Origin of the sequence: Kribbella sp. NBC_01245, from assembly GCF_036226525.1 — a bacterium.
GTDB lineage: Bacteria > Actinomycetota > Actinomycetes > Propionibacteriales > Kribbellaceae > Kribbella.
Map to the genome: position 1 here is coordinate 3,910,736 of NZ_CP108487.1, position 57,267 is coordinate 3,968,002.

A 57,267-nucleotide genomic window follows, 5' to 3' on the forward strand; every position below is an offset into this window, starting at 1 on the left:
TTCTCCATCTCGTCCTTGTGCAGGAGGAGTTTGCGGGAGCGCCTCGGCTCGTGGTTCGTCCAGGTGCCGTGGGTGTACTCGGGGATGTGCATCCCGTTCAGCCAGAGCTCCTTGCCCTTGACCGCGGCGAAGGCGTCGACGAGGGAGGCCCGGCCGAGCCGCAGGGACTTGACCTCCGTCCCGGTCAGCACGAGCCCGGCCTCCACCACGTCGTCGATGTGGTAATCGTGACGCGCCTTGCGGTTCTGCGCGATGGGCTTGTGGCCTTGCTCCTTCACCATCCGCCCATTGTCGCAAACCGCTCAGAGCCAGCGCATCGGGTTAACCACTTGGCCGTCCTGGTAGACCATGAAGTGCAGGTGGCAACCGGTCGAGTAGCCGGTGGTGCCGACGTATCCGATGACGTCACCCTTGCGCACCCGCTGGCCGACGTACGTCGAGAAGCTCGACAGGTGGTTGTAGACGGTGACCAGGGCCGAGCCGTCCACCACGCCGTGCGAGATGAAGACCCGGTTGCCGTAACCGCCGTTGTAGTAGCGATCCGTCACCACACCGCCGGCGGACGCGCGGATCGGCGTACCGCAACCGCCGCCGAAGTCCGTGCCGTCGTGCAGTTTCCAGTAGTGCAGGATCGGGTGGAACCGCATCCCGAACGGCGAGGTGATGTAGGTGTTGACCGGCATGATCAGGTCACCATCAGCGCCTGGATCCGGCTCGACCGGCCGGGGCTTGCGCTTCTCGCGCTGTGCCTTGGCCTTCTCCGCCGCGATGGCCGCCGCCCGGCGCTTGGCCGCCGCGATCTTCTCGGCCGCGGCCCGGGCGATCAGGATCCGGGTGACGCGGTTCCGCTCGTTGACGAGCTTGTAGTACTCGTTCAGCTCCTTGGCGCGGGTGTTCGCCGCGGTGTGGAACGCGCGCAGTTTGGCCTGGGCCGAATGCGTGACCTCGACCTTCTGCGCGGCCACGGCCTGGGTCAGGCGGGTGACTCGCTCGACCGTACGGGCGGCCTCGGCGCGTTCGGCCGCGACGGCCCGCTCGGCGGCGGCGACCTTGGCCTGCCGGTTGGCCAGTTGCGCCTGGGCGTTGTTCAGCTTCGACAGCGCCTTGCCCTGGGTCGTGAACACGTTCCGGCGGATCTGGAAACCGGTCGCCAGGTCGCCGGCCGACTCGCCGCGCAGCACGAACGAGAGGCTGGCCAGGTTGTTCTGCTGCTGGTACGTCGACCGCACCGCCTCGCCCGCGAGCTGGCGGTTCTTCACGATCGCCTGTTCGCCCTCGACCACTTCGGCCTTCGCGGCGACGAGTAGCTTCTCCGCTGCCGCGAGCCGCTTGGCCGCGACGGCGTCGGCCGCCTCGGCAGCGACGAGCTCGCCTTGCACGGTGGCATAACGGTTCTGGACCTGGGCCAGCTTGGCGCTCGCCTGGTCATACGCGGTCACCGAAGCCTGCAGCGAGTCGTACGACTCCTCCAGATCGGCCTTGGAGGCCTGGATCTGCTTGTCGATCTCCTGCTGCTGCTTCTTTGGGTCAGGCGGATCCGCTTGGGCAGCCGGATTCACCGCCAGTAGGCCGGCGGACATGGACAGGACTACGCAGCAAGCAGCGACCAGTCGAGTGGCGCCGATGCTGTCGTCTCGCTTGATGCGCGCCCGCCGGAACGGGTTCGCACCGGGGAAGTGCGGGACCACAGTCGACCCCTTGCTATGGGTGAAGGTGTGTTGCCTTCCGACGGTAACCGACCGGAATCAGACTTTGAGGTATTTCCGGGTTGTCAGGAATGTCGGAATGATCGCGAGCACCAGTCCGACGCCCACCATGATCGCGGTCGCCCACATGGTCTGACCGAGCCCGATCCATTCCCAGGAACGGAAAGTGCTCTTCGCGTAGCGGCTGACGGTGAAGTAGATCATCAGCCAAAGGGTGCCGCAGGCAAGGACCGCGCCGATCAGCGCCGCCAGCACCGCCTCTAAGAGGAACGGCAGTTGGATATAGAGGTTCGACGCGCCGACCAGCCGCATGATGCCTATCTCCCGGCGGCGCGCGTAGGCGGCCAGGCGGATCGTGTTCGCGATCTGCAGCACCCCCGCGCCGAGCAGCAGGATGGCCGCGATCACCGAGCCGATCTGGAGCGAATTGAGGGCCGTGAACAACGGTTTCAGAATCGTGCGCAGATCCTGCACCAGGTCCACCCCGGGCAGGCCGGACACGGCGCTGACCAGGTTCTCGAAGCGTTGTGGATCCTTGAGCTTGATCCGGAACGACTCCTGCATCTGGTCGACCGTCACGGTGCCGACGATCGGCGAGTCCTTGTACAGCTTCTTGAACTGGTCGTAGGCCTGCTGCTTGGTCTCGACGAAGACGCCGTTCGGCGCGGTGTCGGGGCTGGCCTCGATGGTCTCGCGGATGCGGTTCTTCTGGGCGGCGGTCACCTCGGCGCCGGAACAGCCGCGGCCGCCGGAGTCCTTGGTGCACAAGAAGACGGAGATCTGGATCTTGTCGTACCAGTTCCCCTTCATCAGGCCGACCTGCTGGTTGATCGCGAGGGCGCCACCGAGCAGGGACAGCGAGACCCACATCGTCACGACGACCGCGATCGTCATCGACAGGTTCCGCTTCAGGCCGATGCCCAGGTCGGAGAGAACGTAATGCAGACGCATGGAGGTCAGACCGTTTCGTCGGAGGAGATCACTGCTGGTAGCCGTACACGCCGCGGGACTCGTCGCGGACGAGGTGGCCGTTCTCCAGCTCGATGACGCGCTTGCGCATCTGGTCCACGACCGACACGTCGTGGGTGGCCATCACCACGGTGGTGCCGGTCCGGTTGATCCGGTCCAGCAGCTTCATGATGCCGATCGAGGTACCCGGGTCGAGGTTTCCGGTCGGCTCGTCGGCGATCAGGATCATCGGGCGGTTCACGAACGCCCGCGCGATCGCGACCCGCTGCTGCTCACCACCGGACAGCTCGTCGGGGAGGCGATCCTCCTTGCCGTCGAGGCCGACCAGTTCGAGCACCTCGGGCACCGTCTTGCGGATGTGCGCGCGCGGCTTGCCGATGACCTGCAGCGCGAACGCGACGTTCTCGCTGACGGTTTTGTTCGGCAGCAGGCGGAAGTCCTGGAAGACCGTGCCGATCTGGCGGCGCATCTGCGGCACGCGCCAGTTCGGCAGCCGGTTCAGGTCCTTGCCGGCCACCATGATCTGGCCCTTGGACGTCCGGTGCTCCCGCAGCACCAGGCGCAGGAACGTCGACTTGCCGGACCCGGAGGTACCGACGAGGAAGACGAACTCGCCCTTCTCGATGTCGACATCGACATTCTGCAGGGCGGGTCGGGTCTGACCCTCGTACGTCTTGGAGACCTTCTCGAAACGGATCACGTGAACTCTCGGCCGTGAGTCGGGAACAGGGAGGGCGACGGCCGACGTTCAGTGTAGGTGCACCTAGGCGGGCGCCGGTGCGGACCCGCCGTTCTCCGGGCGCGCGGACGCGATCCGGGCCACTCCGGCGTCGGGTTTACGGCCGGCGCGTCTGGCCGCCTCGACGTGCAATCGGGCCAGCTCGACGGCCTGCCGGGACACCTTGACGGTCTTCTTGTCAGCCATCGGCATTGTCCCCTTCGACCACGACGGTATTGGCGTCTGCCAAATCAGCGTACGTCTCCGCACCGACCCGGTCGATGGTCACAGCCGCCGTCAACGCCGCGACGAGGTCATAGTCCTCCGGTTGTAACAGCTCCGACCTCATCAATGAGCGGAGCGTGACGACACCGGCATGCGTTTTGGTGTCACCGCCGGTGGTGATCTGCTCGACCGCCCACCGGACCATCCGCATCGTCTCCTCCCGATGCCGCCAGGTGTCGAGCTCCTCGTCGGCCTTCCGGGTGATGCGGGCGCCGATCAGCACGCCGGTAAAGGCCACCAGGGTGCTTGCGAGCGTGGCCAGCACCCCGACCCAGGCCGGGATCACGCCGGCCTGACCGTTTGCTGTGGGGGCGGCACGAGCATGGAGACTCCTAAAAGTCCTAGGTTCTGAACAGGCGATGATGCTACGACTGGATCACATCATTGAGTACCGACAGTTTGCGAGCGTTGACGTGACGGACCAGGTCTTCGAGTACGACGTGTTCGTCCAGGGCACGGTCTTCCTGGACATCGTGCTCACCGGCCTGCCGCACGCGCCCCAGACCGGGACGGAGATCTTCGCCGAGGGCATGGGCTCCTGCCCCGGCGGGGTCGCGAACTTCGCCATCGCCGCCAGCCGCCTCGGTCTGCGCAGCGGGCTGGCCGCCGTCTTCGGCGACGACTTGTACGCCGACTTCTGCTGGCGCACGCTCGCCGACCAGGAGAAGGTCGACCTGTCGCACTCGCGCCGGATCGGCCACTGGCACTCCCCCGTCACGGTCTCGATGTCGATCGACCGGGACCGGGCCATGGTCACGCATGCGCACGACGCGCCCGGCGACCCGAGCAAGCTGGTCGGCCCGGGCCTGCTCACCAAGACCGCGATCGTGCCGGTCACCGAGGAACAGCCCGAGTGGACGATCGAGGCCCGCCGCTCCGGCGCGCTGCTGTTCGGCGATGTCGGCTGGGACCCGACCGACACCTGGTCGCCGGCCGTGCTCGACGTACTGGACGGTTTCCACGCGTTCACCCCGAACGCGGTCGAGGCGATGGCCTACACCCGGACCGACTCGCCCGAGGCCGCATTGCGCAAATTGGCCGAGCGGGTGCCGCTGGCTGTGGTGACGAACGGCTCGGACGGCGTGATGGCGATCGACTCTTCCACCGGCGAGGAGGCCCAGGTCCCGGCGCTGCCCGTCCGCCAGTACGACCCGACCGGCGCGGGCGACGTCTTCCTGGCGTCACTGGTGCTCGGCACGCTGCGCGAATGGCCGCTCGCGCATCGGCTGGCCTTCAGCAATCTCTGCGCCGGCCTGTCCGTGCAGCACTTCGGCGGTTCGCTCGCGGCACCGGGCTGGGGCGACATCATCGACTGGGTCCGCGACCACGGCCGCTCCCACCCGGGCGACGTCGACCCGGTCATCCTCCGCCAGTACGCCTTCATCGGCGACGTCCTGCCCGAAGGCCCCGTCCCGATCGTCCGCCGCGCCGGCGCCACCATCGCGCGCCTCTCCGACGCCTGACCCGCCCTGTGGATAACCCGCCCGGGCGAACCTCCGTTGGTCGTAGGGTCGGGGGAAGTGCGTGACGGTCGGGTCACGCTGGGTTTCGGTGGAGGTGCGGGGTATGGCTTCGGGCGGTAACCAGGTGGGTGGCGGTCAGGGGTTCGGGCGGCGGCGGTTTCTGGCGCTCGGGGGTGGCCTGGCTGCGATGGCCGTCGCGGGCTGCGGGTCGAACACGGGCCGCGGTGGGTCACCAGCGGGTGGCGACAAGCCGGAGCTGGCCCAGTGGTACCACCAGTACGGCGAGACCGGCACCCAGCAGGCCGTCAAGAAGTACGCCGCCGAGTATCCCGACGCGACCGTCAACGTCGTCTGGACCACAGGCGACTACGACAAGAAGGCCGCGTCGGCGCTGCTGACCGACAGCGGGCCGGACGTCTTCGAATACGGCAACGGCCCGAGCATCGACATGATCAAGGCGGGCCAGGTCGCGGATCTGACCGACCTGCTCGGCGACGCGAAGGACGACTTCACGCCCTCGCTGCTGCAGCGCATGACGTACCAGGGCAAGTTGTACGGCATTCCCCAGGTGACCGACATGCAGTTGCTGGTCTACCGCAAGAGCATGCTCGAGAACGCCGGAGTCCAGCCGCCCGAGACCGTCGACGAGCTGATCGCGGCGGCGAAAGCGCTGACCAGCGCCAAGGTGAAGGGCCTGTTCGTCGGCAACGACGGCGGCGTCGGCATCCTCGGCGGTCCCGCGCTCTGGTCGGCCGGGCTCGACTATCTGACCGAGGAGAACACGTTCGGCTTCGACGAACCGGCCGCGATCGAGTCGTTCCGCAAGTTGCGCCAGCTGTTCACCTCGGGCTCACTGCTGCTCGGCGCACCGACCGACTGGTCCGACCCGTCGGCCCTCACGCAGGGCCTGACCGCGATGCAGTTCACCGGCTTGTGGACGTTCCCGCAACTGCAGAAGGACCTCGGGGACGACTTCGACGTGCTGCCCTGGCCCAAGCTGAACGACGGCGGTAAGGCCAGCGTCCCAGTGGGCGCCTTCGCCGCGGCCGTGAGCACGAAGTCGAAGAACGTCGACGCCGCGAAGAAGTTCATCAAGTGGCTGTGGGTCGACCAGACCGACAAGCAGCTCGATTGGGCCCAGTCGTACGGGTTCCACATCCCGGCCCGCAAAAGCCTGATCGAGACGGCCGAGAAGCTGAAGTCCGGCCCGGCGGCCGACGCGGCGAGGCTGGTGAACGAGGTCGGCCGGCCGCAGACGCCGTTGCTGTGGACGCCGAAGGCCTCGACGGCGTACTCCGACGCCCTGAACAAGATCATCAAGAACGGCGCCGACCCGGCCGCGCAGATCAAGACCGTGAAGGCCGTCGTGGACGCAGAGCTGAAGCGCATCGCGGGGTGAGTTCGACAGCGCCGTCACTGGCCCGGCGGCTGAGGGGCCGTCACGATCGCAATCTCTGGTTCGGGATCTTCGTCGGCCCCTTCCTGCTGGGTCTGCTGATCTTCGTCTACGTCCCGATCCTGTGGAGCGTCTTCCTCAGCTTCTTCGACGCCCGCAACACCGTCACACCGACGGATTTCGTTGGCGTGGGCAACTACGTGGACATGCTGAGCGATCCGGCGTTCCGGTCCAGCCTGGCCACGTTCGTGCTGTTCGCGGCGTTCATCGTGCCGACCACGTTCGTCTGCTCGCTCGGCCTTGCCCTGCTGGTGAATCGGGCCCGCTTCGCGAAGGCGTTCTTCCGCTCGGTCTTCTTCCTGCCGACGGCCTGCTCGTACGTCGTGGCCTCGATGATCTGGAAGCTCTCGATCTTCTCGGGTGTGCGCTTCGGCCTGATGAACACCGTGCTCGGCTGGTTCGGGCTCGAGCCGATCGCCTGGCTGTCGGTCACCCAGCCGCCTTGGTACTGGCTGGTGATCGTCACGGCGCGCATGTGGTTGCAGGCCGGCTTCTACATGATCCTCTTCCTCGCCGGCCTGCAAAGGATCTCCCCGACGCTCTACGAAGCCGCGGCCATCGACGGCGCCACTGGCTGGAAGGTGCTGCGCTTCATCACCCTGCCCCAACTACGCGCCACCTCAACCGCCGTACTGCTTCTGCTGCTGATCATCGCGTTCCAGGCGTTTGACGAGTTCTACAACCTACTGTCGACCTCCGGGCAATACCCGCCGTATGCGCGACCGCCACTCGTCTATCTCTACTACGCCGCGCTAGGCCAGGGGCAGGACTTCGGCCACGGCAGTGCGGGCGCGGTCATCCTCACGCTGATGATCGCGCTGATCGCCCTCGTCCAGGGCAGATTCCTGGGCCTCGGCAAGAGGGAGGACTGATGGCGACCATCAAGCGTTCGCGGACCGACCGTTTCGGCGGTGTGATCCGGTACGTCGTACTCGTGGTCGGCGCTTTGTTCTTCCTGCTGCCGTTCTACCTGCTGGTGCGCAACGGGTTGTCGACGACGAGCGAGATCACCTCGCCGGACTGGAAGTTCTGGCCGTCGCAGTTGCAGTGGGGCAATATCGCGGACCTGTTCAACGACCCGTCCGTGCCGATGTTCCGCAGCCTGGTCAACTCGCTGCTGATCGCGGTGGTGCAGACCGTCGCGGTGCTGGTGATCTCGGGCCTCGCGGGGTACGGCCTGGCCCGGATCCCCTTCCGGTATGCGAATGCCGTCTTCTACGTCATCGTCGCCACCCTGCTCATCCCGGCCGCGGTGACGTTCGTGCCGAGCTTCGTGCTGGTCTCGACCCTGGGCTGGATCTCGACGCTGCGCGGGCTGATCATCCCCGGCTTGTTCCAGGCGTTCGCGACTTTCCTCTTCCGGCAGTACTTCCTGGGCTTTCCCAAGGAGCTGGAGGAGGCCGCACAACTGGACGGTGTCGGCTATTGGGGCACCTTCTGGCGCGTGGTCGTGCCGAACTCGACCGGGTTCATCGCCGCCATCGGCACCATCACGTTCATCGGTTCGTGGAACGCCTTTCTCTGGCCGCTGGTGATCGGTCAGGACCCGAGCTCGTGGACCGTGCAGATCGCGCTCTCGACCTTCCTCACCGCCCAGACGATCAACCTGCCGCAGCTGTTCATCGCCGCCTCGATCGCGATCCTGCCGCTGGTGGTGATGTTCGTCTTCCTGCAACGCTGGATCGTCGAAGGCGTCGAGCGGTCCGGCATCAGCGAGTAGCACGACCTACGCATGAATAGCGGGTATTAAACCCATTGCCAGGGCATGAATAGCAAGAGCCCTTGACGATTCTCCGCATTCGTGACCATCATTCTCAAATCCCACCGGATTACATTACCCAAATTCATTCCACATGCACGGAATGAATGTGCGATCGCCCCCCTTGCCGCACTCCTCCTCCGCCTGTGAATAGAGGGTAAGAATGAAGAAGAAGGTACTACTCGCCGCATTCACCACCGCCGTCCTGCTCACCGCCGGTCAGGTGGCGACCTCTGCCGCCCAGCCCAGCGCCGTCACCGCGGTCAAGTGGAACGGGTTCGAGCGACCGGCCCACGGCACCGCCTACACCCTGAGCCAGTGGTCCACCGACGGCTGGAGCGCACCCTGGAGCGAGGGCCTGGAAACCCGCTCCATGATCGACAGCAGCACCACCGCCCATTCCGGCACGAAATCACTCCGGATCTTCTATCCCAAAGGCAAAATCGGCCCGGCCGACTCCGGAGCGCAAGCGCCGTTCACCCTCACCAAGGGCCGGGAGTACTACGTCTCGCAGTGGATCCGCTTCAGCAGCACCTTCAGCTGGGGCACCACCCAGTACGCCGGCAAGATCGGCGTCGGCCTCCGCGGCGGCGCGGGTTGCTCCGGCGGCACGACGTGCACCGGCTACAACGGGTTCACGTCCCGGCTGATCTGGCGCAGCAGCGGCCAGGCGGCGATTTACTACTACCACATGGATCAGACCGGCACGTACGGCGATTACCGGAATCTGACCAAGGCGAGTGGCGAGGTGATCAAGTATCCGCGTGGCGCCTGGATGCACGTCGCCCAGAAGGTCAGGGTCAATACCGTGACAAACGGTAATGCCAATCCGGACGGCGAGATCGAGGTCTGGTTCAACGGAGTTTCGGCGGCGAAGATCACCGGATTGCGTTTTGTGCGTAATGCGGACCTGGTCGACTCGGCGATGTTCTCGTCCTTCGCCGGCGGCGCGACGGCCGAATTCGCTCCGGCCAACGACTCCTGGATCTGGTACGACACCCTCAAGGTGAGCACCAACCGCGCGGAGATCTGCGAGATCAGCGGCGGCTGCTAACCCCGCTAAACGTAGGGGATGATGCGCTCGCCATACGCGGCGAGCGTGTCCTCCTTGCTGTCGTGCTGAAGGTAGACGGCGAACTGGTCGACGCCGATATCGGCCAGTTCCTTCAACCGGGCAAGGTGATTCTCAACCGGCCCGAGAATGCAGAACCGGTCCACCACCTCGTCCGGCACGAACGACGTATGCGGGTTCCCGGCGCGGCCGTGCTCGGCGTAGTCGTACCCCTTCCGCCCTTCGATGTACGCCGTGAGGGCCGCCGGCACCGCGCCCGTCGATCCGTACCGCTCGACGATATCCGCGACGTGGTTGCCGACCATGCCACCGAACCACCGGGTCTGGTCCCGCTGATGCGCGAGGTCGTCGCCGACATACGCGGGCGCCGCGACGCAGAACGTGATCGCCTCCGGATCACGCCCGGCCTCCTCGGCGGCCCGACGTACGGCGGCGATCATCCAGGCGGCGATGTCCGGATCGGCCAGTTGCAGGATGTACCCGTCGCCGACTTGGCCCGTCGCTTCCAGCGCCTTCGGCCCGTACGCCGCGACCCAGACCTCGAGCGCACCGCCTTCGGCCCACGTGAACTTGAGCTCCTTACCGCGGTACGTCACGCTCCGCCCGCAGGCCAGCTCGCGAACGACCTCGACGCATTCCTTCATCTCCGCGATCGTGCCGGGCTTCGCGCCGATCGTGCGCAGGGCGGAATCACCCCGGCCGATACCGCAGACCGTGCGGTTGCCGTACATCTCGTTCAGGGTGGCGAACTGGGACGCGATCACGGTCCAGTCCCGCGTGCCGGGATTCGTCACCATCGGCCCGACCATCACCCGCGAGGTCGCGGCCAGGATCGCGCTGTAGATGACGAACGGCTCTTGCCAGAGCAGGTGCGAGTCGAACGTCCAGACGTGACTGAAGCCCGCCTCTTCCGCCTTGCGGGAAAGCTCGACCACCGCTTTCGCGGGCGGATCACACTGGAAGACCACGCCAATGTCCATGCGTTCTCCTCAGACCAGGTACGACGAGAGGCCGCGCTTCAGGTACCGGCCGTGGCCCTTCCGGCCATGGTAGGTGCCATCGGCAACGATTACCTCACCTCGCGACATCACCGTGTCGACGTGACCGGCGATCTCGTAACCCTCATAGGCCGAATGGTCCATGTTCATGTGGTGCGTCTCGGCGCTGATCCGGGTCCGCCCGTTCGGGTCGTAGATCACCAGGTCGGCGTCGGAGCCGGGCGCCACGATGCCCTTCTGCGGATACAACCCGAACATCCGGGCCGGCGTCGTCGCGATCGTCTCGACCCAGCGCTCGAGCGAGAGCTGGCCGTCGACGACACCTTGGTACAGCAGGTCGACCCGATGCTCGACACCACCGATACCGTTCGGGATCTTCGAGAAGTCGCCCAGGCCGAGCTCCTTCTGATCCTTGAAGCAGAACGGGCAATGGTCGGTCGAGACGACGGCAAGATCGTTGCTGCGCAAACCCTTCCACAAGTCACGCTGGTGCGACTCGTGCTTGCTCCGCAGCGGCGTCGAGCAGACCCACTTCGCACCCTCGAACCCAGGCGCGCCGAGCTGATCCTCCAACGTCAGGTACAGGTACTGCGGGCAGGTCTCGGCGAACACGTTGCGCCCGGCGTCACGAGCCTCCGCGACGGCCTCCAGCGCCTTACTGGCCGAGAGGTGCACGATGTAGAGCGGGCAGTCCGACGCCACCGAGGCCAGCGCGATCGCCCGGTTGGTCGCCTCGGCCTCGAGCGCTGCCGGCCGGGTCAGCCCGTGGTTGATCGGGTCCGTCTCGCCGCGCGCCAGCGCCTGCTGCACCAGCACGTCGATCGCGATGCCGTTCTCCGCGTGCATCATGATCATCGCGCCGTTGTCCCGGGCGGTCTGCATCGCGCGCAGGATCTGGCCGTCATCGGAGTAGAAGACGCCGGGATACGCCATGAACAGCTTGAAACTGGTGATGCCCTCGTCGCCGACCAGCTGGTCCATCGCCTTCAGGGCATCGGCGTCGACACCACCGAGGATCATGTGGAACGCGTAGTCGATGTGGCAGTTGCCGTCGGCCTTGCGATGCCAGGCGGCCAACCCGTCCTGCACCACCTCGCCGGTCCTCTGCACGGCGAAGTCGATGATCGTGGTGGTCCCACCCCAGGCCGCGGCACGCGTCCCGGTCTCGAAGGTGTCACTGGCCGCCGTACCACCGAAGGGCAGTTCCATGTGGGTATGGGCGTCGATCCCGCCGGGAATCACATACTTGCCCGAGGCATCGATCGTGTGCTCGACCGTGACCGGGTACGACGGGTCCAGCACGGCCACGATCTTCTCGCCGTCGACCAGTACGTCCGCGCGGTGCGATCCGGTCGGGCCGACGACCGTACCGCCCTTGATCAGGGTAGCCATCACGGTGCCGTCAGATCGCCGTACGCCTCAGGCCGGCGATCCCGGTAGAACTGCCACCTGTCCCGCACCTCGGTCAGCTTCGACAGGTCGAGATCCCGCACGATCAGCTCTGGGTTGTGCGCGTCGCCGACCTCGCCGACGAACTTGCCCTCGGGATCAACGAAGTACGACGTGCCGTAGAAGTCGTTCTCGCCGTACTCGCTCTCGATGCCGACCCGGTTGATCGCGCCGATGAAGTACTCGTTGGCGACGGCCGAGGCGGGTTGCTCCAGCTTCCACAGGTACGACGAGAGGCCGCGGTGGGTGGCCGACGGGTTGAACACGATCTCGGCGCCGTTGAGGCCGAGCGCGCGCCATCCCTCGGGGAAGTGCCGGTCGTAGCAGATGTAGACGCCGACCTTGCCGACGGCCGTGTCGAAGACGGGATAGCCGAGGTTGCCGGGGCGGAAGTAGAACTTCTCCCAGAAACCCTTCACCTGCGGGATGTGGTTCTTCCGGTACTTGCCGAGATACTTGCCGTCGGCATCGATCACGGCCGCGGTGTTGTAGAGCACGCCCGGCTGCTCCTGCTCGTAGACCGGCAGCACGATCACCATGCCGAGCTCTTTCGCGAGGGCGCTGAACCGCTCGACGGTGGGGCCGGGCACGGATTCGGCGTACTCGTAGAACTTGGGGTCCTGGAGCTGGCAGAAATACGGCCCGTAGAACAGCTCCTGGAAGCAGATCACCTTGGCGCCGGCCGCTGCGGCCTGCCGGGTGTACTCCTCGTGGGCCTTGATCATCGACTCCTGGTCACCGGTCCAGTTCGTCTGCACCAGTGCCGCCCGCACGATCCCTGCCATGCCGCCTCCCCATCGAGTCCGCTGCCGAGAAGACCTCATGCTCTATCGCGACCGGGTGGGAGTCAACGGTTATCGCTCTTTGGGCACACTTCGAGAGATTTTCGGGATCTCTGGGGATTCAGTGGAGGGTTCCGCAGGCCCGGACCCGGGTGATCAACGCCGTCACAGGGGACGGTGACCTCCCCGGCCGGGACCTGCAGCACCGGTCGCGAAAACCGGCGAACGGCGATTCTACCGCCGCCACCGGCGCGCGCACGGCGGAGGTTGCCGTGGGCACCTTTATCGGCACCTGCAGCCGGCCCGCGCAACCCGCGCGGTGACGCAGCGAAGTGGCTCGATTACAGCAATACCAGGGCGATCACGACGATCGCCACCACGGCAACGGCGGCCACGATCGCAATGGTCTTGGTATTCGACTTCGGCGCGGCGACCTCACCGGTCGCGCCTTCGTCGACGAAGGCCCTGAACATCTGCGTGCTCGCGCCGGGGTCCTGCTCGTTCTCGTGGTTGTGGTTGTCAGCCATGGCCCGCACCCTACCTGGGCTCGTTTTGCACCGGCATCCGGCCGCGATGTACCATTTGGTACATGCTGCTGACCGCCCCCGGCATCCGCACCACCGGCGGCCACCGCCTCGAGCCCACCCCGACCGGCACCCTCGTCACAGCCTCAATCGACCAGTCCGGCCTCCTCGGCCCACTGCTAGGCCTGGCCCTCCGCAACCTCACCAACCACTACCTCGCCCTGGAAACCCAAGGCCTCCAAGCCCGCTGCACCACATGACAAGCAGCCCAAAGGAGCGGTTGCTCGCGGCCGCCATCGAGTACTTCGCCGAGCACGGCATCGGCGACGCCAGTCTGCGCGCCATCGCGACCGGCATCGGCTCGAGCCACCGAATGCTGATCTACCACTTCGGCTCCCGCGACGGCCTACTCGCCGAAGTGGTCCGCGTAGTCGAAGCCCAGCAACGCGAGACCCTCACCCGCCTAACGGCCGACCCGGACGAGCCCCTCCTCGACCAGTCGACCCGCTTCTGGAACGAGGTCGTCGAGGCCACACTCACCTACGGCCCACTCTTCTTCGAGCTCTCGGCCCAAGCGATGCAACGCAAACCCCACACGTCGAGGCTCCGAGCCGACCTCATCCACGTCTGGCTCCCACCCCTGACCGAACTCCTCATCCGCGCCGGCATCCCCGCCACCGAAGCCCCCACCTACGCCCGCCTAAGCCTCGCCACCGCCCGAGGCCTCCTCTTCGACCTCCTCCTAACCAACGACCGCCCCGAGATCGACGAAGCCTCGGCTCTCCTCAACACCCTCATCCTCACCCCGCGTTAGACGTCAGGCGTTGGGTTCCGTGGGGGTGGCTAGCCAGCCGGTGACGATGGGGAGGCGGGTGGTGCGGTGGAGGGCGGTGAAGGCGAAGGGGCGGTCCAGGTCGAGGACCAGTTTGCGTTCCTGCTCCATCGGCATGGACGTACGCATCATGCCCATGGCTGTCACGGCGGCGGCTTCGAAGCCCTTGGCGAAGAAGCGGGCCATCACGGCTTGCTTGGCCTGACCCAACCGCAACGGCGTCGGGCTGATCGCGCTGAAGTGACCGTGCGCCCCCGGGTCCGACATCACGGCGGTCAGACCGAAGAGCTCCGCCTGATCCAGCAGATCGTGCTCCATGGAGATCGAGAAGGACGGCAGCGACAACTGCACCACCGGCTGCGGCGTCGTACTCATCGCCACCCGCACAGCTGGCGACACCTCATCACCGACGCCTCCCCCAATCAGGTCCGTGCCGGAACGACCACCGTCGGGATCGGCGACGGCTTGCAAGAGCCCGGCGAGTACGTCGTGTTGCGCGGCGCGGGGTTCGCCGATGGCCAGCAGGACGTCGACGTCGGCATCACCCGTCACGGTGGCCACGGTCAACGCGCCCGCGGCGGTTCCGTCGTACCGCTTGAGGGTGGTGAGGTCGGCGTCCGTGCGGTTGAGCCAGTGCCAGGAACCGCCGGCCCACGGTCCGTCGTACACCTGTTTGATCTGCTCGTTGAACGGGCGGACCCACGTGGTGCGCAGGCAGAGGGCGGTGGCGAGCACGACGGCGAGGTCGGGGGTGACCTCGATCGGCATCTCCTTGATCAGGCCGTCGGTGTGTTCGGCGGCCCACGCGTCGAGCTTGGCCTTGTCGCGGGCGAGGTCGCCGGTGAGCGCGCCGACCAGCTCGGCCGGTACGACCTCGCCGAAGGATTCGCTCAGCTTGAGCGACTCGTCCACCCAGACGCCGAGGGCGGCGTGCAGATCGTGCGAGGCGTCGATGCCGCGGATCAGCCCGGCACCGCGGGCCGCGGAGGTGTCCGGCGGCAGTCCGACGGCCTCGGCCAGCTCGGAGCGGCCTGGCTCGTCGGCCGCGGTCGCGATGATCGCCAGCAGGGGCCAGAGCCCGAGAGCGGACATCACGGAGTTGCCGGCCGGTAGGCTGCGAGCCCAGCGGCTGGTCAGGGCATGAACGGCCTGTCCGACTTCGGGTTCCATGTCTGCCACTGAACCATCCAACCGCAAATCGGCAGAACGGCCCGCACTTTTGGCACTTTCCTGAATCGGCCGAAACGTGCCAGCACCGGGATTTTGCCGCAATGGCGCTGATTTTCATTAACGGCTGCGTTCCGGTGTCATATCAACACCGTCTGTTCACTGTCCTCTGGCCTTTGCGGCATGCCAAGATTCGGCCTCATGAGCACGTCCGCCGATACCCCGCCCGTAGTGGAGGATCCGGAAAAAGCCCCGGATCACGGCCACGACCACGCCGCCGCGACCGATCCCGCCACCCCCGGTGGGCCCGAGAAACCCAGGGAGTCGACCGCTTCGTCGATCGTCTTCACCGGCACGCTGGTGGTGCTGGTCGTGCTCGCGCTGTTCGGCCGGCGGATCTTCGCCGGACTGTTCACCGATGACGGCGTCCGGACCTGGGCGACCATGTTCGTCGGTGTCGTCGTGCAGGCGGTGCCGTTCCTGGTGCTGGGTGTGCTGCTGTCGGCCGCGCTGACCGCGTTCGTACCGCCTTCGTTCTTCGCCAAGGCCCTGCCGAAGCACCCCGCCCTCGCCGTACCGGTCGCCAGCGCCTCGGGCGTGATCCTGCCGGGCTGCGAGTGCGCCTCGGTGCCGGTCTCGGCCGCGCTGATGGCCCGCGGGGTCACCCCGGCCGCGGCGATCGCCTTCCTGCTCTCGGCGCCCGCGATCAACCCGGTCGTGCTGGCCTCGACCGCGGTGGCCTTCCCCGGTCAGCCGGGGATCGTGGTGGCCCGGCTGGTCACCTCGCTGCTCGTCTCGATGGCGCTCGGCTGGCTCTGGCTGGCCACCGGTAAGGGCGAGTCCTGGCTGAAGATCCCGAAGAACCGGCACGCCGAGGGCACCGGCAAGCTCGAGGTGTTCCGCTCGTCGATGCTGCACGACTTCCTGCACGCCGGCGGCTTCCTGGTGGTCGGCGCCGCCGTGGCCGCCACCCTGAACGTCGTGGTGCCGCGCAGCTGGATGGACTCGGTCGCGGAGAACCTGCTGCTCTCGGTCATCCTGCTCGGCCTGCTGGCCGTCGTCCTGGCCATCTGCTCGGAGGCGGACGCGTTCGTCGCGGCCAGCCTGACCCAGTTCTCGATGACCGCCAAGCTGGCCTTCATGGTCGTCGGCCCGGTCGTCGATGTGAAGCTGATCGCGCTGCAGGCCGGCACGTTCGGCGGTAAGTTCACGATCCGGTTCGCTCCTGCCACCTTCGTGGTGGCCATCCTGTTCGCTCTACTCATCGGGTGGTGGCTGCTGTGAGGCGCAACGTCGCTGGTCTGATCGTCGTTTTCGTCGGCGCGGCGGTGCTACAGCTCGCCATCTCCGACACCTACCTGCGGTACGTCAAACCGGGCATGCGCTGGATGCTGCTGATCGCGGGCGCCGTCCTGATCGTGCTCGCCGTCGCGGACGTCCTGGCCGACACCAAGAAGGACGGCCACGACCATTCCGAGCTCGCCGACGACGGTCACGGGCACAACGGTCTGCCCAAGGCGGCCTGGCTGCTGCTGGTCCCGGTCTTCGCGCTCCTGGTCGTGGACCCGCCTGCGCTCGGCGCCGACGCGGCCCAACGGCAATCCCCGGTCGCGTCTAAACCGATGGCCGCCAAGGGCAATATGTGGCTGCCGAACCAGGAGGAGAAGTCCGGCGCTCCCGTCGTACTGCCCGTCCGCGACTACGCGGTCTGGGCGGTGTGGGAGAAGGAGAACATGAAGGGCCGGACCTTCCAGCTCACCGGTTTCGTCACCCCTGGCAAGAACGGCGCCTGGTACGTCTCCCGCATCGGCATGACCTGCTGTGTCGCCGACGGTACGGCGTTCATGGTCGAGGTCCGCGGCCAGCAGGCCCCGCCGAAGAACCAGTGGATCCAGGTCACCGGTCAATGGGCGGAGCCGACGAAACGGCCTGACGGGGACGTTGCCGCTCTCGACGGTACGGCGATCCGGAACGTCCAGGCCCCGGCGAACCAGTACGAATGACGGTCGCGGCCATGCCCAGGACGATCAGGGTGGCCGCGAAGGCTCGTACCAGGCCGATGGACTCGCCGCGGATCAACCAGGCCGCGGCCATGCCCACGACTGGTACGAGCAGGCTGAAGGGCGCGACCGTGCTCGCGTCGTACTGGCGGAGCAGGAAGCCCCACGCACCGAACCCGAAGAGCGTGGCGGCACCGGCTAGATAGGCGATCGCGCCTACACCGGTGAGCGTGATCTGGCCGAGTGCGGGCTCCTCGAAGAGCAGGGACAGCGCGAACAGCGGTACGGCGGCGACCGCGCTGACCCAGACCATGAAGCGCAGGGTGTCCGGCGGTTTGGCGTGCCTGGTGATCATGTTCGAGACGCCCCAGCAGGCGCCGGCCGCGATGACCAGAGCAAACGCCGATCCGGGGGCGCTCAGGCCTTTGTCCACCGCGATCAGGACCATCCCGGCGCACGCGACGGCCACGCCTGCCAGTTGCAGCGCCCGCGGGCGTTCGCCGAGGAAGACGATCGCGAAGAGCAGGGTGAAGACGACCTGACACTGCAGGACCAGCGACGACAACCCGGCCGGCATACCCCGGTCCATCCCGATGAACAGCAGGCCGAATTTCGCCACGCCCAGCACCAGGCCGACGCCCACGACGTACCGCCAGGGCACGCGAGGCAGGCCGAGCAGGAAGATCGCCGGCACCGCCGCGAGGCCGAAGCGCAGGGCCGAGAACAGCAGTGGCGGAATGCCCTCCAGCCCGACCTCGATGACGACGAAGTTGACACCCCACACCACCGCGACGGCGACGGCGAGCAGGACGTGACGTGGATTCATAGCCGCTAGTCTGGGTGGCATCATTGTTAAGCACTAGCGCGATTTGCTTCACCGATCAGTGTAGGAGTGCTTCATGATCGACCTGTCCCGCCTGCGCGCGCTGCATGCCGTCGCGACGTACGGCTCGGTCGGCAGCGCCGCGGACGCCCTCGGTTACACGCCCAGCGCGGTCTCCCAGCAGCTCGCGAAACTCGAGCGCGAGACCCGCACCAAACTGGTCGAACGCAAGGGCCGCGGCATCGCTCTGACCGACGCCGCCTGGCAGCTCGCGGCCACCGCCGAGCAGGTTCTCGAGCTGGTCGAGCAGGCCGAGCTGACGCTGGAGGAGCAACGTGGCGAGGCCGTCGGCGAGCTGGTGCTCGCGGCCTTCCCGACGGCCGCTCGCGGATTGTTGCCTTCGGCACTCGTTCGCCTGATCAACGAGCATCCCGCACTCGAGGTGAGCGTGATCGAGCTGGACCCGTTCGTCGCGCTCGCGGCGGTGGCTCGCGGTGAGGTCCACGTCGCGGTCGTGCACGACTGGCACAACACGCCACTCGCGCTGCCCGAGGGCTTGTCGCGGGTGAAGCTCGGAACCGACCCGGCCGACATCCTGCTGCCGGCCACGCATCGCCTTGCTGGTAAGGAATCCGTGCGCGCCGCGGACCTCGCGGGCGAGCAGTGGATCTGCCAGCCAGAGGGCTCGATCTGCCATGACTGGCTGGTCCGCACGATGCGCGCGGCCGGGGTCGAGCCCGAGGTCGCGTATTCGGTCGGCGAGTACCAGACCCAGCTCGCGATGCTTGCCAAGGGCATCGGAATCGGCCTGCTGCCGCGGCTGGGGCGAGGCCCGTTGCCGGACGGCGTGGTCGCCGTACCGCTGCTGCCCGCGCCGAGCCGGCGTTTGTACGCCGCCTGGCGGACGATTACGGCCCGCCGACCGGCCGTTGCGGTCACCCTGCAGGCCTTGCAGTCCTCCTGGGCGGAACGCGACACTGCCTGAGTTCCGCTCCACGGTAAAGCTCACGATCACTGCGCGTGAACGATTGACAGCCCAGTGCGCCAGTGGTGTACTTCCGAATCACTGTTAGGAAACTTTCCTATTCAATTTCTCGCCTGCCCCCCATCGCGAGATCCGGATAGGTCCCCTCCGTCACCGCCCGACGTAAGCAGGAGGCAGTCCAGTGAGATTCCCCAGATGGTGTGCCGCCTTGACCGGCAGCCTCGTCGTCGCCACCGGCCTGGTCGTGGTCGCACCGCCGGCCACCACCTCAGCGGCACCGGTCCGCTATGAGTCCGAGAACGGCGTGATCTCCCAGGGAGTGGTCGAGTCCAACCACACCGGTTTCACCGGCACCGGATTCGTCAACTTCAACAACGTCACCGGCAGTTCGGTCGAGTACACGGTGAACGTGCCGACCACCGGGCCGTACTCGCTCAGCTTCCGGTACGCCAATGGCACCACCACGAACCGCCCGCTCCAGATCACCGTCGATGGCGTCCAGCTGACGGCAGGCCTCGCGTTCAACGGCACCGGCGCGTGGACGACGTACAGCACGGTGACCACGAACGCCCAGCTGACCGCCGGTACGCACAAGATCAAGACCACCGCGACGACCGCGAACGGCGGCCCGAACGCGGACTCGCTGACGCTCGACTCGACCAGCGCCGTCGGCACCCCGGTCTCGATCAACGGCCAGCTGCACGTCTGTGGCGTCAAGTTGTGCAACCAGAACAACAAGCCGATCCAGCTCCGCGGTATGAGCACGCACGGCCTCCAGTGGTACGCGAACTGCGTCAAGACCACCTCCCTGGACGCGCTGGCGACCGACTGGAACGCCGACATCCTGCGCATCTCGATGTACGTCGCCGCGAAGGAAGGCGGGTACGAGACCGACCCGCGCAAGTTCACCGACATGGTGCACGGCTACATCGAGGAAGCCACCAAGCGCGGCATGTACGCCCTCGTCGACTGGCACCAGCTCGACCCGGGTGACCCGAACGTCTACACCGCCAAGGCCAAGACGTTCTTCACCGAGATCGCCAGCCGCCACAAGAACAAGAACAACATCATCTACGACATCGCCAACGAGCCGAACGGCGTCAGCTGGGCCGGCATCAAGAGCTACGCCGAGCAGCTGATCCCGGTCATCCGTGCGCAGGACAGCGACGGTGTTGTTTTTGTCGGCACCCACGGCTGGGCGTCGCTCGGTATCTCCGACGGCCGGACCGAGTCCGACATCATCAACAACCCGATCAACGCGACCAACTTCATGTACACGTTCCACTTCTACGCCGCCTCGCACCAGGCGGAGTACTTCAACGCCCTGTCGCGGGCGGCGGACCGGATTCCGTTGTTCGTCACTGAGTTCGGCACGCAGGAGTACACCGGCGACGGCCCGAACGACTTCACCTACTCGCAGAAGTACCTGGATTTCCTGGCCAGCAAGCAGATCGGCTGGACCAACTGGAACTTCTCCGACGATTCCCGCTCCGGCGCCGTCTTCAAGCCCGGCACCTGCGCGGGCAGCAACTTCACCGGCACCAGCATGCTGAAGCCGGCCGGCGTCTGGGTCCGTGACCGGATTCGGACACCCGACAACTTCTAGCCCCTCGAGCAGGCGTCACCGTAAGGTGGCGCCTGCTTGCTTGTTCCTCCCCTGCCCCTAGTTCTCCCCTGCCACCGTCCACCGAAAGGCAGAGATATGGGTAAGAGAAGGATCGTCGGCCTCGCCCTGCCGGCGTTGCTGATCGCTGGCGCGCTGGCCCCGGTCAGCGCAACCGGCACCGTCCTGGCCGTTCCACAGACACCGACCAACGTCACCACCGGATTGACGTTGCCTTGGGCAACTTCTTTCCTGCCGGACGGCCAGTCCGCACTGATCACCGAGCGGGACAGTTTCCGGGTCTCCCGGGTCACCCTGACCGGCACCCGCACCACCATCGGCACCGTGCCGAATAGCATCACCACCGGCGGTGAGGGCGGCCTGATGGGCGTCGCGGTCTCACCGACCTGGAACGGCACCACCAACCAGGCCGTGTACTTCTTCCACACCTCCAACGACAACGGCCAGAACCAGAACCGCATCGTCCGGATGAACTTCAACGGCACCTCCCTGTCCGGCCGGACCGTGATCGTGTCGGGGATCGCCAGCGCCCGGTACCACAACGGCGGTCAGCTCAAGTTCGGCCCGGATGGCTACCTGTACGCCACCACGGGTGACGCGCAGAACACCGGCACCGCCCAGAACACCAATTCGCCCAACGGCAAGATCCTGCGCTTCACCACAAGTGGCCAGGCCGCGCCGGGTAACCCGTGGGGCAACCTGGTCTACAGCCGCGGTCATCGCAATCCGCAGGGCCTCGCCTGGGATTCGGCCGGCCGGCTGTGGTCCTCGGAACTCGGCAACACCTCGCTCGACGAGTTGAACCTGATCATCTCGGGCCACAACTACGGCTGGCCGCAGTGCGAAGGCCCTTGCAACGTGGCCGGGATGGACAACCCGAAACGCACCTGGACGACGGCCGAGGCCTCGCCGAGCAGTCTTGCCATCGTGGACGGCGCGGCGTACGTCGCGGCTCTGCGTGGGCAACGGCTCTGGCGAGTCCAGCTCAACGGTGACAGCGCCGGCGCCACCCAGGCGTACTTCCAGGGCACGTACGGTCGGCTCCGCTCGGTCGTGAAGGTGCCGAACCAGAACACCATCTGGATCAGCACCTCCAACGGCAGCAACGACCGCCTGCTCCGCTCCGAAATCCGCTAACTCTTCGTCGAAGGACGCAGGAGCTGGTGCTCCAGCAGGTCGCCGGCCCATTGCTCGAACTGGGCCGGCGACCAACCGGATTCCTCCACCAGTTCGCGATAGACGCCGCCCGCGGCGAGGGCACGGTAGATCGCCTGCGCCTGGTCGAGCGGCACGGCCAAGTGGTCTTTCAGGGAGGCGATGAGCAGGTCCATCACCTCATTGCGGCCCTCGAGTTTCGAGCGCAACAGCGCGCGCGTTTCGGCGTCTTCGTCGACGGCCGCTTCGAAGATGAGCACGACCGCGAAGTCCGCCTCATACAACGCGCGCAGCCAATTCGCGGCACCCCGAAGCCGCTTGATCGGATCCTCCTCGGCAAGCACCTGGCCGACCCGCTCGCGGGCACCGGATTGCTCGAGCCAACGGTCGCAGATCCGGGACAGGATCTCCCGCTTGGTACCGAAGGCCGAATAGACCGTTCGCACCGCGACCCCGGCCGCCGCCGCGATCGCGTCGATGCTGGTAGCGCCGTACCCCTGATCCGCGAACAGCTGTCGCGCGGCCGTAGCGATCCGGTCCTGGGTGGCGGCCGCCTGCTCCTGCCGGTAGGTCGATCGCTTGACAGCTGGAGGCACATGGGCACACTATCAGTGCGCCGACTGCAGCATCACTGCATCGAATACACGACAACTGCATTTTCATTGGGGAGGGACTATGACCACCACAGCGGCGTACGACGTCGTCCGGCGGATCCTGGACGAGGGATTCGCGACCGGAGACACCTCGGCGGTAGACCGGTTGTGCTCGCCGGACCTGATCGAGCACCAGTTCGGCATGGCGGGCACCGGGCCGACGGCGATCGAGATGGTCAAGGAGGCGGTGCGTTCGGTACATGCCGCGATACCGGATATCCGCTACACGATCGAGGACTCCGTCGAGCGCGACGACCTGGTCTGGGTGCGGGTCCGCGCCCAAGGCACCGCGACCGGGCCGTTCTTCGGGCCACCGAGCGGGCAGCCGATCGACATCCAGGTGTTCGACGTCGCGCGCGTACTCGACGGACGCATCACGGAGCATTGGGGCTGCCCGGACCGCTTCGCCCTGCTCCAGCAAACGGGCGTCCTCGAGCGCCTCGCGTAGGGTGGAAGGCGCTGCCGGGTGCTGGAGGTACCAGGATAAGTAGGCTCTCACTACCTGGATCGGAGCAGCGTCAAGCTGAGCGGTATGACAACAGAGACCTTGCGGCCCGCCGGCGAGGCGGATGCACCGGCACTCGGACCGGTCGCCCTCACCACCTTGCTGTTCGGCGCCTTCCTGCCGATGCTGTCGTTCTTCATCATCAACGTCGCGCTGCCCGCGATCGGATCGGACCTTCGCGCCGGCACGGGCGAGCTGCAGTTGGTCGTCGGCAGTTACGGCATCGCCAACGCCACTCTGCTGGTGGTCGGCGGCCGTTTCGGCGACGGATTCGGCCGGAAACGCCTGTTCTTATGGGGTTTGGCCGGCTTCACCCTGACGTCACTGCTCTGCGCGATCGCGCCGAACATCGGCGTACTGCTCGCCGCCCGGGCCGTCCAGGGCGCGGCCGCCGCCGCGATGACCCCGCAAGTCCTGTCGAAGATCAGCAGCCTGCTCACCGGTGCGCACCGGGCTCGCGCGATGGCGATGTTCGGTGTCGCGGGTGGTCTGGCCGCCGCGCTCGGGCAGATCCTCGGCGGCGTACTCGTATCCGCCGACCTCTTCGGCCTCGGCTGGCGGGCGGTCTTCCTGGTCAACGTCCCGGTCGGTCTGGTGGCGATCGTCCTCGCCGTACGTCTGCTGCCGGAAACGCGCGCGATCAACCGCCTCCGGGTGGACGGAGTCGGTGCGGGTCTTCTCGCGCTCACGCTGGTCTTATTGCTGCTGCCGCTGACCGAGGGACGCCCGCTCGGCTGGCCGCTGTGGACGTGGGTCTGCCTGGCTGCCGTCATCCCGGCCGTGGTCGCACTCGGGCTATGGTCGCGCCGCACCGAGCTTCGCGGCGCCGCGCCACTGATCCCGCCTTCCGTGCTGCGGCTTCGGCCGATGCGGATCGGGCTGATGCTGGCGGTCGGGTTCTTCACGACGTTCGGCGGTTTCATGTTCGTCTTCGCGCTCGCGACTCAGGGTGAAGCCGGAATGTCCCCGCTGGAAGGCGGTTTGAGCCTGCTGCCGATGGCGATCGGCTTCCTGATCACGTCGATCTACGGCCCGCGCTTGCAGACCCGGTACGGCGCTGGGCTGATCGTGCGCGGTTGGCTCGTACAGAGCGTGGGGTACGCCGGGCTCAGCGTTGTCGCCCTGACGCTCTGGCCCGACGTGACGCCGTTGCGGATGGCCTTGCCGATGCTGGTGGCCGGGTTCGGCGGCGGTCTCGTGATGGCGCCGATGATGGGCGTGGTCGTCGGCCAGGTGCCGCCGCAGCAGGCGGGCCTCGGCAGCGGGATGCTGCTCACCACTCAGCAGACGTGTATCGCCCTCGGCGCGGCCACGGTCGGCACGGCGTACCTGGCCCTCGCCTCGACATCGTGGGGCCAAGGCGGCGCACTGGCCGCCGTCTGCCTAGCCATCGTCGCCATCAGCCTATTGATGGCCCCTGTGACCACCCGGCTGTCGCCGCGTTAGTTGGCGTCGGCGGCCGTCTGCCCGGTGCGGCGCCAGCGGATGCCGGCCTCGATGAAGTCGTCGATCTCACCGTCGAAGACGCCGCTGGTGTTGCCGGACTCGTAGAGCGTGCGGAGGTCCTTGACCATCTGGTAGGGGTGCAGGACGTACGACCGCATCTGGTCACCCCACGAACCCTGGACGTCACCGCGCAGGGAGTCGAGGTGGGCGCGCTCTTCGGCCTTCTTCAGCGCGAGCAGCTTGGCCTTCAGGATGACCATCGCGGAAGCCTTGTTCTGCAGCTGGGACTTCTCGTTCTGGCAGGAGACGACGGTGCCGGTCGGGATGTGCGTGATCCGGACGGCGGAGTCGGTGGTGTTGACGCTCTGACCGCCGGGACCGGACGAGCGGTAGACGTCGATGCGCAGCTCCTCCTCCGGTACGTCGATCTCGTCGGTCTGCTCCAGCACCGGCACCACCTCGACCGCGGCGAACGAGGTCTGCCGACGGCCCTGGTTGTCGAACGGCGAGATCCGGACCAGCCGGTGCGTCCCCGACTCGACGCTCAAGGTGCCATAGCCGTACGGCGCCTTGATGCCGAACGTGGTCGACTTGAGCCCGGCCTCTTCCGCGTACGACGTGTCGTAGACCTCGGTCGGGTAGCCGTGCCGCTCGGCCCAGCGCAGGTACATCCGCTGCAGCATCTCGGCGAAGTCCGCGGCGTCGACACCACCCGCGCCGGAGCGGATCGTGACCAGGGCCTCACGCTCGTCGTACTCCCCCGACAGCAGGGTGCGAACCTCGAGGGACTGGATCGACTTGGTCAGCGAAGCGATCTCGCGCTCGGCCTCGGCCAGGGTGTCGGCGTCGTTCTCGTCGCGGGCCAGCTCGACCAGCACGGACAGGTCGTCCACCCGGGTCCGCAGGCTGAGGACGCGCTCCACGTCGGCCTCGAGCCGGGACAGCCGGGAGGTCACCTTCTGCGCGTTGGCCTGGTCGTTCCACAGGTCCGGCGCGGCGACCTGCTCGCCGAGGTCGGCGATCTCCCGCTGCATCGCGGGCAGGTCGAGAACTTTCTCGATGGACGTCAAAGTGCCGTCGAGAGCCTTCAGGTCAGCGTCAAAATCAGGTCCAGCCACAACGAGGTAGCCTACGCCACCACCAAAGCCCGGCGCGTCAGCTTTCCCAGTTGCCGCTGCAGAGGGCCTCGAAGACGCGATCGATGGCGACCTCCAGGAGCTTCGTCGCCCGGGCGAGCTGGCGGTCGGTCGCTTCCCCCGTCGGCATCAGGCGGGCGAGCTCCTGTTCGAGCACCTTCTGCGCGGCGCCGTACTGGGCGGCGACGAGGCGGGCGAGCAGGGGCGCCGTCTTGGGGTTGCGCTCGAGCAACGCCTCGGCGAGTAGATCCTCCATGGTCTGGGCGTTCTGCCTCACCCTTGCGACAAGGGCTGGGCTGCCCTCGATGGTCCGGCTAAACGCCGGCCAGCTCGCCAGGTAGCCGAGCTCGTGGCGCTGCCGGATGGCCGTCAGGTAGTGCTTGCGGAGGGTCTCCAACGGCGGCTCACCCGGTGGCGCCGTACGGATCGCTTCGGCCGGGCCGGTGACCCAGCTCGCATCGTCGAAGAACAGGTCTTCCTTGGTCGGGAAGTGGTTGAACACGGTCTGCACGGCCACGTCCGCCGCGGCCGCGACCTCCGCGACCGTCACCGCGTCGAACCCGCGCGCCATGAACAGCCGGGTCGCGACATCCGAGATCGCCTGGCGGGTCAGCTGCTTCTTGCGCTCGCGGCGGCCCATTTCAGTCATGGCGGAAATCTAGCTCATGTGCTTTACTCATTCCATTCATGTAGTCACTATATTTTTGGAGCAACACCATGACTGTTCTGATTCTCGGCGCCCGCGGCAAGATCGCCCAGCTCGTCGCGACCGGCCTGCAGACGGCCGGCACGCCCGTACGACTCGCCGGCCGCGCTGGTCGGCCGGCGCCCGACGGCGTACTCGAATACGACCCGGCCAACCCCGCACCGGTACTCGATGGCGTCAACCAGGTCTTCCTGTACGCCGATCCGTCGCACGCCGAGGCCTTCGTCACCGCGGCCGAGTCGGCCGGCGTCAAGCAGGTCGTACTGCTCTCGTCCGCCGCCTCGCAGGACGGCACGGCCGACGCAGCGACCGACCCGCACGGCGCCGCAGAGGCGATCCTCGCGACCGGGTCATTCGCGACGACGTTCCTGCAGCCGGGCGCGTTCATGACGAATGCCTTGTACTGGGCGTACCCGATCCGCGCCACGGGCGAGGTCCGGATGCCTTACCTGGACGCCGAGGAGGCCCCGATCCACGAGCGCGATATCGCCGACGTGGCTGTCGAGGTGCTCCGCGCGGGACCCGGCGGGCCGCATGACGGCCAGGGCTACGAGCTGGCCGGCCCGGAGTCGATGACCCGCCGTCGTCAGATCGAGCTCATCGCCGAGATCACCGGCGTACCGGCGAAGCCCGTCGACCTCACTCCCGCGGAGGGGCGTGCCGAGTTGGCCAAGGCGTTCGGCGACGGGCCATTGCTCGATTCGCTGATGTCTTACTGGTCTTCACGGGTGGGCATTCCGTATCCGCTCAACGACCGGGTCGCGCGGCTCACCGGCCACCCTGCCCGGACGTACACCGACTGGCTGACCGAGCACGCCGCCAGCTTCAGCGTTGGCGCCTAAGGCAGGATCGCGTCGACGTAGCCGCCGTCGACGCGGATCGCGCCACCGGTCGTCGCGGAGGCCAGGTCCGAGCTGAGGTAGACGATCAGGTTGCCGATCTCGTTCGGCTCGATCAGGCGCTGGATCAGCGATTGCGGGCGGTGCTCGCGCATGAACTGGCGCTGCGCCTCCTCCCACGGCCGGTCATCCCCGACCAGCTCGGCCACGAACTCCTCGACGCCCGGCGTATGCGTCGGTCCGGCGATGACCGAGTTCACGGTGACACCGGTGCCCGCGGCGACCTTCGCGAAGCCGCGGCTCACGCCCAGCAGGGCGGTCTTGGTCACGCCGTAATGGACCATCTCGATCGGGATCACCACGGCCGAATCGCTCGCGATGTTCATGATCCGACCCCAACCGCGCTCCATCATGGCGGGCAGGTACATCCGGATCAGCCGCACCGCCGAGAGCACGTTCACCTCGAAGTAGCGCGACCACTCCTCATCGGAGATCTCCAGCGCGGGCTGGCTGCCGAAGATGCCAAGGTTGTTGACCAGAATGTCGATCTGCCCAGCCTGAGCCTGGAGGGCGGCGGCACCTTCGGCGGTGGCCAGGTCGGCCGCGATGGCGACGACGTCCGCGTCCGGCAGCTCATTGGTGATGGACTTGGCGGCCTCGTCGGTCTTGTCCTGGCTCCGGCCATTCACGATCACGGTCGCGCCGGCCCGGGCCAGCTCGGTGGCGATCGCGAGCCCGATCCCCTGGCTCGATCCGGTGACAAGAGCACGACGACCAGTCAGGTTGATCTCCATAACGCCCATCCTGCCATCGGACCGCCGCCACCCAAGGGAGATCCGCCGCCGGCTACAGGATCAGGCATGTGGTGGTCGCGTGCGCGATCAATTTCCCTTGCTCATCAAGGACTTTGCCCTCTGCAGTCGCGGTACGACGCCCGGCGTGAATGACAGTGCCAGTCGCGGTAAGGGTCTGCCCGTTGGTCTGCGCCGTGCGGATGTAATTCACCTTGAGCTCCAACGTCGTATAGCCAACACCGGCCGCCAACGTCGTATGCACCGCACACCCGAGAGCGGAGTCCAGCAGAGTCGCCGCAATACCGCCATGGACCGTACCGAGCGGATTCGCAAAGTCCGGACGAGTATCGAGCGAGATGACAACGCGGCCGTGCTCAACCTCATCAAAACGCATACCAAGCAACCGCCCAATGGACGGAATATCAGCCGGCCGCTCCGTCTGCACCCACCGCATCAGCTCCAGCCCAGACAACGACGCGAAATCAATAGCCGTCATACTCACACTCCTTGTTCTGCAGGGAATTCTTGCTTAGCTCGTTCGCCTTGCTTTGCTCGGTCGCCTTACTTTGTTTCGGCGCCGCGATCTGGCCGGGCGTCTTGATCGGCGCGGGCGTTGGCTAGGGCGTGCAGCAGGAGGTCGCGGATCTCGCCGGCGGCAGCTTCCAAGGGGGCGATACTCCGCTCAGCTCGGCACATGACCACGGCCCCCTCGATCGCCGCGAGGACGAACGCGGCCAGCCGCTTACCTCGCTCGGCTGACAGCCCATTCCGCACGAACAGAACCACAAGCGCGTCCTGCCACCGAGCGAACACCGCGGCCGCAGAACGAGCCAACTGCGGAGCATCATCGTTCGCCTCCACCGCCACCGCCACGATCGGGCAGCCGGCCCGGAAGTCACTCTTGAGCAACCGCTCCCGCCAGACCGCGAAGAACGCGTCGATACCCTCCACCGGATCATCGGCCTGCGTGCCAGTCTCGATCATCCCCGCGATGAAGTCCCCGGCGTACGCCACCGTCTCGTCGATCAACTGCGCCCGACCGCCGGGAAAGTGGTGATACACCGATCCACGAGGCGCCCCGCTGTGCTCAAGCACCCGATCGATGCTGGTCCCACTGGCGCCGAACTCACCCAACAGCGCCGCCGCACTCAACACCATCCGCTCACGACTATTGCCCCTACGCGCATTCACCACGCACACCTCCCTAAGCCCTTCACGCGGATTACCGAAGGGTAACTATGTTGTATGCCATATTCAAGAAGACGAACCGTCCGACTTACCGCCTAGCCAAGACGGGGGTTCAGCGAGGGCGCGTCGCAGCCAAGATGGGACGACTCAGCCTGGGGCGAGGGAGGAGCTCAGTCGAGGCGGGCAGCTGGGGCAAGTAGCTGAGGCGGGCGGGCAGCCGAGACCGGAGGTTCAGCCGGAGGGAGGCTCAGCAGGAGTTGGGGGTCAGTTGAGGCGGATGATGGCGGCGGCGTTTGAGGTGATCTCCGGGGTGGTGTCCCAGCCGGGTGGTTCGAAGGGCAGGTCGACGGTTGAGGTCAGTGTGACGATGACCGTTTGGCCGTCGACCGTGGTGGACCAGGTCAGGCCGTCGAACGTTGATTCCGCGTTGACTGCTTCGAGGTATTCGCCGGTCAGGCGGGTCGCCTCGTCGAGGTCGATCTCGGCGGTGGCGCCGGTCTGGTCGCGGTGGAGGGCGAGGCCGTTGGCGGCGGCTAGTACGGCGCCGTCTGCCGTGGCGTCGAGGTCGCGCCGTACTAGGAAGGCCTTCGAGATATCCGTGACTACGGCGACCATCAGCAGTACGACGGCTGCGAAACCGATGATCAGCACGGTCATCTGTCCCCGCTCATCCCGTCCACGCGCAAGACGGGCACCACGCGCAGGACGGCCGGGACGGGTAGGACACGCAAGACGGTCAGGACTGTCAGGACGCACAGGCCGGGCAGGGCGCGCGGGATGGCGGGTCATCGGTCGGCCTTTGATTCGCGATAGTCGCCGTATGACTCGGTGTGCTCGGACTTGATCTGTACGGCGGGTCGATCGTCGCCGATGAAGTCCGGAATGAGCGGCAGCGGCACGGAAGTCGACAACACCACCGTCACCGTCGATCCAGGCTCAAGGCAGGCCGGTGAGCAGGTGATGGCCAGTTGTTCGCGCGCCAGGTCCATGCCCTGGTCGGCCATCGCGAGGCGGGCCGCTTCGAAGGCGCGCTCCCGCGATTCGGCCACGCCGCTCTCGTCAGGTCCGATGATGAAGGCGCGCCCGGCAGCCCGCGTCGCGGCGGTCGCGCCGTACGACGCTCGTTGCACGTCGAAGACCGCGAGCAGTACGTAGATCAGCGGCACCAGCAACAAGATCGCGAGCCACGAGAACTCGACGACGGCCGTACCCCGCTCATCCCGACGGCGGACCGTCATTGGCCGGTCTCCTTCGAGGCGCGGGCCGTCATTGGCCGGTCTCCTTGATGGCGTGGCCGCGGACGGTGAAGGCGAGGCCCGGTCCCCACAGCCCTAGTGGCGGCATGTGCGCGTTTACGACGACGCGAACGGCGGGTTGGCCGTTGAGGTCGATCGCCTCGGCGCGGATGTCGTCGATCAGTTCATCTTGTACGACACCGCCGATGAGTGAGCGGGTGCGGAATTCGCCGTCGGACGCGTCTCGGTCGATGACGGCCGCGTAGTGGGCGCCTTCCGAGGCGGCGGCTGCGATGGTGTTGCGCACGTATAGGTAGAGGCCGAGTTGGAGCAGGCCGACGAAGAGCGGGACGACTAGTAACGAGACCAGCACGAAGTCGACCACGGCCGATCCACGCTCACCCCGACCGCGATCGCCCAGACAGCACCCACGGCACCTACGGCCGGACATGGCTTAGTTGCCGGCTTTGGTGACAGCGTCTAGGGCTCGGCGGAGCATGGATTGCAGTTCGGGGCCGACGAAGGCGATGAGGCCGGCTACCAGGCCGGCCGTCATTACGGTGATCAGTACCCAGCCGGGTACGTCGCCGCGCTCGCGCCGGGGTGCCGGGAACAGGGCCAGCTTGAGGCCCACCAGCAGTCTCGTCATCAGCAGTGACATCTCGATCTCTCCTTGCCTAACCGGCCATCAGCCGAATCCCGACAGCGCCGGGGAAGAACGCGAAAACCACGGTCACGGGCAGAACGAGGAACACCACCGGCACCATCATCGCGACCTCGCGACGGGCGCCGTTCTCGATCAGCTCCCGGCGGTTCGCCTCGCGAATGTCGCCCGCCTGGGCCCGCAGTACGTCGGCCAGCGGCGTGCCTCGCTCCAGCGCAACGGCTAGCCCATCGGCGAAGCGGGACAGCGCCACCAACCCGGTCCGATCGGCCAGGGCGTCGAGTGCGCGGACCAGCGACTCCCCCGCACGGGTTTCTGCCAGCACGCGCTGAAGCTCCTGCGCCAGCTCGCCCCGGCTCGATCGCGCTACCCGGTCGAGCGCCGCGGCCGGACCCTCACCGGCAGCGACCGCCAGCGCGAGCATCTCGGCCACGGTCGGCAGCTCGGCCAGCAGGCGCCGCTCGCGCCGACGGACCTGGGACGTCAGATAGGTGTCGCGTGAGAGCACGCCGAGCACCCCGGCCACCGCGCAGAAGATGATCAGGCCGAGCGGATTGCCCTTGCCCGCGGTCAGCGCGATCAACGACATGACCAGGGCGATACCGAAGAAGGCCGCACCCCAGAGGACCTGCTCGATCCGGAATTCCTCAACGCCACGGTCGATTCCGGCTCGCGCGAGCCGTTTTCGCACCGACGCCGCACCACCCAGCAGGCGCTCCAACCGCCTGGCCCCATTGCGCAGCGACGGCTCGAACAACCGCATCAACGCGTGGAACGGCGAGGACGAACTGGTCACCCCGACGAAGACTTCGGGCCCACTGAGATCCCGCAGGTACGGGCTGATCCGGTCGTCGACCGACGGCTTGTGCAGGAATGGCACGCGTCGTACGACGAGCAGCAGGCCGATGCCGAATAACGTGCCGAGCGATCCGCCCAACCACCACGGGCTCATCGCAGCACCCGCTCGGGCTCGGGTAGTCGGCCGATCCGCAGCATCACGCGGTACGCCAATAGGCAGAGAACGGCCCCAATACCGATCACGACGGCTCCGGCAGGTGAGTTGTAGCGCCGGATCACCTCGCCCTGGAACGAGAGCATCGCCAGCACCAGCCACGGCGCCGCGACCGCGACCCGGGCGCCGTTGATCGACCAGGACTGGCGAGCCTCCAGCTCGGATCTGGTCCGCGCGTCGTCGCGCAGGAACGTCGAGAGCGAGCGCAGCAACCGCCCGAGGTCGCCACCGCCTACCTCGCGAGCAATCCGCAAGGCCTCGACCACCCGATCGCCAACCGGATCGGCCAACCGCGCCTTCAACCGGTCGAGCGATTCCGCGAACCGCCCGGTCGAGGCGTAATCCGCGCCGAACCGGCGGAACGGCTCCCGCAACGGCAACGGCCCGCGATCCCCAACCTGCGCGAGAGCCTCCGACAACGAGAGCCCGGCCCGTACGGCGGAGGCGATGTTGTCCACCACGTCCGGCCAAAGCTCACGGAATTCGGCCCGGCGACGACGTACGCGACCCTTGAGCAACGTCACCGGACCGCCGCCAGCGAGTACGCCGAAGACCAGGCCGATCGGCAGCGCGCCCGATACGACGAACATCAGCAGGAATCCGGTCAACCCGGCCATCGCGCAGACCCCGATGAAGGCCCCAGGCGTGACGCCCTCGACGCCGGCCTCGGCGAGCAGCTCGCGACTGGCCGAGGTCAATCGGCCATCAGTCCGCGGGCCGGGCGACGGCGGCACCACGAATGACCAGGCGATCAGCAGCAGGCCGACCCCGAGGAACAGCCCGAGCAGCAAGCCGATCAACGCGCCACTCCCCGCCGATCGGCCAGCAGCGAGTGTGGCGAGTATCCCGCGCGCTGGAACCGCTCCGGATGGGGCAACTGGCCCTCCGCCCGGACGAGCCTGCCCTCGACCGTACTGAAAAGGCTCTCGGTCTCGATCGTCTGCTCCTCGATACGACCGCTGACCGCGACGATCTCGCGGACCCGGCGGTGTCCATCGGCCGCGATATCGAGATGGACGACGAGATCGATGCAGCCAGCCACGGTCGGCAACACGAAGCGGGAGCCGATGTTCTCCCCGGCGAGCAAGGGCAAAGTGCACATCTTGTTCAGCGCCTCGCGAGCCGAGTTCGCATGCAACGAGCACATCCCAGGCAGACCACTGTTCAACGCCAGGAGCAGATCCAGGCACTCCTCACCTCGAACCTCACCGACGATCAGCCGGGACGGGCGCATCCGCAGCGACTCCTTGACCAGGTCGCGGAGCCGGATCTCACCAGTGCCCTCGAGCCCAGCCTGCCGCGTCTGCATCGGCACCCAGTCGGGGATCGGCAGCCGGATCTCGAAGACCTCCTCGCAACTGATCACCCGCTCACTGCCAGGGATGGAACCGGCCAGCGCGTTCAGCATGGTGGTCTTACCGGCTTGCGTGCCACCCGAAACGAGCACGTTCAGCCCGACCGCGACCGAGGCCTCCAGTACGGCGGCCGCGTGCGGCGTGAGCGAACCGAGCGCGACCAGATCCGCCAGCCGGGTCGCGCGCACGGTGAACTTGCGGATGTTGATCGCCGGATGACGATTGGTGATACCGCCGAGCACAACGTGCACCCGGCTGCCGTCGGGGAGACGTGCGTCGGTGAACGGCTGGGACACGTCGATCCGGCGCCCGGTGGTCTTCAGCATCCGCTCGACCAGGTCGCCGACCTCCTCCTCGGTCAGCACCGTGGTGGTCAACTCGTGCCGCCCACCGCGGGCGATGAACACCCGGGACGGCTCGTTGATCCAGATCTCCTCAATTTCCGGGTCATCCAGATAACGCTGCAACGGCCCGAACCCCGCGACCCGGTCGTGCACCTCGCGATGTACGGAGTCGGCGTCCTCGATAGGCGGCACCAGCCCGGTCAGACTGCGCTCGTCGTACTCCTTCACGACCGACGTGACGATCGCCTTCACCGCGCCCGGATCACGCAGTGGGTCGATGCCCTCGCGGCGAACCACGTCGCGCACCTGGGCGTCGATCAGCTCGATCGCACTGCTCCACCCCGGCCGGCGAGCGGCAACTCTCTCCGCGGTCATCGTCTCCCCCGTCTGCTCGGGCCTCCCCAGCGCCTGACGGGTACATCCTCTCAGTGACCACCCCTCTACAGCCAGTCACGATCGCCACCCTGTGGATAACCCTCCCGTCACCCAACATCCGGAGAACCACCTTGGGCGGCTCTCCGGACGGGTGGGTGGCGCTATTTCGCCGGCTTGGCCGGGGGGTTGAGGATGGCGAGGGCTGGGGCCCAGGCGGGTTTGCGGGCCATGGTGGTGAGTTGCTCGACCGTGTACGGCGGGAGAGCGCGGGTCTTGGGGCTGTCCTTCTCGTCGACGGAGTTGAAGGCCATAATGTTCACCCTGAGCCCGTCTGGGCGATAGACCTCAACGCTGTTCGCGACGACGCCTACGTCTCGCGGGTCACCCGGCCCGTAGCTCGGTTCGAGCTTCCTCGAGACCACCAAGGTGCCGTCGGCCAGCTTCCGGCAGGACGCGGGAAGGTCGTCGTCCGTGCAGTTCTTCAAGCTGTGCCGCGCGATCATCGCGTTGACCTCGGCTAGGCCACCGCCATCGTCGATCGTCCAGCTGCCGCCGTTGAAGTCGCCCTTTTCCCCCCAGACGTGCGGGTCGCTGGTCTTGACCTCAGCAGGCAGCACCTTCCGCAAGGTATTGAGGGCGAACCTCGGCTGCCAGGGTTTGGTCGTCGGCTTGGTGGCAGTCGGCCGAGGCGTGGGCTTGGCGGTCGTCTGGCCCGCCACCTGCACCCCACCAGGGGCGGTGTTGCCCGGGCCGATGGACTGGACGGCGACCGCGAAGCCCGCCGTGGCGATCACTGCGCCGGCGGCTGCCGCGGAGACCAGCACGGTACGGCGGCGGCGCATTCGCAGGCCCTGAGCCATTCCACGCTGGACCAGATCGGGTGATTCGGGTGCGAGGCCGTCGGTGGCCCGGCGCATCAGGTCGGAGATGTCGGTCATGGTCTTCCCTCTGTCATCAGGTCTGGTCAGGAGAGGCTGAGGTGGAAGGCATCCGCACCGAGCACGTCGCGCAGCTTGGTCAGGGCGCGGGAGGTGCGGTTGCGGATGGCGCCGGAGCTCTTGCCGAGATCACGCGCGACCTGTTCGACGCTGCGATCTTCGAAGAACCGCAGCACCAGCACGGCACGATCCAGCGGGCTGAGCTCGGCCAGCGCGGCCTGCAGGGATACCCGCAGGGCCTGATCGACCTCACCACTCGCCTGTTCCGGCAGCTCCGCGGTTGGCCGCTCGGTCGAACTCCGCCGCCGCCGCTGGGTGATGAAGGTCCGGGCCAGTACGGTCTGCGCGTAGGCTCCCGGGTTCTCCACCCGGTCGATGCCCTTCCACGCCCGGAACATGCGCGCCAGCGTCTCCTGCACCAGGTCCTCGGCCTGATGGCGGTCACCGGTCAGCAACCAGGCCGTACGGAAGAGCTGCGGTGTTCTCGCCACCGCGAACTCCTCGAAGTCCGTCGTCGGTCTCATCGGCGCCTCTCCGTCGGGGTCTTACAACCCCTTAGACGCCATGAACCCCGAAATGTGTCACACCAAAGATCAGCGGTGGACGAGGGTGTGCTCGAAGGCGTAGCGCGACGCCCGGAACAGGTGGGAGCCGTACTCCACCGCGCGGCCGTGGTCGTCGTACGTGATGCGGGTGGTGGCCAGGAGCGGTGCGCCGGGCTGTTCGCCGAGGAGGCGGGCCTGTTCGGCGGTCGCGGGCAGGGCCGAGATGGTCTGGTGGGCCACCTTCAACCGGACGCCTTCCGCGCGGAGCAACTCGTAAAGGCCGTTGGCGGCGAGGGTGGCGGCGTCGGTGTCGAGCACCTCGGTCGGCAGCCAGTTCCGCATGATGGCGAGCGGTTCGCCATCGGCGCGGCGCAGACGCTCGATCCGCAGGACCCGGTCGCCCTGTTCGCATTGCAGGGCTGTCGCCACGTCCGCGGTAGCGCCGACCGGCCCGAGCCAGAGCACTTCGGTCTCGGGTTTGCGGTTGGTCGCGGCCAGGTCGTCGTACAAGCTCGTGAGTTCGAGCGAACGGCGGACCTGGCCGGCATTGCCGACGACCTGGGTGCCGACACCGCGCTTGCGCACCAGCAGACCCTGGTCGACCAGCCGGGCGATGGCCTGGCGAACCGTTGGACGGCTCAGGCCATACGCCTCGGCGAGGTCGACCTCGTTGCTCAGGCGTGAGCCGACCGGCAGGTCACCTCCGGTGATCGCGGCTTCGAGTTGCTGCGCGAGCTGGACGTGCAACGGCGTTCGACTGGATCTGTCGACGGTGACCTGGACGGTGTTCATCCGGACATCATGGGAGGCTTACGCAGGGTTGTCCAGCAGGGTGCGGACCAGTCGGAGGCCGACCGAGAGGTGGGCCAGTTCCGGGCCGTCGGTCTCGACGATCTCCTCCATCATGGTGGAAGCCCGCTGCAACGCGGTCGCATTGAGGTCCTGCCAGGCGATCACGCGCTCCTCCGACTCCAGCTGGGAATCCGTGCTGGCAAGCACTTGAGCGGTCAACCTCGCATGTACGGCGTGCAGGTCGTCCCGCAACGCCGCCCGCGCCATCGTCTGCCACCGGTCACTGCGCGGCAGCGCGATGATCCGCTCCAGGAAGACGCCCAGCTGCAGGCGTTCGCCCAGTGCGAAGTGGACCCGTGCCACTTCGAGTACGTCGAGACCGTCGCGGGCCGAGGTCTCGACGATGCCGAGCGCGGCGTACGCCGGGGGCAGGATCGCGATCCTGGTGGCGAATTCCGCGCCGACGCCCTTGGCCATCAGGTTCTCCCGGCGCTGCTCGAACAACGCGAGCTCGCGTCCACGCAGCAGATCGGGCAGAGCGTCCTTGACCGTCGCGATCCCCGGACCGAAGTGGTCGACCAGTTCGGCGATATCGACCGGTGGCCGTCGATTGCTGACGAGCCAACGAGTCGCGCGCTCGACCAGTGTGCGGGTCTCCAGCCGCATCCGGCTCTGCGTTTCGGCGTCGACAACGTTGTCCAATTCGGCGTTCCGGGCCAGCAGATCCGGCTGCGCGAAGATCCTGCTGGCGGCGAGGTTCGCCCGGACGACGTCCTCGACCGAACCGCCGGTCTCCAGCGAGAGCCGGTGGAACGCGGTGATACCGGAAGAGTTGACGAACTCGTTCACCACCTGGGTGACGATGATCTCCCGGCGCAGCTGGTGCGCCAGCATCGGCTCGGCGAACCGCTCCTGGATCACCTTCGGGAAATAGCTGACCAGCTTCGACTTCAGGTACTCGTCGTCCGGCAGCGAGGTCTTCAGCAGCTCCGACTCGAGCACGATCTTCGTGTAGGCGATCAGCACGGACAACTCAGGCGCGGTGAGCCCACGCCCGTCCGCCTTACGCCGCTTGAACTCCGCGACACTCGGCAAGAACTCGAGCTCCCGGTCGAGCAGCCCCTGACGCTCCAGCCGCCGTACCCAGTCCTGATGCACGTGCAGCAGAGCCGGGGCCTGGGCGGTCGCGTTGGCCAGGGCGATGTTCTGCCGGTAGTTGCTCTTCAGCACCAGGTCCGCGACCTCGTCGGTCATCGACGCGATCACATCGTTGCGCTGCTTCTCGGTCAGATCGCCATCCGCGACGACCTTGTCCAGCAGGATCTTGATGTTGACCTCGTGGTCGGAGGTGTCCACCCCGGCGACGTTGTCAATGAAGTCGGTGTTGATCCGGCCACCGGTCGCGGCGTACTCGATCCGGCCGAGCTGGGTCAGACCCAGGTTGCCGCCCTCACCGACCGCCTTGGCGCGCAACTGGGCACCGTTGATCCGGATCGCGTCGTTGGCCTTGTCACCGACATCCGCGTGCGTCTCGGCTGCCGCCTTCACGTACGTGCCGATACCGCCGTTCCAGAACAGATCGACCGGCGCCTTCAAGATGGCCTGCATCAGCTCGGCGGGCGTCATCGAGTTGACTTGGCTCTCCAGCCCGAGCGCCTGCGCCACCTCGGCCGAGATCGGGATTGCCTTGTCCGTGCGCGGGTAGATACCGCCACCACTCGAGATCAGCTCGGGCGCGTAGTCCGCCCAGGAAGACCGCGGCAGGTCGAACAAGCGCCGGCGCTCGGCGTACGACTTGGCGGCATCGGGCGTCGGGTCCAGGAAGATGTGCCGGTGGTCGAACGCGGCCACCAGCCGGATGTGCTCCGACAACAGCATGCCGTTGCCGAACACGTCACCCGACATGTCGCCGATCCCGACGACGGTGAAGTCCTCGGCCTGGCAGTTGTGCCCCATCTCGCGGAAGTGCCGCTTGACCGACTCCCAGGCACCACGCGCGGTGATACCCATCGCCTTGTGGTCGTAGCCGACCGAACCACCCGAGGCGAACGCGTCACCCAGCCAGAAGCCGTACTCCTTGGCGACACCGTTCGCGATATCGGAGAACGTCGCCGTGCCCTTGTCGGCCGCGACCACCAGATACGCGTCGTCGGAGTCGTACCGGACCACATCGGCCGGCGGCACGATCTTGTCGCCGACGATGTTGTCGGTGATGTCGAGCAGACCCGAGATGAAGGTCTTGTAGCAGGCGATGCCCTCTTCCATCCAGGCATTGCGGTCCGGGCCCGGCTCGGGCAGTTGCTTGGCGTAGAAGCCGCCCTTCGCACCGACCGGCACGATCACCGAGTTCTTCACCATCTGCGCCTTGACCAGACCGAGCACCTCGGTCCGGAAGTCCTCGCGCCGGTCCGACCAGCGCAGACCACCTCGCGCGACCGCGCCGAAGCGCAGGTGCACACCTTCGACGCGTGGCGAGTAGACGAAGATCTCGTACGCCGGGCGGGGCTCGGGCAGATCCGGAATGGCCTTCGGGTCGAGCTTGAACGAGATGTAGCCACGGTCCTGGCCGTCGGGGCCGGGCTGGAAGTAGTTCGTCCGCAGGGTGGCCTTGATCGCGGTCAGGTACGACCGGAGGATGCGGTCCTCGTCCAGCGACTTCACCGTGTCGAGCGCGGCGTTGATCTCCTTGACCAGCTGGCCGGCGGCGGCCTCTCTGGCCGAGTCGTCGGCCGCACCCAGCGCCGGGTCGAACCTCGTCTCGAACAGCTTGACCAGCAACGCCGCGATATCGACGTGGGCCAGGAAGCTGTTCTCGATGTAGTCCTGGCTGAACGGCGTACCGCCCTGGCGGATGTACTTCTGGTACGCGCGCAGCACCGAGACCTGCCGCCAGGTGAGGAATCCCTTCACCACCAGCGCGTTCAGGTTGTCGCTCTCGGCGCGGCCGTCCCAGACCGCCTGGAACGTCTCCGAGAAGAGCTGCCGCAGATCCTCGTGCACTTCCTCGGTCTCCGGCGCGCGCAGCCCGAAATCATAGATGTACGCCGTGGTGCCGTCGGCGCGGCGGAACTCGTACGGCCGCTCGTCGATCACCTCGACACCCATATGCGTCAGCTTCGGCAGCACCTGCGACAACGACAGCGACGAGCCGGTCCGGTACAGCTTGAACCGTTTCTCGTTGCCCTCGGCATCGATCGGCGAGTAGAGCGACATCGCCAGGCCGTCCGTGGCCGGCAGGTCCTTGAGCTTGCAGACGTCCGCGACGGCCACCTCGGCCCGGAAGTCTTCCTTGTACGCCTGCCCGAAGGAGTCGCCGTACAACCTGGTCAGCTTCGTCGCCGCGACATCCCCGACCTCGTCGTGCAATGCCGCGGCGAAGTCGTCCTCCCAGGCCCGGGTGGTCTCGATCACCTGGCGCTCGAGGTCCTCCGCGTCGTACTCGCCGACCGTCTGGCCCTGCTTCATCCGGACGACGAAGTGCACCCGCGCCAAGACCGACTCGGTCACATGGGCGGCGTAGTCGACCGAGTCCGCGCCGATCGCGTCCTTGAGGATCTCCTGCATCTTGAGCCGGACCGCGGTGGTGTAGCGGTCACGCGGCAGGTAGACCAGGCAGGACAGGTAGCGGTTGTAGACGTCGCGGCGGATGAACAGCTTGACCGCGCGCCGCTCCTGCAGGTGCAGCACGGTCTGGACGATCGGCAGCAGGTCCTCGACGGGAGCCTGCAGCAGCTCGTCGCGCGGGTACGTCTCGAGCACGTCGAGCAAGCCCTTGCCGCTGTGGCTGTTCGCCTCGAACCCGGTCAGCCGGAACAGGTCGAACGCCTTGCGCCGCAGCACCGGCACCTGCATAACGCTCTCGGTGTACGCCGTGGAGGCGAGCAGGCCGATGAACCGCTGCTCGCGGACGGGCTCACCGTTCTCGTCGAAGGTCTTGATGCCGACATAGTCCAGGTACGACGACCGGTGCACGGTCGAGCGCGAATTGGCCTTCGTGAGGATCAGGAGCTTCTTCTCCCGAGCCTTCGCGCTGACCTCGGGCGGCAGCAGGCCGGCGTTCTCGCCTTGTTTCGAGTCGCGGCGCAGGATGCCGAGGCCGGTGCCGGGGACGCCGCGCAGGATGCCCTGGTCGCCCTCCATCGTGAACGCGTATTCGCGGTAACCGAGGAACGTGAAGTGCTCGTCGGCGAGCCACTCGAGTAGCTCCTGGGTCTCCTCGACCTCGGTGTCGTCGACCGGCAGCTCGGACGCGACCAGGCCGGCCGCGATCGCGACGGCCTTGTCGTGCATCTTGGGCCAGTCCTCGACGGCCTCGCGGACGTCGTTCAGCACGCGGCTCAGGTTTTCCTCGAGGCGACGGTGCTCGGCGAGGTCGGGGATGCGATCGATCTCGAGGTGCATCCAGCTCTCGCGGACCAGGTCGTGCCCGTCCGCTGCGGCCGTCTCATCGGCGATGACCTCTTGCAGCGCGCCGGCGATATCGCGGCGGACCACGAACTGCGGGTGCACCAGCAGGTGCAGCGCGATGCCGTTGTCGGCGATCACCATGGAGGCCGAGTCGACCAGGAACGGCATGTCGTCGACGACGATCTCGACCACGGTGTGCCCGTTCGCGGACCAGCCGTGCTCTTCCACGGTCGGGGTGAAGACCTGCACCTTCGCGGTGCCCTGTGGCCGGTGCCCCGCCGACCGGTAATGGTGTCGCGCCGCCCCCAGCACGTCGGTCGGCTGACGACGGCAGATGTCCTCCGCCGCCACGTAGCGGTAGTACCTCTCGAGGAAGGTGGTGAGCTTGGCGGGGTCTACCGCCTTCTCACTCTTCTCGTGCAGGTGTGCTCCAGCCACCACCGCCTTGCCCAGAACGTCCGCCTTCAGAACGTCCAGCTTGTTCTGCATCCCCACTCGTCTCCACGCGAAACCGCGGCGCCCGGCGCCGGGGCGTACGCCCTTGTGCGCCCACCTCCGAGACTAGTCCTCTCGTGTCACTGGTGTGATGCCGGGACGGTCCTTAACTTTTGCCTACGGCTTAATTTTGGTCGGCGCTTTTTGGTTACCCGCCGGTTCCTTTGAGCCGCAGGGCGAGGGCTGGGCAGGCGGCGGCCGCTCGGCGAGCGTGCGGTACGTCGGCCTTGGCGATCTCGCCGCGCGGTATGACCGGGAACCCCCAGTCGTCCAGCGTGACCTTGCCGGCCAGGAGGGTTGCGCAGAGGCCGTGGCCGTCACATCGCGTCCAATCGATGTCGAGCCTCATCGCGAACCTCCCAGGCTGGCGCCGTACGCCGTGACTGGGCGGTTCCGCAGCTGCTGGCCGCCGCCGAGCGGGAGGACGCCTCGGACCGGGAGGACGCCTCGGACCGGGCGGCCGCAGCCCGTGCCGAGGTGGTCGCGGACGTCGTCGCCGAACGCGTCGAGCGCTGACGCCAGGAACCTCGCCGCGCCGTCCGGATGCGCGCACGCCCCGCGCCCGTCGACCAGGCCGAGGTGCCGGCGGGCGTCGTGCCAGCCGTTCGGGTCGCCCGCGAGCAGCCGGCCGAAGTCGTCGACGATCGCGCCGAGGCCGAACACGCACGGACCGCATTGCTTGGCCGACTGATCCGCCAGCCATTGCGCGACGCGATGAACCTCGCCGAGTGGGCAGGTGTCCGGCCCGAGCGCGAGCACGATTCCCGCGCCAAGCGGGATCTCCTTGACCGTACGACTCAGCAGCACGCCTTCGGTACGCGGCAGCCAGATCCCGTGATACCCGCCGAGCAACGTCGTACTGCCTGTCGCGGCACCGGATGCGGCCAAGATCGTGTCGAGCGGTACGCCGGTGGGCACCTCGATCACGCCGGGACGTTCGACGTCGCCCGCGATCGTGAGGAGCTGGGTGCCGGGCTCGGCCGCGAGACCCGTGCGAGCGTATTCCCGCGCGCCCAGACGGGCGAGTACGGCGATCTGGGCGAACGTCTCGACGTTCGAGAGGAAGGTCGGCCGACCCTGGTATCCCTTCCGGCTCGGCAACGTACGCCGCCCTGGCGGAACCGCCTTTCCGCCTTCAAGCCCCCGCAAGACTGCCCGCGCCTCGCCCGCTACGAACCGGCCGGGCGACTCGTCGACGCGGATATCGAGTCTCGCTTCTGTGGACCGGGCTGCGGCGGACCGGGCTGCGGCGGATCGGGCTGCGGCGGATCGGGCTGCGGCGGATCGGGATGTGGCGGCTGCTCGCATTGCCGCGGCGGCCGCCGGGTCGTGCACCGAGACGATGACCAGCGGGGCGCGGAGGGCCTTGGCAATGCCGATCGCGCCGTCGAGAACCAGATGCGGCGCCATGGTCATCAGCAGGCGATCCTTGCGGCTGATCGGCTCGCTTTCGGACCCGTTCACCACCACGGCGGAACTACCGTCGGCCGGCAGATCGGCGAGCTTCACCGACACCGGGAACCCGGCACCACCCCGACCGCGCAACCCGACGGCCGCCACCAATTCCTGGTACGCCGCGCGAGTCAGCTCAGGCATCGGCCCCTCGACTTCGCCCAGCAATCTCGCCGGCCCGATCACCCTGGTCATATCCATCACGCCCCTCATCTCTGCACCAACACGGGCGCTGTTCGGAATGTCGTGCGGGTTTGGGCGGTTCGATGCCTGAGCCGGAACGCCACGGCCGCGGCGACGGTCAGCACGCATCCCACGTTGACGGCGAACATCCACCACGTGCCGGCATCGGTCCCGGCCAAAAGTCCGTGCCCGACCGACAGCACCCACCCGGCAGCCGCGACGAGGTGGACCCCGCGCCACCACTTGGTGAGGCCTTCCGACCGCGCCATCCGCCCGCGTGCCGCGCCAACGACTGCCGCGAGCACCAACCCGTACAAGGCGAGCACTCCGATCGCCATCGCGACGGGCCGGTAGCCGGACCCGAACGGCCAGACCAACACCGACAGACTGATCTGAACGTTGCTATCGGCAACCACCGCCGCCACGTGAGCGGCAATCAGCACCAGCCCGGTGACCGCCGCCGAACGATGCACATACTGCAGCAGGAACCGTCTACCCGGATTGTTGCCCGCAGCCCCTAACGCGCCAAGCGCCGCGGACACCGTGAAGAACACCAACGCCATCACCCCGGCCGCCCGCGCCAAATACCAAAGCGTCATTCGCGGACCCCCTGCTGCTCGGCGCGGGGCGTCATGAGGCGGCCTTGTTCCGAGTGGGCCAGCCAGCGAGTTCGAAGATCTCGCCGTCCTGCCCAACCAGCCGGGCGGGATGACCAGCCAAGGTCAACCGTCCGAGGGCCGCATCCCCTGTCGCGACGAGCGCCGTACTAAAGGTGTTCGCCCGCACAGCCGTCGGCGCCCACACACTCGCCGTTCGCCAAGGACCCTCAGCCGGCCGCCCGGTACGCGGATCGATCAGGTGATGCCCGGTAGCCCACTTCCGCACGGTCGTGGTCGACGTGGCGAGCCCGCCATGCGCAAGCGTCACCGCCGTACCCTCATCCCCGGCCCGCTCGGCAACCTCGATTACCCATGGCTCCCGAGACTCGCCCGCCGCCCGAAGGTCACCACCGATCTCCACCAGTACGGCGCATCCGTATCGCTCGGCGAGTACCGTCGCCGCCCGATCCGCCGTCCAGGCCTTACCGATTGCACCAAGGTCAAGCGTCACCCCAGGCGGTACGCCAATCCGCGCAAGCTTCCGGTCCAGCCGAACCTGCCGCCACCCCGGCACCGCCCGCGCCACCTCACCAGGCCCACGCCCCGGCGCAAGCGCCCGGCGGCGACGTACCAGCTCGATGTCAGCGTCATACCCAGCCGAGATAACGGCCGCGCCAACCGTCGGATCAACCGCACCCCCGCTCATCGACGCGGAAACCAACGCCACGTCCACCATGTCGACCAGCAGCCGCGAAACCGGCACCATCATGCCCGCGCGCCCGTTGACCACCGACAACTCGGAGTCCGGCAGGAACCGGCTCGACGCCCGTTCCACCCGATCCATCATCGCCTTCAACGTGCCCGCACAAGCGCCAACCACCTCCGGATCATCAACAGTCACCCGAACCTGACAACTCCACGCCTCCCACCCCCGCGTCCCAACCACCCGCTCTCCCTTCCCACCCCGACTCGACGGAACTCGCCCAGTCCCGGCTTTCAGGGTTGATGTCTCGACGGCTCGCCCTTTCCGGGCTCTGGTCTTCGAGATCGACGTCTCGGCGGTCATGAGCCGTTGCTCCCACCCTGGGCCGGCTGGTCCTGCTCGGCCTGCCCCAGCCCGCCCTCGCTCTGGCTATCGGTCGAACCGGCACTAGCAGCAGTACTGGACGTGGACCCGGCGGCCTCACCCGAGTCGGTATCAGACGTACTAGACGTACTCGACGTCCCGTCCGATCCGGTCCCGCTACCGATCGCCTGCCGGCCGGTCAGCACCGCCACCGCGAGCCCGGTCCCGCCGATCCCGATCACGGCCGTCGCTACCGCCGTCGCCGCCGAACGCCGCAACCACCGCGCCCGAACGACCTGAGCATCCTCCGCATGATTGACCATGCGCCAACCCTCGCGCCGGCCACGTCAGGCGGACCTCAGCAAACCCTCAAGCCAGCATCAAGTTCCCCTGAGAACTGCCTGAACGCCCACTTTCAGTTGGCTCGATTCATGGCGGCGACCGCATCGCCAGGCGCACCGGCACGCTCGTTAAGCACAGTCATCGGGCAACTCCTCTGGGGTAAGGCCGATTCGGGTCAGGCGAGTGTTGGCATTCTTCTTTCGCCCCTTCTTCCCGCCGATCGTCTTGGTGGTCGTGTTGGTGGTCGTGTTGGTGGTCTTGTTCGTGTACTTGCCAGTGGGCTTGGCTCCGTTCTGCTTTGGTGGGGTGAGTTCGCCGGTGGTGAGGTTGACCTGGCCGAGGTAGTAGGTGCCGGTGTGGTCGACCAGGTACCGGGCGCCGCGCGGGGTGGTCCATTCGACGCTGCCGTCAGGCAGCAGCGCATTACGCAGGCCACCGTGGGTTTTCGCCCGGTGTGGCGTGCGTGTCACCGGCAACAGGTTCCGTGTACTGGTCTGTCCCGGTGGACCGTTCTTGTCGTACGGCACCACATGATCAAGATCGGTGGAGAAGGTGGTTTCGCCAGTGGCCCACGGCTCCATCGGCGTCGGGTAGCGCAGTTTCACCCACTCCCTGATCCGCTGCGGCACTTGATAGGTGTCAGCACTGAGGGGTTCGCGCAGGTCGATGACGGGTTTGAGGACCACGGCCTCGTGGCCGATGAGTTCCTTCAGTTGCGACACCAGCAGCGGACCAATCCCCTCGACCCACGCGACACCGTCACCACTGGCCAGTGCCTCCTGCGAGATACGCACATAGAACGAATGTGGCGCCCGGGCGCGGTTCGGGTTGCGGGCCTTGAGGCCGGCGAGGAACTGATCCACCGGCACGTCGTCGTCGCTGTCGGTGCCGTACCAAGGCTGTTCGTGCTCGCTGCCGGTGCCGTACGCGTCGCCCTTCCCACCGCTGTCGCATTCGCCGTATTCGCCGCGTTCGCCGTACTCGCCGCGTTCGCCGCGTTCGCCGTACTCGCCGTATTCGCCGCGTTCGCCGTATTCGCCGCGTTCGCCGTACTCGCCGCGTCCGCCGCGTTCGCCGTACTCGCCGCGTTCGCCGCACTCGCTGTCATTGCCGCCCTTGCTGTCGTTGCCGGGCTCGCCGTTGTTGTTGTGGTGGGCTGCGGCGTTCTGGGCGGCGTTCTTGCGGGCTTTGCGGCGGCCGTGTTCGCGCAGGTCCAGGGCGACGGCGGGGTCGGCCAGCAGTCCGACGGCTTTGGCGCGGAGTTGCTGGTGGGAGCCGGGCTCGCCCTCTTGCGCCATGATGTCGGCGAGTTCGTCGACGGCGGCATCGAAGCGGATCGCGTCACCGGTTGCGGTGCGGGCGATGACGGATTTGGTGCCGTGGTCGTTGGATTGGCCGAGCCAGACGCCGCGTTGGCGGGCGTAGAGGTCGGCGTCGGCTTGGGCTTTGGCGGGGTCGGCTTGCATTTTGGCCGCCTTCACGAACACCTTCAGCCGTGACGGGGTGACGGTGTTGATGATGGCGTGGATCTTGGCGTCGACGATGGCGGCCGCGGCCAAACTCAGGGATAGGCAGGTGCGGGCGATCGAGCGGGCCCGCCAGGCTTCGGCGTTGCCGGCCAGGACCTGGGCGAGGGTTTTGGGGAATCGGTGCCGTAGGGCGAGGGCTTCGCCGAGGTAGGCGGCCGCGGCGCCGTGGGACATGCCGAGGCGCCAGCCGAATTCCTGGGCGCAGAATTCGGCGATCGGCGGGCAGCCTTCACCGCCGTACACGCGCAGCCGTTCCACTCCCGGCACGATCTCCCCACCCGGCGGTGGGTCGACGGTGGCGTTGAGGTCGGTGTAGTGCAGGGCGAGCAGCAGCGACTCGGCCTCGTCGGCGGCGATGCGGGCGCGCGAGGCGGCGGCGCGGTCCAGGGTCTGGTCCACGTCGAGCTCATCAACACCGTTATCGAACATACTAGCGATTATACAGACTGCGAGGCGGCGATTTCCGTTATCCACAAGGGAAATCGCCACCTTGCGGACGGGGCCGACAGGGAAGGCCATCAGCAAACGCCGCGTCGGGCTGGCGCGAAAGGAGGCGGCGACCGTGTCGCGGGGTTGGCGAAGAGTTAAGGGGCGCCGAGGTGGAGTTCTACTACGGCGTGGGGTTGGGTGGGGCGGATTACGAGGTGGCCGCCGGAGGCTTCGGCGCAGCGGCGGGCTATGTCGAGGCCTAGGCCGGTTGAGCCTCGGTCGCTTCGGCCTCGTTCGCCGGCTCCCAACGGAATGCCCGGCCCTTCGTCAGCCACCGTCAGCAGCGCACCACCAGACGCGCCGACCCGAGCAGACGCAACCGACAACCTCATCGGCACCCCATCAGGCGTATGCGCGACAACGTTCTCCACCAAGGCGTCAATGGCCGCCGCCAGATCCTCGCGCGCAGCACGCACCGGCAACGGCCCAGGCGGCACGTCGACCACCAACTCCCGCCCCTGGTCCTCGAACAACGGCGCCCAGAACGCCGCTCGCCGCCGAGCCACCTCGGTCGCGTCGCAATGCGGCACTCGGCCCTCCCGCTGCGGACGACGGGCTGACCGGATCACCGCGGTCAACGCCCGCTCCAGCGCGTTGACCTGCGTGTTCAGCTCCTCGGCCCGCTCGCGATCCGGTAAGGCCTCCACCTGCAAGCGCAGGGCCGTCAGCGGCGTACGCAAACGATGGGAGAGGTCCGCGACGGCTTCGCGTTCGACCGAGATCACCTCGTCGATGCGATCGGCCAGACCGTTCAGCGCGGCACCGACTTTCGCGACCTCGGCCGGACCGGTTGTCGGTGCGCGCGCGTCGACCTCACCACGGGCCAGCCGTTCCGCCGTACCGGCCGTCTCTTCCAGCGGACGGGTCAGGCGGCGCGTGACCAACTCGGCGCCGGCGATGCTCAGCAGCAGGACGAGCAGACTGCCCGCCCCGAGCACCAGCAGATCCGGCACCAGGCCTTCGCGCAGTTGGGCGTTGGTGAGGTAGATCCGGACCGCCGCGCCGTTCTCGCCGCGGTCGACCTGGATCTCCTTCACGACACCACCGGCGAGCCGTTTGACCTTGGTATCGGACAACTTCGGCGGGCCTTTGCCCTTACCGGCGCCGCCATAGCCGGAGCCGGAAACGAGTACGTCGTCCTGGTCGGGCGCGGCATCCCCCAGCACGGTCCCGTCGTGCAGGCAGACCGAGATCGCGCCCGGGCCCTGGGTCTTCACCTCGGCCAGGAAGTCGGTGATGTCCTCGACAGACTTGTCCCGATCGCCGACGTAATACGCGACGGTCTCCAACCGAAGACCGGCTCGTTCCAGGGCATCGTCCTCGGCGGCGGAACGCATCAGCAGCATCAACGGAATCGCAAAGGCCAGCACGACCAGCGTGGTCATCCCGACCGAGAGCAGGAGAATCCGGCGGCGCATGTCAGCCGCCCTGATCCGGCAGGGCCAGCTTCACGCCAACCCCGCGAACGCTGTGCAGATAACGCGGAGCGGCCGCGGTCTCGCCCAACTTCCGGCGCAACCAGGACAGATGGACGTCGACCGTCCGGTCACCACCTCCCCACGGCATCCCCCACACCTCGGCGAGCAGCTCGCGCTTCGACACCACCGCGCCGGGCCGTCGGGCCAGCGCCAGCAGCAGGTCGAACTCCTTCCGCGTCAGCTCGACCGAACCGCCACCGACCGTCACCTCCCGGCTGCGCGGATCGACGACCAGCTCGCCCAGCCGGATCGTCTCGTCCTCCCCCGAGCCATTGCCGCCGCGCCGCAGCACCGCGCGGATCCGGGCGTCGATCTGGGCCGAGCTGAACGGCTTGATCACGTAATCGTCCGCGCCGGCATCGAGCAGCCGGACCATACTGTCGTCGTCATCCCGCGCGGTCGCCACGATCACCGGCACTTCGCTCACCGCCCGCATCATCGCGAGCACATCCCGCCCGTCGAGATCAGGCAGGCCGAGATCGAGCAGCACGACGTCCGGCTTGTCCCGCGCGACCGCCGCGATACCGTCCGCGCCGGCCGCCACCGCGGTCAGCACATGCCCGGCAGCCGTCAGCGAACGCACGAGCGATGTACGAATCGCGTCGTCGTCCTCGATCAGCAGTACCCGGGCCATGGCAAGAGATTAGCTCTCCTGATCCAATTCCCTAATCTCGTTGCCCTCGGCAATAAGACGGGCTGGTGCGCGCAAGCCGACCGAGCGCAGTTCCAGGTTGGCCAGCTGATTCATCACCTCGGGGTCGCGCGAACGCCAGGCCGAGACCGGGTCGTCGCTGATCTTCGCGAGCTTGTGCATCGGCTGGTTGGCCATCGCGCGTAAGGCGAACAGCTCCAGATCGGCATCCGAGTCGATGAAGCGTTGCGCGGCCGTCGCCCGCCGGGAGAACAGGATTCGCCGCGGCAACCAGATCAGCAACGCGAACAGGACCGGCAAGAGAACGGTCACCCCGCCCAGCACGTACGCCAGTTGCTCGACCGCCGCCGCCTGATCCCGGCCGGCATCCGCGAGCTTGGTCGCGGCTCCGGCGGCACTGTCCAGCGGCGCGCGCAGCTTGGAACCAACGGCCGGTACGTCGCCCGCGGGTTCTGCCAGGCGGCGCAGATCCCCCGACAAGGCGTCACCGGCCTCGGCCACCTTGCGCCCGGGCACGCCGAGCAGATTGGTGACCTTGAAGACCAGATATCCCAGGCCCGCACAGAACGCGATCCAGGCGACCAGAAACAGGTCCCCGATCACCTGTCCGGCCCGTTGGGTTCCGACGTCGGAGTAAAGCTTCACGATGGTCACATCCCGGCTCGCGTGGATCAGCGCGAGCCACGCTACGGGTTCTGTCGGTGGGCGTCGTTACGCTGACGGCGTGTCCGAATTTCCGCTCGCCTTGCAGCCGCTGGCGTATCACCGATCCGTGCTGACGCAGGTCCGCCGGACGGATGAGTCCGCCTGGCGCTCACTGCTGTCTGAACCAGGGCCAGGATCAGCCGCCGCGGACGATCCCGAAGTGACGCAAGCCCTGCTGCGCAACGCCTATCGCCTCGAGCCCACCGGCCATCCGGAGCTGCACGAAGCCGCCGATCGAGCCTGTACGGCGCTGGGTCTGACCGGCCCGATCGAGTTCTTCCAGGTGGAGGGCGGTTCGGCCAACGCGTCGCTCCTGCACCAACCTGGCCGAACGGTCATTCTCTTCTCGGGAAGCTTGCTCGACCTGCTCGACGCCGACGAGTTGACCGCCATTTGCGGGCACGAGCTGGCCCATCGCCTGCTCTGGACGCTCGACGACGGCGCGTATCTCGCGATCGACCGGCTCCTCGACGCGGCGGCCGGTGACGCGCGTACGCCGGGGCAGTACCTCGAGACCGCCAGACGTTGGGCGATGGCGTGCGAGCTGTTCGCGGATCGGGGCGCGCTGACGGCCTGCGGCGATCTCGCAACCACCGTGCGGGCGTTGCTCAAGGCTCACACGGGTCTGGCGCAGGTCGATCCCGAGGCGTATCTCCGTCAGGCCGCCGAGATCGACCTGAGTTCGGGCAGTCGCGGCACTAGTCACCCCGAGGGCGTCGCCCGGGCTTGGGCGCTGCGCGGCTGGCTTGCCGGTGAGGACGTCGAGAGCATCGTCACCGGGCCGCTCGACGTCGACGCGCCGGACGTGCTGGACGCCGCGATCCTGCGCGACCTCGCCGGGCGATTCGCCGGCCATATCGCGGCTGAGGAAGAGCTGCGGACGCCAGTGGTTGCCACGCATGCGGCGGCCTTCTTTGATCCACCTCCGGCCGAGTTGCCCGCGCTGACCGGGTCTTTCCCGCGTTTCGACGAGCCGCTCGCGATGCGCCCGGTGGATGGCGCGCCGATGCCGAAGCCGCGCGCGTTGACTCCGGCGACCCTGCGTTTTCTCGGCTATCTCCTGCTCGACTTGGCGACCGCCGATCCCGAGACGGGTGATGCGGGATTGGCCGCCGCGATCCGGATCGCCCGGCGCGCCGGCCTCACGACGTACGACGATCTGGCTGACGACGAGCTCGGCTGGACAAGCAAGCGGCGTGCCGAGCTGGTAGCCCTGGCTGAGGAACGACTGTGGTGAGCCGCGCGTTCCAGATGGCGTGGGGGTGGTCATCGTGAGGGCGGCGGAGCTGGTCGCATTGGCCGTCGACAAGGGCGGTCTGGGCAGCGACGCCTTGCTGGCTGCCGTGTTGCCGCTGTTCCGGCAGACGGCGGAGATCCACGAACGCGGGTTGGTCGCGCCGTTGCGCGGGCTGGATCAGCTCACGCTCGATGAGCAGAGCCGGCTCGAGTTCGCGCCCGAGCAGGCGATCCGGCCGTTGCTCGCGCCGGAGGAGCTGACCGCTCGCGAAGGCCGTAGGGCGGATGCCGTCGAGATCATCCGGGAGCGGCGCCTCGAGACGGACCTGGAGCGAGCGGGCGGTTCCGCGCAACTCCTGGTCGCCGAGCCGACCCCGGCCGCGATCAGTTCCCCCGTGTTCGTGCCTGGTTGGCAGAGCTGGGAGCACGTGGTCGGCCATCACGATCCGCTCACGGACGTCTTCTCTTTAGGGCAGTTACTGATCGCCCTGGCTTGTGGGCTGGACTTCGACCGCACTGAAGACGTCGCGCGCCTGATCGATGCCCAGGGCAACCTTTTCCGGATCGGTACGCCGGTGCATCCGGTCATCGCCGCGGTCGCCGTGCAGATGGCCGAGCCCGATCGCCATCGCCGGGCGCAGGACCTCCGCTCGCTGATCGATCGACTCGAGGACTATCGGGACCAGCCGCTCGACTTCGACCTGGCGGCCATCACCGAGCGCGAGACCGATCGCCGGGCCGCCGTGCTGACGGCCTTGCGGCACCGGCTGTTCGACCTTTCCCGACGGAACAAGCTGGTCCAGTTCCGGCATACCGCGCAGAGTCTCAACCTGACCGAGGCGTCGGTGCCGTTGATGCTCGACGTGCGTACGATCCGGCCGGAGCACCTCTTCACGTGGAGCGCCGATCTCGCCGGCGGCAAGACGTACTCGCTGGGTAAGTGGGTGCGCTACGAGGAAGCGCCGTATGCCGCGAGCTCCCTGGACAAGCTGATCTCGACGGCCCGGCGCGATCGGGCCGAGTTCGGGCAGGACCAGTTGCGGCTCGTGCCGGTGTTCCTTCGTTGGCATGACCTGAAGAACGATCCGGACACGCGCCTGACCTCGCCACTATTGCTGCTCAAGGTCGAGCTGGCGAAGAAGCGCGGCGTCCGCGACTCGTACACCCTGCGCGTGGCCGACCCCGTCGCCGAGGTGAACCCGACGCTTCGCCATCTCCTGCACGAGTTGTACGGCGTTGAGCTGCCCGAGCACATCGACCTGAGTGAGCAGACGGCGATGACCGATTTGCATGCCAGGTTGACCGCTCAGTTCCAGGCGTCGGAGCCGGGTCTCACCTTGCGGTACCAGGACAAACCGCGCATCGACCTGGTGCGGAACCGCGCGATGGTCCGCCTGCGCAGCTACCGGCGCCACCAGCATGGCAACATCGCGGACGAGTTCGGCGGCCGCAGGTACCCGTACTCCTATCGGCAGACCGACTACCAGCCGCTGGGCGTGCAGATCTTCCGGCACCAACTGGCTGTGCAGGAGCTGCCCATCGGCGTGCTGCTCGGTGAGCCCCGCACGCAATCGGTCAGCGCGCCCGGGCCGATCGAGACTGACACCTACACCCTCGATGAGGGCGCCGGCGCGAGTCCCTACGCGTGGGACTTCGACCTTTGCGCGGTGGCGCTGGCCAACTTCAACTATCGGACTCTCGGGTTGGTCCGCGATTACGACGAGCTGCTCGCGAACGGTCAGTCGTGTGCGTCGTTCGAGCAGTTGTTCTCCGACGATCCGCGGCCGCTCTCCACCCAACCGCCCGAGCTGCCGACGGCCGAGCGGCATCTGGTGGTGCCGGCCGACGGCTCGCAGGTCGCAGCCGTCGCGCGGGCAAGGCGGGGCGAGAGCTTTGTGATCCAGGGGCCACCGGGCACGGGCAAATCCCAGACCATCACGAACATGATCGCCGACTTCGTCGCGCAAGGTCGTCGCGTGCTGTTCGTCTGCCAGAAGCGCGCCGCCCTCGACGTGGTGCACGCCCGCCTCGCCGGCCGCGGGCTGGACGAGTTGTGCACGCTGATCCACGACTCGCAGACCGACAAGAAGGCGTTCGTGCACGGGCTGCGCGATACGTACGAGCGTTGGCTCGCGGCCGGCGACGACCTGGACCAACTGACCATCCGCCGGGACGAGGTGATCACGCGGATCAACGGGCTGCTGCACACGGTCGCCCAGTTCGAGGCATTGCTTGCCTCCGGCAACAAACCGGCGCTGCGCGAAGTGGTCGAGCGGCTGGCGGCGCTCCGCGATCAGGCGTGGGGCGACGACTTGGGCCTCGAGGACCGCGGGCTGGTGCCGACCGAGGGCGATTGGTGGCCGGCGCGCGGCGTCGTGGCCGAGTTGTCCCGCGTCTTGCAGGCGGTGGACCCCAGTAGCGAAGGTGTGCTCGCGCGGAGTCTGCTCGCCCGGGTGCAACCTACGCTCTGGAGTGCGGCCGGTGCCGACCTGGAAATCCCCGCCCGCGCCGCGAGGGCCCGAGACGCCTGGAATCCTGCGACCGAGCGCTTTGCCGACTTGCCTGTACGTCGATTGCGCGAGCTCGTCTCGGCGGCCGAGGTGCTCGCGCCGCTGGTCGAGCGTGGACGCGGGCAGGCGCTGGAGCCGGGATCCCCTGCCGCTCGTGAGCTGGCCGAGGCGCGGGATGACCAGCAGCGGCAGCGTACGACCGCGGCCCGCTGCTGGCACGACGCGCGCGGTTGGCGGGAGCCACCACCTTCGGCCGCGGAGGCCCAATCGGCGTACAAGATCGCCCATCACCAGGAGCCGCGCACCTTCCGTTTCCTGAACCGCGACTGGCGCCGGATCAAGTCGATGGTCTCGAGCCGGTTCGACCGCGACGCCACGACGGAGCACGCCTCCGTGACCGACGCCCTCTACCTCCTGACCGAGGCACACCACCACGGCGAGCTCGCGCGCCGGTCCGAGGAGGAGGCCCAGCGGGTTTGGGGTTCGGCCGATCTCGTCGCGTTGTCCGACGACCTCGCTCGCATCCGTCAATCCGACCTGGCGGACTGGCATGCGGAATTGACGGGCGGCCTGGCCGAACCGCTGGCGCAGATCGCTCCGGCTCTGCGCCACGCCGAACAGCTTGGCGCCGAGTTGCTCACCGCGTTTGACGACCTCACGCTCGGCGAATTGCGGGCGCTGCTCGATCGGTTGGCCTCCCCCGGCATCGTGCCGACGCTCCAGGCGCTCGCGGCACCACTTCAAGCCCTTGGGGCCTGTGAAACGACAGTTCAGGACGCCGTACGGCGATTGAGGGGGACGCCGGAGCAGTTGGAGTACGCGGTGAGCCGGCTGGCGTGGGATCGGGCTCGTGCAGGTGCGCCCGAGTTGTCGTCGGGAAGGCTCGATCGCGTCGTCGGCCAACTCGGTCTCGCCTATGACGAGTTGACCGATCTCAACGCGGCGGCCGTCGTTGCCCGGGTGCGTCGGCGGTTCCACACGGAGCTCGCGCATTCCGAGTTGAGCGCTACCGGGATGTCCAGCGAGGACCGCGATCGGAAGAAGGCGTTCAGCACCGGACGTCGCGAGCTGGAGCACGAATTCGGCAAGGTGATGCGCTACAAGTCGATCCGTGAGCTGTCCTCGGGCGCCTCGGGCTCGGTCGTCTCGCTGTTGCGGCCGGTTTGGCTGATGAGCCCGTCGTCGGTGTCGGACACGTTGCCGCTGGGGACGACGTTCGACGTGGTCGTGTACGACGAGGCGAGCCAGATCCCGATCGAGGAGGCCGTGCCCGCGTTGCACCGGGCGCCGCAGGTAATCGTGGTCGGCGACCAGATGCAGCTGCCGCCAACGCAGTACTTCCGCGTATCCACAGCAGTCCGCCCGGACGATGATGGCGACTTCGGTGCCGAAGCGGAGCAGGTGGGCGTCGTACTCGACGAGGACAGCTGGCTCTCGATCAGCGCTCAGCGGCTCGCGTCAACGATGCTTACCTGGCACTACCGGAGCAAGTCCGAGGCGCTGATCTCGTTCAGCAACGCGGCCTTCTACCAAGGGCGGCTCGCGACCGTTCCGGATCGATTACCCGCGCCGACGGCACCCCCGTGGACGGTGCAAGGGCCTGCCGGTGAGGTCGGCGAGATCGTCGACGGCCTGCTCGCGGGCAGTATCAGTACGGTCCGCGTGGCCGACGGCGTCTACCAGCGCCGGACCAATCCGGCCGAGGCTCGATGGATCGCCGCGATGGTCCGCGAGCTGCTCGGGCGCAGTACTGGGAAGAGCCTTGGCATCGTCGCGTTCTCCGAGGCGCAACAGGGTGAGATCGAGCGGGCGCTGGAGGAGCTCGCGCAGTTCGATCCGGAGTTCGGCGCCGCCTACGAGGCAGAACTGGTGCGGACGCGCGACGACCAGGACATCAGCCTGTTCGTGAAGAACCTGGAGAACGTCCAGGGCGACGAGCGCGACGTCATCCTGATGAGCGTGTGTTACGCCGCCGGATCCGACGGCCGCATGCTGATGAACTTCGGCCCGATCAACACCGCGGGCGGCGAGAAACGTCTGAACGTCATCTTCTCCCGTGCCCGCGAGCACATGGTCATCGTCTCCAGCATCGAGCCCGACGCGATCACCAACACCTACAACGACGGCGCCAACACCCTTCGCCGTTTCCTCACGTACGCCGAAGCCGTCTCCCGAGGCGACACCGCCGCCGCGAGTGCCGGGCTGGGCGTCCGTCGTGCCGGGACAGCCCGGGAGACGTCCGCGGTCGTACGGCAGCTGGCCGACGCTCTCCGTGAAGTCGGCGGCATCGAGGTGGAGACGGACGTGGGCGAATCCGTGTTCCGGTGCGACCTGGCCCTCCGGCGTACCGGCGAAACCGGGCACCGCCTGGCCGTGCTCGTCGACACACCGGAGCGCGTCGCCGCCGACTCACTGCTCGAACGCCTCGGCACGCATCCGCGCGCGCTCACCACTGGCGGCTGGCAGGTTCGCCACGTTCTCACCACCGACTGGACGCAAAACCCGGAGGCCGTGGTGGCCGGGTTGCAAGAAGTGCTGGCCCGGCCGACCGACTGAGGCTTAGAGGGTGCTGCGGAGAGACCAGAGGAGGGGGTAGTAGCGCAGCTCGAGGCGGCTGCGGAGGTAGCTGGCGCCGGAGGAACCACCGGTGCCGGGCTTCGTGCCGATCATGCGCTCGACCATGACGACGTGGCGGGCGCGCCAGGCGGCGGCCAGTTCGTCGTGCTGAAGGAGGGCCTCGGCAAGTTCCCAGACCGCGTCGTACTGAGACCGATCGTGGGCCACCTTCTGCAAGGCGCTGCGGATCTCGTCCTCGGTGCCGGTGTCGAACCCGGCCTTGGCCAGCACCGCGAGGAACGCCTCCCACAGGGTCGGCTCCTCCAGCCGCTGCGCTAGCCGGACCTTCTCCGCCTCGGACAGACCGCGGAAGCGCTGCACGAACGACGGGTCCTTCGCGCCGGAGAGGAACTCGATCTCCCGGAACTGCACCGACTGGAAACCGCTCGCCGGCGACAACCGGTGCCGGAATTCGCCGAAGTCCTGCGGCGTCATCGTCTCCAGGATGTCGACCTGCTGGGTCAGCGTGCGCTCGATCGTATGCACCCGGCGGAGCAGGTGCTGCGCGAGCCAGAGCTCACCGGTCAGCATCGCGTCCCGGGAGGCGGTCATCTCGTGCAGGATCTGCTTGAACCAGAGCTCGTAGACCTGGTGAATCGTGATGAACAGCAGTTCATCGTGGGCGGGCGGATCGGATTCCAGGCGCTGCTGGTCGAGCAGCTGGCCCAGACGCAGGTAGCTGCCGTAGGTCAGGCGGCCACCTTCCTCACCGAAGTGGACGTCGACACCGTCCCACTGACCCTTGACGGCGTCTGCGGTTGGCTCGGTAGTGGACTCGTTCGGAGTGGTCACGGACCGAGCGTAACTCTGCCTATTACTAGCGAGGGTCGCGAGGCCAGTAGCGATCGAGGAAGTCGTTGCGGAACTTGCCGTTCGGATCGGACCGCTCCAGCAGCTCCGCGAAGTCCCCGGCGTGCTCGTAAAGCGCCCGCGGCGAGTCCGTCGCGAAGACCTTGCCCCAATGCGGCCGGGCGTCGAACGACTCCAGCGCCGCCTCGATCTGCTCGACCACCTTCTGCACGGCAACCGGTTCCCGCACCCAGGTGAAGTGCAGCGCGACCGTGTCCCGCCCTTGGCTCGGGCTCAACCACAGGTCCTCGGCCGCGATCGTCCGCACCTCGGAGATCTGCAACAACCCGGCCATCTGCGAGCCAAGCCTGGTCAACGCCTCAAATGCGGCAGGCGCCATCGCCCGCGGCACGAAGTACTCCGAC

57 protein-coding genes (2 of these 57 only partly in view) are annotated in these 57,267 nt (G+C 67.4%); 17 read left to right on the forward strand and 40 right to left on the reverse strand.

Features of this window, described 5'->3' with window-relative positions:
- From smpB to OG394_RS17305, 6 genes are all read right to left on the reverse strand, one after another.
- Positions 1-281, reverse strand: partial view of an SsrA-binding protein SmpB gene (smpB, locus tag OG394_RS17280; RefSeq protein WP_328996399.1) — the 5' portion only. It extends 190 nt beyond the left edge of the window; only the first 281 of its 471 coding nucleotides appear in the window; it begins with the start codon at positions 279-281; the stop codon falls past the left edge of the window.
- A gap of 21 nt (positions 282-302) precedes the next feature.
- Entirely contained in the window at positions 303-1,688 is a 1,386-nt protein-coding gene (locus OG394_RS17285) for a M23 family metallopeptidase (protein ID WP_328996400.1), read from the reverse strand.
- 57 nt (positions 1,689-1,745) lie between these two features.
- Positions 1,746-2,657, reverse strand: a complete 912-nt coding sequence (gene ftsX / locus OG394_RS17290; RefSeq protein ID WP_328996401.1) for a permease-like cell division protein FtsX — start codon at positions 2,655-2,657, stop codon at positions 1,746-1,748.
- A gap of 28 nt (positions 2,658-2,685) precedes the next feature.
- A complete protein-coding gene (ftsE, locus tag OG394_RS17295) occupies positions 2,686-3,375 on the reverse strand; it encodes a cell division ATP-binding protein FtsE (RefSeq protein WP_328996402.1) in 690 nt (229 codons plus the stop codon).
- 63 nt (positions 3,376-3,438) lie between these two features.
- On the reverse strand, positions 3,439-3,600 hold the full coding sequence (locus tag OG394_RS17300) for a hypothetical protein (protein WP_328996403.1): 162 nt from the start codon (positions 3,598-3,600) through the stop codon (positions 3,439-3,441).
- Positions 3,593-3,964, reverse strand: coding sequence for a hypothetical protein (locus OG394_RS17305; protein WP_328996404.1), 372 nt, complete (start codon positions 3,962-3,964; stop codon positions 3,593-3,595). The genes OG394_RS17300 and OG394_RS17305 overlap by 8 nt, the downstream gene beginning before the upstream one ends.
- Positions 3,965-4,091: 127 nt before the next feature.
- On the opposite strand from OG394_RS17305, the gene OG394_RS17310 reads away from it, so the two are divergent.
- The 5 genes from OG394_RS17310 to OG394_RS17330 all read left to right on the forward strand — a co-directional run bounded on the left by OG394_RS17310 (position 4,092) and on the right by OG394_RS17330 (position 9,410).
- On the forward strand, positions 4,092-5,141 hold the full coding sequence (locus OG394_RS17310) for a carbohydrate kinase family protein (RefSeq protein WP_328996405.1): 1,050 nt from the start codon (positions 4,092-4,094) through the stop codon (positions 5,139-5,141).
- Positions 5,142-5,244: 103 nt separating this feature from the next.
- Positions 5,245-6,540 carry an ABC transporter substrate-binding protein gene (locus OG394_RS17315; RefSeq protein ID WP_328996406.1) on the forward strand — a complete coding sequence of 432 codons (1,296 nt, stop codon included), beginning with the start codon at positions 5,245-5,247 and terminating at the stop codon, positions 6,538-6,540.
- A complete protein-coding gene (locus tag OG394_RS17320; RefSeq protein WP_328996407.1) occupies positions 6,537-7,469 on the forward strand; it encodes a carbohydrate ABC transporter permease in 933 nt (310 codons plus the stop codon). Before OG394_RS17315 ends, OG394_RS17320 begins: the two co-directional genes overlap by 4 nt.
- Positions 7,469-8,317 carry a carbohydrate ABC transporter permease gene (locus OG394_RS17325; RefSeq protein ID WP_328996408.1) on the forward strand — a complete coding sequence of 283 codons (849 nt, stop codon included), beginning with the start codon at positions 7,469-7,471 and terminating at the stop codon, positions 8,315-8,317. Before OG394_RS17320 ends, OG394_RS17325 begins: the two co-directional genes overlap by 1 nt.
- 202 nt (positions 8,318-8,519) lie before the next feature.
- Positions 8,520-9,410 carry a polysaccharide lyase gene (locus tag OG394_RS17330; protein ID WP_328996409.1) on the forward strand — a complete coding sequence of 297 codons (891 nt, stop codon included), beginning with the start codon at positions 8,520-8,522 and terminating at the stop codon, positions 9,408-9,410.
- Between the two features lie 5 nt (positions 9,411-9,415).
- Here OG394_RS17330 and OG394_RS17335 read toward each other — a convergent pair whose 3' ends face one another.
- From OG394_RS17335 to OG394_RS17350, 4 genes are all read right to left on the reverse strand, one after another.
- Complete coding sequence (locus OG394_RS17335; RefSeq protein WP_328996410.1) at positions 9,416-10,408, reverse strand: TIGR03842 family LLM class F420-dependent oxidoreductase; 993 nt, start codon at positions 10,406-10,408, stop codon at positions 9,416-9,418.
- A gap of 9 nt (positions 10,409-10,417) precedes the next feature.
- Complete coding sequence (hydA, locus tag OG394_RS17340) at positions 10,418-11,818, reverse strand: dihydropyrimidinase (protein ID WP_328996411.1); 1,401 nt, start codon at positions 11,816-11,818, stop codon at positions 10,418-10,420.
- Positions 11,818-12,660: a nitrilase-related carbon-nitrogen hydrolase gene (locus OG394_RS17345; RefSeq protein ID WP_328996412.1), complete on the reverse strand. Its 843-nt coding sequence runs from the start codon at positions 12,658-12,660 to the stop codon at positions 11,818-11,820. The genes hydA and OG394_RS17345 overlap by 1 nt, the downstream gene beginning before the upstream one ends.
- A gap of 338 nt (positions 12,661-12,998) precedes the next feature.
- Positions 12,999-13,184: a hypothetical protein gene (locus tag OG394_RS17350; RefSeq protein ID WP_328996413.1), complete on the reverse strand. Its 186-nt coding sequence runs from the start codon at positions 13,182-13,184 to the stop codon at positions 12,999-13,001.
- A gap of 62 nt (positions 13,185-13,246) precedes the next feature.
- Here OG394_RS17350 and OG394_RS17355 point away from each other — a divergent pair, with 62 nt between their 5' ends.
- Together OG394_RS17355 and OG394_RS17360 are read left to right on the forward strand one after the other, a co-directional pair.
- Positions 13,247-13,441, forward strand: a complete 195-nt coding sequence (locus tag OG394_RS17355; protein WP_328996414.1) for a hypothetical protein — start codon at positions 13,247-13,249, stop codon at positions 13,439-13,441.
- Complete coding sequence (locus OG394_RS17360) at positions 13,438-13,995, forward strand: TetR/AcrR family transcriptional regulator (RefSeq protein ID WP_328996415.1); 558 nt, start codon at positions 13,438-13,440, stop codon at positions 13,993-13,995. The genes OG394_RS17355 and OG394_RS17360 overlap by 4 nt, the downstream gene beginning before the upstream one ends.
- A gap of 3 nt (positions 13,996-13,998) precedes the next feature.
- Here the strand turns inward: OG394_RS17360 and OG394_RS17365 are convergent, their stop codons facing one another.
- A complete protein-coding gene (locus OG394_RS17365; protein ID WP_328996416.1) occupies positions 13,999-15,183 on the reverse strand; it encodes a serpin family protein in 1,185 nt (394 codons plus the stop codon).
- A 198-nt stretch (positions 15,184-15,381) separates the two neighbouring features.
- On the opposite strand from OG394_RS17365, the gene OG394_RS17370 reads away from it, so the two are divergent.
- Both OG394_RS17370 and OG394_RS17375 read left to right on the forward strand, forming a co-directional pair.
- The gene (locus tag OG394_RS17370) at positions 15,382-16,464 is read left to right on the forward strand and encodes a permease (protein WP_328996417.1); all 1,083 of its coding nucleotides are present in this window, start codon (positions 15,382-15,384) and stop codon (positions 16,462-16,464) included.
- Entirely contained in the window at positions 16,461-17,183 is a 723-nt protein-coding gene (locus tag OG394_RS17375) for a TIGR03943 family putative permease subunit (RefSeq protein ID WP_328996418.1), read from the forward strand. Before OG394_RS17370 ends, OG394_RS17375 begins: the two co-directional genes overlap by 4 nt.
- Here OG394_RS17375 and OG394_RS17380 read toward each other — a convergent pair.
- Positions 17,077-18,006 carry an EamA family transporter gene (locus tag OG394_RS17380; RefSeq protein WP_328996419.1) on the reverse strand — a complete coding sequence of 310 codons (930 nt, stop codon included), beginning with the start codon at positions 18,004-18,006 and terminating at the stop codon, positions 17,077-17,079. The genes OG394_RS17375 and OG394_RS17380 overlap by 107 nt on opposite strands.
- 73 nt (positions 18,007-18,079) lie before the next feature.
- Here OG394_RS17380 and OG394_RS17385 point away from each other — a divergent pair, with 73 nt between their 5' ends.
- The 3 genes from OG394_RS17385 to OG394_RS17395 all read left to right on the forward strand — a co-directional run bounded on the left by OG394_RS17385 (position 18,080) and on the right by OG394_RS17395 (position 21,749).
- Positions 18,080-18,988: a LysR family transcriptional regulator gene (locus OG394_RS17385; RefSeq protein WP_328996420.1), complete on the forward strand. Its 909-nt coding sequence runs from the start codon at positions 18,080-18,082 to the stop codon at positions 18,986-18,988.
- 181 nt (positions 18,989-19,169) lie between these two features.
- Complete coding sequence (locus OG394_RS17390) at positions 19,170-20,594, forward strand: cellulase family glycosylhydrolase (RefSeq protein ID WP_328996421.1); 1,425 nt, start codon at positions 19,170-19,172, stop codon at positions 20,592-20,594.
- Between the two features lie 96 nt (positions 20,595-20,690).
- On the forward strand, positions 20,691-21,749 hold the full coding sequence (locus tag OG394_RS17395) for a PQQ-dependent sugar dehydrogenase (RefSeq protein ID WP_328996422.1): 1,059 nt from the start codon (positions 20,691-20,693) through the stop codon (positions 21,747-21,749).
- On the opposite strand, the gene OG394_RS17400 is transcribed toward OG394_RS17395, so the two are convergent.
- Entirely contained in the window at positions 21,746-22,363 is a 618-nt protein-coding gene (locus OG394_RS17400; protein WP_328996423.1) for a TetR/AcrR family transcriptional regulator, read from the reverse strand. The two genes, OG394_RS17395 and OG394_RS17400, sit on opposite strands and share 4 nt — an antisense overlap.
- A 79-nt stretch (positions 22,364-22,442) precedes the next feature.
- On the opposite strand from OG394_RS17400, the gene OG394_RS17405 reads away from it, so the two are divergent.
- A complete protein-coding gene (locus OG394_RS17405) occupies positions 22,443-22,868 on the forward strand; it encodes an ester cyclase (protein ID WP_328996424.1) in 426 nt (141 codons plus the stop codon).
- 84 nt (positions 22,869-22,952) lie between these two features.
- Positions 22,953-24,371: an MFS transporter gene (locus tag OG394_RS17410; RefSeq protein ID WP_328996425.1), complete on the forward strand. Its 1,419-nt coding sequence runs from the start codon at positions 22,953-22,955 to the stop codon at positions 24,369-24,371.
- Here the strand turns inward: OG394_RS17410 and prfB are convergent.
- Positions 24,368-25,489, reverse strand: a complete 1,122-nt coding sequence (gene prfB / locus OG394_RS17415; RefSeq protein WP_328996426.1) for a peptide chain release factor 2 — start codon at positions 25,487-25,489, stop codon at positions 24,368-24,370. The two genes, OG394_RS17410 and prfB, sit on opposite strands and share 4 nt — an antisense overlap.
- A gap of 37 nt (positions 25,490-25,526) precedes the next feature.
- The gene (locus tag OG394_RS17420) at positions 25,527-26,156 is read right to left on the reverse strand and encodes a TetR/AcrR family transcriptional regulator (protein WP_328996427.1); all 630 of its coding nucleotides are present in this window, start codon (positions 26,154-26,156) and stop codon (positions 25,527-25,529) included.
- A 68-nt stretch (positions 26,157-26,224) separates the two neighbouring features.
- On the opposite strand from OG394_RS17420, the gene OG394_RS17425 reads away from it, so the two are divergent.
- Positions 26,225-27,055 (forward strand): SDR family oxidoreductase, encoded by an 831-nt coding sequence (locus OG394_RS17425; protein WP_328996428.1) that lies wholly within the window; start codon positions 26,225-26,227, stop codon positions 27,053-27,055.
- Here the strand turns inward: OG394_RS17425 and OG394_RS17430 are convergent.
- From OG394_RS17430 to OG394_RS17540, 23 genes are all read right to left on the reverse strand, one after another.
- Positions 27,052-27,846, reverse strand: a complete 795-nt coding sequence (locus OG394_RS17430) for an SDR family NAD(P)-dependent oxidoreductase (protein WP_328996429.1) — start codon at positions 27,844-27,846, stop codon at positions 27,052-27,054. The two genes, OG394_RS17425 and OG394_RS17430, sit on opposite strands and share 4 nt — an antisense overlap.
- 52 nt (positions 27,847-27,898) lie before the next feature.
- Complete coding sequence (locus OG394_RS17435) at positions 27,899-28,342, reverse strand: PaaI family thioesterase (RefSeq protein ID WP_328996430.1); 444 nt, start codon at positions 28,340-28,342, stop codon at positions 27,899-27,901.
- A gap of 65 nt (positions 28,343-28,407) precedes the next feature.
- Positions 28,408-29,037, reverse strand: coding sequence for a TetR/AcrR family transcriptional regulator (locus OG394_RS17440; RefSeq protein WP_328996431.1), 630 nt, complete (start codon positions 29,035-29,037; stop codon positions 28,408-28,410).
- A 261-nt stretch (positions 29,038-29,298) separates the two neighbouring features.
- Positions 29,299-29,691, reverse strand: a complete 393-nt coding sequence (locus OG394_RS17445; protein WP_328996432.1) for a pilus assembly protein TadG-related protein — start codon at positions 29,689-29,691, stop codon at positions 29,299-29,301.
- 128 nt (positions 29,692-29,819) lie between these two features.
- Entirely contained in the window at positions 29,820-30,272 is a 453-nt protein-coding gene (locus OG394_RS17450; protein WP_328996433.1) for a hypothetical protein, read from the reverse strand.
- 28 nt (positions 30,273-30,300) lie between these two features.
- Positions 30,301-30,654, reverse strand: a complete 354-nt coding sequence (locus tag OG394_RS17455; RefSeq protein ID WP_328996434.1) for a TadE/TadG family type IV pilus assembly protein — start codon at positions 30,652-30,654, stop codon at positions 30,301-30,303.
- Positions 30,655-30,723: 69 nt separating this feature from the next.
- Positions 30,724-30,930, reverse strand: coding sequence for a hypothetical protein (locus OG394_RS17460; RefSeq protein ID WP_328996435.1), 207 nt, complete (start codon positions 30,928-30,930; stop codon positions 30,724-30,726).
- A gap of 16 nt (positions 30,931-30,946) precedes the next feature.
- Entirely contained in the window at positions 30,947-31,885 is a 939-nt protein-coding gene (locus OG394_RS17465) for a type II secretion system F family protein (protein WP_328996436.1), read from the reverse strand.
- On the reverse strand, positions 31,882-32,745 hold the full coding sequence (locus OG394_RS17470; RefSeq protein ID WP_328996437.1) for a type II secretion system F family protein: 864 nt from the start codon (positions 32,743-32,745) through the stop codon (positions 31,882-31,884). Before OG394_RS17470 ends, OG394_RS17465 begins: the two co-directional genes overlap by 4 nt.
- Positions 32,742-34,019 (reverse strand): CpaF family protein, encoded by a 1,278-nt coding sequence (locus tag OG394_RS17475; RefSeq protein WP_328996438.1) that lies wholly within the window; start codon positions 34,017-34,019, stop codon positions 32,742-32,744. Before OG394_RS17475 ends, OG394_RS17470 begins: the two co-directional genes overlap by 4 nt.
- Positions 34,020-34,180: 161 nt before the next feature.
- The gene (locus tag OG394_RS17480; RefSeq protein WP_328996439.1) at positions 34,181-34,957 is read right to left on the reverse strand and encodes a hypothetical protein; all 777 of its coding nucleotides are present in this window, start codon (positions 34,955-34,957) and stop codon (positions 34,181-34,183) included.
- 26 nt (positions 34,958-34,983) lie between these two features.
- The gene (locus OG394_RS17485) at positions 34,984-35,481 is read right to left on the reverse strand and encodes a SigE family RNA polymerase sigma factor (protein WP_328996440.1); all 498 of its coding nucleotides are present in this window, start codon (positions 35,479-35,481) and stop codon (positions 34,984-34,986) included.
- A gap of 69 nt (positions 35,482-35,550) precedes the next feature.
- Entirely contained in the window at positions 35,551-36,294 is a 744-nt protein-coding gene (locus OG394_RS17490; RefSeq protein WP_328996441.1) for a GntR family transcriptional regulator, read from the reverse strand.
- Between the two features lie 18 nt (positions 36,295-36,312).
- Positions 36,313-41,190, reverse strand: coding sequence for an NAD-glutamate dehydrogenase (locus OG394_RS17495; protein ID WP_328996442.1), 4,878 nt, complete (start codon positions 41,188-41,190; stop codon positions 36,313-36,315).
- 154 nt (positions 41,191-41,344) lie between these two features.
- Positions 41,345-41,545, reverse strand: coding sequence for a ferredoxin (locus OG394_RS17500; protein WP_328996443.1), 201 nt, complete (start codon positions 41,543-41,545; stop codon positions 41,345-41,347).
- Positions 41,542-42,849 carry an NADH-ubiquinone oxidoreductase-F iron-sulfur binding region domain-containing protein gene (locus tag OG394_RS17505; protein ID WP_328996444.1) on the reverse strand — a complete coding sequence of 436 codons (1,308 nt, stop codon included), beginning with the start codon at positions 42,847-42,849 and terminating at the stop codon, positions 41,542-41,544. Before OG394_RS17505 ends, OG394_RS17500 begins: the two co-directional genes overlap by 4 nt.
- An 8-nt stretch (positions 42,850-42,857) precedes the next feature.
- Entirely contained in the window at positions 42,858-43,430 is a 573-nt protein-coding gene (locus OG394_RS17510) for a hypothetical protein (protein WP_328996445.1), read from the reverse strand.
- Positions 43,431-43,461: 31 nt separating this feature from the next.
- The gene (locus OG394_RS17515; protein WP_328996446.1) at positions 43,462-44,331 is read right to left on the reverse strand and encodes an FAD:protein FMN transferase; all 870 of its coding nucleotides are present in this window, start codon (positions 44,329-44,331) and stop codon (positions 43,462-43,464) included.
- Positions 44,332-44,492: 161 nt separating this feature from the next.
- Positions 44,493-44,819, reverse strand: coding sequence for a hypothetical protein (locus tag OG394_RS17520; RefSeq protein WP_328996447.1), 327 nt, complete (start codon positions 44,817-44,819; stop codon positions 44,493-44,495).
- A gap of 147 nt (positions 44,820-44,966) precedes the next feature.
- Positions 44,967-46,886: a DUF222 domain-containing protein gene (locus OG394_RS17525; RefSeq protein WP_328996448.1), complete on the reverse strand. Its 1,920-nt coding sequence runs from the start codon at positions 46,884-46,886 to the stop codon at positions 44,967-44,969.
- Positions 46,887-46,951: 65 nt separating this feature from the next.
- Complete coding sequence (locus tag OG394_RS17530) at positions 46,952-48,274, reverse strand: sensor histidine kinase (protein WP_328996449.1); 1,323 nt, start codon at positions 48,272-48,274, stop codon at positions 46,952-46,954.
- A 1-nt stretch (position 48,275) separates the two neighbouring features.
- Positions 48,276-48,968, reverse strand: a complete 693-nt coding sequence (locus OG394_RS17535; RefSeq protein ID WP_328996450.1) for a response regulator transcription factor — start codon at positions 48,966-48,968, stop codon at positions 48,276-48,278.
- 9 nt (positions 48,969-48,977) lie between these two features.
- Positions 48,978-49,631 carry a hypothetical protein gene (locus OG394_RS17540; protein WP_328996451.1) on the reverse strand — a complete coding sequence of 218 codons (654 nt, stop codon included), beginning with the start codon at positions 49,629-49,631 and terminating at the stop codon, positions 48,978-48,980.
- A gap of 79 nt (positions 49,632-49,710) precedes the next feature.
- Here OG394_RS17540 and OG394_RS17545 point away from each other — a divergent pair, with 79 nt between their 5' ends.
- Positions 49,711-50,928 (forward strand): M48 family metalloprotease, encoded by a 1,218-nt coding sequence (locus OG394_RS17545; RefSeq protein ID WP_328996452.1) that lies wholly within the window; start codon positions 49,711-49,713, stop codon positions 50,926-50,928.
- Between the two features lie 34 nt (positions 50,929-50,962).
- The gene (locus tag OG394_RS17550) at positions 50,963-55,993 is read left to right on the forward strand and encodes an AAA domain-containing protein (RefSeq protein WP_328996453.1); all 5,031 of its coding nucleotides are present in this window, start codon (positions 50,963-50,965) and stop codon (positions 55,991-55,993) included.
- 3 nt (positions 55,994-55,996) lie between these two features.
- On the opposite strand, the gene OG394_RS17555 is transcribed toward OG394_RS17550, so the two are convergent.
- Both OG394_RS17555 and OG394_RS17560 read right to left on the reverse strand, forming a co-directional pair.
- Positions 55,997-56,845: a tryptophan 2,3-dioxygenase gene (locus OG394_RS17555; RefSeq protein ID WP_328996454.1), complete on the reverse strand. Its 849-nt coding sequence runs from the start codon at positions 56,843-56,845 to the stop codon at positions 55,997-55,999.
- 25 nt (positions 56,846-56,870) lie between these two features.
- Positions 56,871-57,267: the end of an FAD-binding protein gene (locus tag OG394_RS17560; protein WP_328996455.1), read on the reverse strand. Its footprint extends 845 nt past the window's final position; 397 of the gene's 1,242 nt are visible here — the last part of the coding sequence; the start codon falls outside the window, past its right edge; it ends in the stop codon at positions 56,871-56,873.

Coding starts and splice junctions, on each gene's coding strand:
- OG394_RS17405 (WP_328996424.1), top strand. CDS start 22,443: ATGACCACCACAGCGGCGTACGACGTCGTCCGGCGGATCCTGGACGAG.
- ftsX (WP_328996401.1), bottom strand. CDS start 2,657: ATGCGTCTGCATTACGTTCTCTCCGACCTGGGCATCGGCCTGAAGCGG.
- OG394_RS17425 (WP_328996428.1), top strand. CDS start 26,225: ATGACTGTTCTGATTCTCGGCGCCCGCGGCAAGATCGCCCAGCTCGTC.
- OG394_RS17445 (WP_328996432.1), bottom strand. CDS start 29,691: ATGACCGTGCTGATCATCGGTTTCGCAGCCGTCGTACTGCTGATGGTC.
- OG394_RS17370 (WP_328996417.1), top strand. CDS start 15,382: ATGAGCACGTCCGCCGATACCCCGCCCGTAGTGGAGGATCCGGAAAAA.
- OG394_RS17410 (WP_328996425.1), top strand. CDS start 22,953: ATGACAACAGAGACCTTGCGGCCCGCCGGCGAGGCGGATGCACCGGCA.
- OG394_RS17300 (WP_328996403.1), bottom strand. CDS start 3,600: ATGGCTGACAAGAAGACCGTCAAGGTGTCCCGGCAGGCCGTCGAGCTG.
- OG394_RS17385 (WP_328996420.1), top strand. CDS start 18,080: ATGATCGACCTGTCCCGCCTGCGCGCGCTGCATGCCGTCGCGACGTAC.
- OG394_RS17365 (WP_328996416.1), bottom strand. CDS start 15,183: ATGGAACCCGAAGTCGGACAGGCCGTTCATGCCCTGACCAGCCGCTGG.
- OG394_RS17490 (WP_328996441.1), bottom strand. CDS start 36,294: ATGAACACCGTCCAGGTCACCGTCGACAGATCCAGTCGAACGCCGTTG.
- OG394_RS17460 (WP_328996435.1), bottom strand. CDS start 30,930: ATGTCACTGCTGATGACGAGACTGCTGGTGGGCCTCAAGCTGGCCCTG.
- OG394_RS17530 (WP_328996449.1), bottom strand. CDS start 48,274: ATGCGCCGCCGGATTCTCCTGCTCTCGGTCGGGATGACCACGCTGGTC.
- OG394_RS17330 (WP_328996409.1), top strand. CDS start 8,520: ATGAAGAAGAAGGTACTACTCGCCGCATTCACCACCGCCGTCCTGCTC.
- hydA (WP_328996411.1), bottom strand. CDS start 11,818: ATGGCTACCCTGATCAAGGGCGGTACGGTCGTCGGCCCGACCGGATCG.
- OG394_RS17450 (WP_328996433.1), bottom strand. CDS start 30,272: ATGACGGTCCGCCGTCGGGATGAGCGGGGTACGGCCGTCGTCGAGTTC.
- OG394_RS17350 (WP_328996413.1), bottom strand. CDS start 13,184: ATGGCTGACAACCACAACCACGAGAACGAGCAGGACCCCGGCGCGAGC.
- OG394_RS17480 (WP_328996439.1), bottom strand. CDS start 34,957: ATGACCGACATCTCCGACCTGATGCGCCGGGCCACCGACGGCCTCGCA.
- OG394_RS17435 (WP_328996430.1), bottom strand. CDS start 28,342: ATGACGGCTATTGATTTCGCGTCGTTGTCTGGGCTGGAGCTGATGCGG.
- OG394_RS17315 (WP_328996406.1), top strand. CDS start 5,245: ATGGCTTCGGGCGGTAACCAGGTGGGTGGCGGTCAGGGGTTCGGGCGG.
- OG394_RS17380 (WP_328996419.1), bottom strand. CDS start 18,006: ATGAATCCACGTCACGTCCTGCTCGCCGTCGCCGTCGCGGTGGTGTGG.
- OG394_RS17345 (WP_328996412.1), bottom strand. CDS start 12,660: ATGGCAGGGATCGTGCGGGCGGCACTGGTGCAGACGAACTGGACCGGT.
- OG394_RS17420 (WP_328996427.1), bottom strand. CDS start 26,156: ATGACTGAAATGGGCCGCCGCGAGCGCAAGAAGCAGCTGACCCGCCAG.
- OG394_RS17360 (WP_328996415.1), top strand. CDS start 13,438: ATGACAAGCAGCCCAAAGGAGCGGTTGCTCGCGGCCGCCATCGAGTAC.
- OG394_RS17475 (WP_328996438.1), bottom strand. CDS start 34,019: ATGACCGCGGAGAGAGTTGCCGCTCGCCGGCCGGGGTGGAGCAGTGCG.
- OG394_RS17335 (WP_328996410.1), bottom strand. CDS start 10,408: ATGGACATTGGCGTGGTCTTCCAGTGTGATCCGCCCGCGAAAGCGGTG.
- OG394_RS17495 (WP_328996442.1), bottom strand. CDS start 41,190: ATGCAGAACAAGCTGGACGTTCTGAAGGCGGACGTTCTGGGCAAGGCG.
- OG394_RS17500 (WP_328996443.1), bottom strand. CDS start 41,545: ATGAGGCTCGACATCGATTGGACGCGATGTGACGGCCACGGCCTCTGC.
- OG394_RS17525 (WP_328996448.1), bottom strand. CDS start 46,886: ATGGCCTTCCCTGTCGGCCCCGTCCGCAAGGTGGCGATTTCCCTTGTG.
- OG394_RS17430 (WP_328996429.1), bottom strand. CDS start 27,846: ATGGAGATCAACCTGACTGGTCGTCGTGCTCTTGTCACCGGATCGAGC.
- OG394_RS17395 (WP_328996422.1), top strand. CDS start 20,691: ATGGGTAAGAGAAGGATCGTCGGCCTCGCCCTGCCGGCGTTGCTGATC.
- OG394_RS17505 (WP_328996444.1), bottom strand. CDS start 42,849: ATGGATATGACCAGGGTGATCGGGCCGGCGAGATTGCTGGGCGAAGTC.
- OG394_RS17520 (WP_328996447.1), bottom strand. CDS start 44,819: ATGGTCAATCATGCGGAGGATGCTCAGGTCGTTCGGGCGCGGTGGTTG.
- OG394_RS17535 (WP_328996450.1), bottom strand. CDS start 48,968: ATGGCCCGGGTACTGCTGATCGAGGACGACGACGCGATTCGTACATCG.
- OG394_RS17465 (WP_328996436.1), bottom strand. CDS start 31,885: ATGAGCCCGTGGTGGTTGGGCGGATCGCTCGGCACGTTATTCGGCATC.
- OG394_RS17355 (WP_328996414.1), top strand. CDS start 13,247: ATGCTGCTGACCGCCCCCGGCATCCGCACCACCGGCGGCCACCGCCTC.
- OG394_RS17325 (WP_328996408.1), top strand. CDS start 7,469: ATGGCGACCATCAAGCGTTCGCGGACCGACCGTTTCGGCGGTGTGATC.
- OG394_RS17510 (WP_328996445.1), bottom strand. CDS start 43,430: ATGACGCTTTGGTATTTGGCGCGGGCGGCCGGGGTGATGGCGTTGGTG.
- OG394_RS17485 (WP_328996440.1), bottom strand. CDS start 35,481: ATGAGACCGACGACGGACTTCGAGGAGTTCGCGGTGGCGAGAACACCG.